The organism is Mesorhizobium sp. M0174 (assembly GCF_040322275.1).
In the GTDB taxonomy this organism is placed as follows: Bacteria; Pseudomonadota; Alphaproteobacteria; order Rhizobiales; family Rhizobiaceae; genus Mesorhizobium.
Window position 1 is genome coordinate 1 of sequence record NZ_JAMYTB010000009.1, and the last position, 57671, is coordinate 57671.

The following is a 57671-nucleotide window of genomic DNA, read 5'->3' on the forward strand; positions in this document are numbered from 1 at the left end:
CGCCGGCGTTGCCCCCGATGCTCTGGGCGAACTCATTGCCGGTGAGGTTGATTGCCGATGTGCCTGACGGGTTGGTGGCAAGAAGCTCAATCTGCGAGCCGGCCGAAAGCGTGTGGCTTACAGTAGCGAACACCCTGTCTGTACCACCGCCCACCGACTCGAACACCCTGTCGCCGACATTGTCTACATAGTACGTGTCGTTGCCGCCATAGCCGACCAACGTATCGGCCCCACCGGCGCCGTTGATGACATTGGCGCCGGCATTGCCCTGGATAGTCTGGGCGAACGCATTGCCGGTCAGGTTGATCGCCGTGGTGCCGGACGGGCTGTTGGTGGCGAGAAGTTCGATTTCCGATCCGGCCGCAAGCGCATGACTTACGGAGGCGAATGCTTTGTCGGTACCGCCGCCCGCAGCCTCAATCTCCTTATCGCGGACATCGTCGACATAATAGGTATCATTGCCGCCATAGCCGATCATCGTGTGGCCGCCGGCTCCGTGAAACACATCGTCGCCGCTGGTGCCATACAAGGTGTCGCTTGTCTCGACGGGAGGCGGTTCGGTCCCGGTGGTAGCGAGGTTGTGCTCCCGGAAAACGGCTTGCAGTTCCGGGGAGCTTTCAAGTGCGGTGTCGCCGTTCTGCGTTCCCCATTTGTAGGTGTAGTCGAAGGCAGGTGACGGCACCAGTGCGGCCCAATGATCGATCATGATTTGCATCTGTTCGGGGGTGGGCATGACCTGTCTTCCGCCATCGGAAGTCTCCCAGTTACCGCCGCCAAAGGCCTGGTAGACCGGAACGATGTTGTTAGCCGGGATGCCCGACTTCACCGCTGCAGCCACGGCTCGATCGATCATGTCGTAATCGACCGTGTCCGTTCCCGTGCGCACCGGATAGGGGTCTATTCCGAAATAGTCGATATGCGTGTTGGCCGGATTGTAGGTGTTCGTAAAATCCGGATTGGTCGGGGACCCCATGTTCATCATGGTGATGAAGGTCTTGGCGCCTGGAAAATGCTCATGGATCCAGTCGGATTCCGCCTTCAGATTCTCAGCGGTTGCGTAGGTGCCCCACCTGCCGGTGGGATCGGGCTCGTCAACAAGATAGAACCCAAACACATTCGGATTGCCGAGGAAGGGGGTCATTTTCTCGATGAAGGATGAGGTTACGCCCTCGTGCTCATTGAGGTACACCAGACCCTTCATGCCATCCGGCAATGCGTTGACCAGCGAAACATACTGAACGTCAGCCAGATTGAAGCCGGCGGTTGCGATTTCGGTGGCGGAACCACCCGAGGCGTAGTGCAGAGTTGCCATCCAATATTCCTTTGTCTCATTCGATAGCGCCCCGGGGATTGCCTACTAGAGGGTGTATATTAGCGCCAAATCACATACCTGCAGGCGCTGATAGAATGGTTGATCGCCAATAGGAATGCTGCACGAAGAGAGAAATCCCAATAGATGTATTAAATAAATATCAAGAATATAACCACGTTAAGCTCGCACGGCTATGCAGATCAATCCAATTAATTGGAAATAGATAGTTTAATTGTCTAAAAATTTAGCCTGCATGTCGCGGAATTCAATTGTTAATTTAGCTGTTAACCTGCAACTTTACATATCAGAAGAACATTTAATCTAAGGGACAAGGCCCTTCGTAGTCTCGTTGCCGCAACCAATTAGTTGTGGACAATTCGTAAGCGTCTGCCCGCGCGTCGCGGGATATCGGTCGGCAGATCAGTTTCCGACATCGGAGGGGTCGAATCGGCTTGCCCGCTGGTCGCATGAAGGCAAGTCGCGTCAGGGGTTGTGGGTGAGAGGGCTGATCATCATGCCTGGTAACACGCGGACCGGACAGGGAGCTTAGGAATCCCAGCGTAGAGCAGCCGTACAGCGCACGACTGTCGGAAGGGCTTTCTTCGGTTGGCTTATCAGTGACGAGTCCGGCTTGGCAGAACTCGCCAGAGTTCGAGGCACAATTCATCGGCGTATCCACAAGATGCCGTCGAGGTGCTTCGCGCTATGCGTAAGGCCGTGATCCCAATGCGGTTTACCTCATTCAAACAGACGAGGACAGTAGGCAAGCCTCCTCCTACCGTACCCTTTCACGCGCACAGAAGTAACGAAGCAGAACCATGAAAGCAGATGCGAAAGGTAGTTACTTCATGCGACCGAAACACGGCGCACGGACGGGAGCTTTGGGATGAATCCGCATCTCGTTTGTGTGGGAGGCGAAGATCACGCCCTGAGAATTCCGTTCCTAATGTCGCTGCGCGAAAGCGGCTTCCGGGTCACAGCGGTTTCGACCGGCGATGAGGCTGCGTTTTTGCGGCATGGCATTCCGCATCGCGGCTACGGTTTCGACCGATTTGCCAGCGGCGGTGGCGAGTGGACCGCCGTAAGAGCGATTCGGAAACTGGTTGCGGAACTCCGGCCTGACATTGTCCAAAGTTTCGACACCAAGCCTAACCTGCTGGCACCCCTTTCGCTGCGCGGAACAGTTCCGGTCGTACGCACGATCAACGGCCTCGGCTGGACATTCTCCTCGCTGGAACCGCGGGCTCTGGCCTTGCGTCCAATCTTTTGCGGACTGCAGTGGCTTGCTTCCTTCTGGACGGCAGCGACGGTGTTTCAGAACCGGGACGATGAGGCCTTCTTCAAGCGCTTTCGATTAATTGAACCCGGCAGCGGAAGAGTGATCCGCAGTTCTGGCATCGACGTCGATGCGTTCGCCATGGCGAGGCATCTTGCTCCGCCGGCAACGAAAATGCGCAAGGAATTAGGGCTCCAGTCAGCGGAGATCGTGATTTTTGTGGGCCGGCTGACCCGCCAGAAGGGCATCCCGATACTGCTTCAAGCAGTGCCCCGCGTCCTTTCCAAAAGACCTAACGCTCGTTTCGTGCTTGTCGGCCCTTGGGAGTCCGAAGGTCCATTTGCAGTCGACAAGTCGGAAATCGATCGACACGCTCCTCATGTTATCGCGCTTGGCCCACGACGCGATGTTTCAGCCCTTCTTGGCATGGCCGACGTGTTCGCCTTCCCCACACAATATCGGGAAGGAATCCCGCGCGTCCTGCTCGAGGCAGGGCTGGCGGGTTTGCCCATCGTTGCCTCGAACATGCCCGGCTGCAATGAAGTGGTCGAGGATGGATGGAACGGCTATCTTGTCCAACCGCACGACGCCGATGGTCTTGCATCTCGAATAGTTGACATCCTTTCCGACCGCAGTCGCGGAAAGGTCATGGGCGGTCGTTCCGTCGAACTTGTCCGGGAGCAGTTCGCGCTGCCGCGGGTGGTGGCCCAATATTGCGATCTGTACAAAAATATCCTTGGCGCCAAACCCTACAGCGATCTCGCCCGACCGGCGTCTCCGATCTTGTTTGGAGAGGGTGCTGCGAGAAGCAGATTGGACTGGCGCCGATGATCCGGGACGCGATCCTGGCCTGCGGCCTCGCAACGACCTATGCGGTGCAACTCGACATTCCAGGGTCGCCCTTAGGGGTTGGCGAACTGTTCATCGTACTTTGGATCATGCTGTCGATTGGGCGCGTACTCGCCGGGGGCCACCTGGAGACAAGGCCGGCGCTGACACGCCTTGTGAGCTTCTGGACGATCATGGCGCTTGCTCTCGGGATCGGCACCGTCGTCGGCTATCTGACCACAATTCTATATCTGACGGGCCTGATGCACGATACGATGGCCTACCTGCTGTTGGTCAGCATCACCTGCCTTGCCGCTGCAGAACCCGACGCTGATCGCCGGCTGCGTCGTACTGGCTGGTGGGTTGTGGGCATCGCGAATATCGCGCTTGCCGTTCAGCTGGGACAGGGCTGGGGCTGGATCCCCCAAGCAGGCGTCGATCCCTGGTACTGGGACCGCTTCCGTGGCTGGTCGCATAATCCAAACCAGCTCGCGCTTTACTGCGCAATCTTTGGCCCGCTAGCCTTGCATCTTGCGACCACCACCAGCAATCGATGGGGCAGGTTTCTTGGGATCGCCAGCTTGTTCCTGACCTTCTATGTCGGGAGGCTGACAAAGAGCGATACCTATCTGTACACCAGCATCCTGACCTGCCTGACGTTCCTCGGGCTGCGGATCAGGACATGGCTCAAGACCGGTGGCAACAGAGTCAGCTTTTCACGGCAAGCCGTCCTCCTGTTGCTTGTCGGTATCCTTCCGTTGGCGATCGCGATAACCCCTTACGCCGTAACTGAGGCGAGCGTCTTCGAAAATTTCGCCAAGGGCCTGACCAAGGACAAAGGCGGCGAGGCCACTGCCGAAACCGCCGCACTCCGCGTGCATCTCTGGAACGAAGCGCTGGAGAAGGGCGCCGAATCCGGGTCGCTGGGCCTTGGTCCAGGTCCGCATCTCGAGCGCCCATCAGTGTTCGACTCGCAATTTCTGGAACGGCCCTTCGAGGCTCACAACACGATCCTCGACCTGTACACTCAAGGTGGTCTCATTGCGGTTCTGGCGCTGGTCTGGATAGTCGGCGCCGCCATCATATCGGTGTGGCGTGCGAAGCTCGACGCGCTGTTAGCGCTCGTGGTGTCAATCATCATCTTCGGGATGCCGCATCTGATCATCCGCCACCCGATCGTATGGTTTGCGCTAACCATCTGCCTTGTCGCCGGTACGCCGAAAGCAGTTTCTGCAATCTCCAACAATCCGGGGTAATGGTATGTGTGGTATTGCCGGAATTCTTCTTGCCTCCGATTCAGCCGACACGAGGCCGCTCAGGGCAATAGAGCAGATGACGGCCGCACTTCGTCACCGCGGGCCGGATGGCGAGGCATTCTGGGTAAACTGTGAATCGGGGGTGGCCTTCGGCCACAGGCGGCTGGCCATAGTTGACCTGTCAGAGGCTGGCCGTCAGCCGATGCATTCTGAAAGCGGCCGATATGTCATTACATTCAACGGCGAAATATACAATTTCCGTGATTTGCGCCGTGAGCTGGAGAGTACAGGCCATCATTTTCGGAGCGCCAGCGATACCGAAGTCATGCTCGCCGCAATTGAGAGTTGGGGCCTCGAAAAAGCACTCACCCGTTTCGCCGGCATGTTCGCTTTAGGATTGTGGGACCTTAGGACAAGGACGCTCCATCTCGCCCGCGACCGAATGGGTAAAAAGCCGCTTTATATCGCCTCAACACGCGATGCACTTGTTTTTGCTTCCGAGTTGAAGGCGATCAACCGTTTTCCAGGGTTTTGCCAGGAGCTCGATATCGATGCGGCCGCGGCAATGCTTTCGAAGGGATGGGTACCGGATGACAGCTGCATTTGGCGAGGCGTGTTCAAGCTGCCGCCGGGTTCGGTCCTGTCGGTAACGGCCGCTGAGTTCTCCGGGGAACGCAGTGTCGCCTCTCTGTCGCATCGCATTCGACACTGGTGGTCGCTGGCCGAAGCCGCCACGAAAGGGCGGGCGGAACAGGTCGCCGGCAGCGACGAGGAACTCACCAATGAACTGGACGGCCTGCTTCGACTTGCCGTTCGGGAGCGCATGATCGCTGACGTCCCGCTCGGGGCCTTCCTGTCGGGCGGAATAGATAGCTCGACGGTTGTGGCCCTTATGCAGGCTCAATCGGAAAAGCCCGTGCGCACGTTCACGATCGCTTTCGGAGAGGGCGGGTTCGATGAGGCTCCCCACGCTGCGGAAGTCGCGCGCCATCTGGGGACCGACCATACCGAACTCCACCTTTCGGCTGCCGTAGCGCGCGACGTCATTCCAGAACTGCCGCAGATCTGGGACGAGCCATTCGCTGACGAATCGCAGATACCAACTCTGCTGGTGGCGCGGCTCGCCCGGCGGCACGTTACGGTGGCTCTGTCGGGCGACGGTGGCGATGAATGCTTCGCCGGCTACGCCCGCCACTTCATGGCGGCCCGCCTGCGACGACAGCATATTCTGCCGTCAGCACTGCGTCGGGCGCTCGCGGCAGGCACTGGGTTATTGGCCCGTGCAGCCCGCCACGATCTCGTCGGCAAGCTGCCGCTTTCGGAGGGTGCACGGCATGCGCTTCGGGGGGATCGGCTGAATCGCCTAGCTCAGCTGCTTGCTGCAGCCAACGAGGACGAGTTGTATCGGCGACTTACGGGATCATCGAACGAGAACCTGAGCCTCCACCAGCCACCCTCATCAATTCACGTCGATCACCGGCTTGATGGGCTGCTGTCCCGTCTTTTGTATGACGATATGGCTGGATACCTCCCCGGGGACATATTGGTGAAGCTGGACCGCGCCAGCATGGCCAACAGCCTCGAGGGGCGATGCCCGCTGCTCGATCATCGGGTTGTCGAATTTGCCTGGCGCCTGCCGACGAATACGAAAGTTCGTAATGGCAAAGGCAAGTGGATTCTTCGTCAGTTGTTGCGCCGGTACGTTCCGCAGCGGCTGATCGAGCGGCCGAAGCAAGGTTTTGATGTTCCTATAGCAGTCTGGCTGAGAGGCCCGCTGCTGAGTTGGGCAAACGACCTTGTCGCCGATATGCGTTTGTCCGGAGACGGGATTTTCGACCTTGCAGAGGTGGATGCGTGCTGGCGCGATCACGTTGACGGCAGGCACGACCATTCTCGTGAATTGTGGCCCGCTTTGATGTTCCAGGCCTGGCACAACGAGGCAAGGCGGCCATCGCCCACAGCAACGGGTTCTCGCGTGCCCGAACTTACAGGAGATTAAGATGGAAGGGTCCATAGTTAGCCGCATCCACCTTCCGCACGTTAACGAAATGCACGTGCCTGCGCGCGAAATCGCTCCGCGCATGAAACGGCCTTTACGCGAACAGATGGACACGCAAACCCCATTCCATCAGCTCCTCATTACCCTCTCAAGAAAAAAATGGTTCCTGCTGGCCATGGTCATCACTGGCGGTGTATTAGCCGCGCTTGCGGGTCTTGCACGGCCTGCCCTGTATGAAGCCACCGCACAGGTAATCGTCGACGCACCTAGTAGAGCAGCCCCTGCCGGCGGCTCGGTCTCTACTCAAGATGTGCTGGATTCCAGCATTGACGACCACATCACCATGCTCTCGTCGCAAGGCCATCTGCGAAGCGTGGTGGCAGCGCTGCGCAAAACGGACGCTCTCAACAATACTAGAAAGGTTGATGCTGTTACCGAAAATTCTGCTGCTGACCCTGCGGGCGTCGAGCCGCCGAAGTTGCGCTCGGGTACAGCCGATCTGCTGGCCAAAATTTGGCCGCGAAGCACTCCGGCGGAGCCAGATGCGGCTGAACTCAAGATACTCCGTAAGGGTATAAGGATCGGCCAGGAGCTGCGATCGAGAGTCATCAGTGTCGGCTTCACCGATCACGATCCGGCGCGAGCTGCTTTGATCGCCAATACCTTTGTCCAAGTGTATATTGGCGATCTGGCAAGGAAAAGCCAAGCATCGGACAGACTGGAACTTGAATCGATAGTTGCCGGACTTCCAGCTACACAGAACAGTCTCGCAGAAGCGACCGATCGTCTTGAGAGGTATCGGCTGAGCCATGGCGCGATCGACCAAGGTGCAGCGGATAATGCCGCCAAGGAGATAGTCGAACTCACCCAGCAAATCTCCTTGTCGAAAGCCGATCTCTCCGCATCGGAATCTCGACTTCAACACATTCAGGACTTGCGAAAGGGGGGCGCGTCGGTTGCCGCGGTAGCCGAAACCATCGGATCACCCGTGCTGGCCGATCTCTTGGCACGCCAGGCCAACGGCACAACAGATGAGGATGTCACAAATGCGATCGATCGTGAGATCGAACAAGAAATCGCCCGCGTCGCTGCCGAGACGAACATCTATCGCTCCCAAATAGCGGTGCTGCAAAAGCGTAAGGACGTCCTGGATGCGGTTGTGGCCGATACAGCCGGCCGGCTTTCCGGATTGCGCGCTCTCGAGCCCCAGGTCGGCATCCTGACGCAGCGCTACAACGACCTTTTGACCCGGCAACAAGACTTGATGCGGCGTATCGCAAGTCCATCCCCCGGAGTCAGGCTTCTCTCAGCGGCGTGGCCTCCTACCAATCCAACGACTCTGTCGCCAATATTTCTTATTCCGCCCGGCATGGTTGTGTTTGGCCTGATTGGGGGGATCTTCATACTTGTCCGCCAACGCTTCGATAGCACCTTGCACGGAGAGGCCGAAGCTGAAGCCGCGCTCAAAGTTCCGTGCCTCGGGCTGATACCCCAGGCTGCCACAACGCACGCGAGGCGACTGCAGCAGCTGGTTTCAGGTCAGCAGGAGTCAAGATACAGCCGCGCCGTGACGGCCCTGCTTGTCGCTGCAGCGCCCCAGCGGGCGAGGGATTGCTCGAACATAATCTTGATAACATCCTGCAGTGAGGATGATGGCAAGACCGAGCTCGCATGGAGCATGGCCTTGGCGGCCACAAGACTTGGAGGGCGAGTACTCTTTATTGATCTGGACCGCACGGACCGCCGCCTTACAGGCGAGTTTGTGAAGGAATTCAGCGCACGTAAGCCGCACAATTTTTTTGGAGACTATATCAATGACCGTTGTGCGCTGCGTGATGCGATAGCTGGAATGTCGGCAATCGGAATCGATTTCATGGCGCTCGCACCGTCGGAGGATCTGCTGCCCTTACTGTCCAGTGTCGATGGCTCCCCTTTCAAAGATGAACTGCACTCGGTCTATCGGGTGGTCATCATAAATGGGCCGCTGGGGCTTGAGGGACCAGAGGCCAGACTCCTGACAGGCTGGGGTGACGTGGTTCTTTTCGCCATTCGCTGGGCGAAAACGCGACGCAGCATCGCGCGAGGCGTCCTAGACTTGCTTGCGGGCGATACGCCAGCTTCGGTTCCCGTCGCAAGCGTTCTCACGAAGGTTAATCTCAGGAAGCACGCGGGTTACCGGTTTGGGGACAGCGCTGATCTCTTGCTGGAGGGAGCATGACGAGCTCGGCTTTTACTGTTGCCTACTTCCCACCACCGCCCGTTGAAAATCCCCGTTTTAGGCGCCGCGCCGATCGGCTGCCGGCGCGGGCCATTCGCCCGTAGCCGGGGTTGCCGCGGAGAGATCCGTCCGGAGCGTGGGGCCGAGGTGTCACAACGGAACCTACTGGCCAGGAGCCGCCGGACGGGCATTCATGAATTTCGGGAGCAACGCCTGAGGCGACGCCCCTGATGCCATCCTTCGTCTGCTTGGCAGGTCCAGCAGCCTGGTGGTGTCAAAATCACCTTCCCGCTGCAAGCGGCGTGGCACCGCTCATTACTGCTTGGCTTGGCGATGAATCCGTGGCGCAGGTGACGAGACTTTGTCGATTTTCGCCCAGAGTGCGCTCCCGCCCATCGTAGATGCGTTCCTGATGGCGTATGCCCATGCCGGCAAGCGTGACGGTGAAATCGCAAGGGCGGTCAAACCTTGCGCCATTCGTTGCGCTTTGCTTCGCGGCAGGGCCCGAACGAACTCACTCAGACTACCTGGTTTTTGGCCCTTTCGCAAAAAGCTGTGGACGATGTCTTGCTTCAGGAATTTGGCGAGATTGAACGGCTCGCGCTCGCATTTGCTCAATTGCAAGCCGTGCCGCCGACATATGGCATCGAAGGCTCCTTTCGTCCATCGGCCAATGTGGTTTGGTGGCATGTCTACGAGCGAACCGTGAGACTCCATATAGTACGTTCTGTTTTCATTTGGCACGGCAATGAAAACAGATCCTTCCGCCTTCAGAAGATATTTTAAGCGAGCAAAGACCTCATCCACTTGGTCCATATGCTCGAAGACCTGAAACATGAAAATAAAATCGAACGCCTCTTTCATGGGATTGAAGCTGCCATCTCGAAAGTCATTTGCAAATGTCTTGAAGCCTTTTGACGCCAGTACTGATCGCGCCGTTTCGTTGTAGTCGACGGCAGAAATATCCGAAGTATGGAAGAATTTATTCTTGATGCGGTCGAGAAAATACCCAAACCCCGATCCCACTTCGAGAGCAGTCTTTCCGCCAGTATTCAGGCCCGCGAGCTCTTCGATTGTTCTTGCATATTCCCATTTCATAGTTGGATAAGAAGGGTACGCCCAGGCTAAGTTATAAAACTCAAAGCCGCCGGCGACGAACGGATCTGCGAAACCGAATCCACAATCTGCGCATTTGCGAATGTCGCAAGTGTTACGGCCCCAGAGATCCGACAGGTGGCTTGTTAACTTTCGGGAGCGATCGGGGTCCTGACGCGGATTGATGAAATGTCGAGAGGCCTCGTCTGCTGTCACTTCGAACAATTTTGCGGTTGATACACTGCCACACGCCGGACAAATGGTCATCTCGCTATCCCCGAAGCCTGGACGAAGGAAAGCCGCCTTCGACGGTGTAGAATGCGTGCCAGCCGGCCAACGCAGGCCTCAATGATGCCGCCACGCTAAATTCGCCTCTGGCTACGCAACCGGCCCAGTCTCGGGCGGATGGCGAACACGTAAGTAAGAATGTGCTGGCTCGCAATTTTCATAACTGATGGGCGAAGAATTTGCATGGCATCTTGGATCGTCGCTCGCCATGACTGCTGGTGGAATCTGCTGGGAATACGAGCAACCCGCAGCGCCCGTAACAAAGTCTCGGGGCGAGGGAGGTGTTTACGATCCTGAATTAGATTCCAGTTAAGCTCTTTGACGGCAAGAGTTACTTGATCAACTTCATCAAAATTCTTAGTTGTAGTGATGCTCGGGTGATTGGTCGCGTCGTAGAAGATCAAGCCGTCATTTATCGCGACCATGTCTCCGTGGCATGCCAGGTCAACAAAGAACAGCTGGTCGACTCCGGCCGGGATAGAATTGTGCGCGCGCATCAGGCAACCCGCGTGAATGACGTCGCGGTTGATCAACAGCGTCGACGGGATGATCCCGAGGCTCCGCGTCGTACGGACCAGATAGAGGTCCGTTAGGCATTGCTGGCTCGAGTAGACGGAGATCCGTTGTCGCCCTTGCGGTGGCAATCGGAATTTCATCCGATCGTCTTCAATTATATTCGCGGCACAGGTCATAAATGCAGCCGAGGGATGCTTGGTGGAAACCTCGGCAAAGGTCTTGAGTGCGCCTGGGGCGAGCCAGTCATCGTCATGGAGCAGCTTGATCCATTTTCCGACGCAAGCGAGCATGGCGTTGTTGGTATTCTCGACCTGACCCCGGCCCCGACCGTTCTCGACAATTCGGATGCGAGGCTCGGTCCGTGCATACTCGGTGACGATTGCCCAGGTCGCTCCCTCTCGGCCCTCGTCGTCGCTGACGACCAGCTCCCAACTGGCGAAATCTTGACTCAGAATGCTATCCATCGCCCGGCGGATCGTGTCCGGTCGGCGAAAGGTCGGGATGGCAACTGAAATGAAAGGGCGCAGTCGCGAAGCATCAGCGCGATGATGTTGGTCAACCACATCGGTCGTTAGAAGCTGATCAAGCTGCGAGTGCTTCATGGTGTTTTTCCCTCGAGATGATGACTCTGCTTTGGTATGGCGGCTCCCGATGGTTCGACGTAGTGGCGGAGAAGATACAGAGAGGCCGCCGTTTTCAGTGCAAACCCGACGGCGCCGCCGGCCGCCATCAGATAAATGACTTTGAGTGGTTCCCAACCTGCCTCAGCACCGGCGAGTAGCGGGCCAAATACAAGCGCCGTCCGCGCGCCGTCGACGAGAAGTCGTACCTCTTGCCGCCGCAGAAGAGCCGGGACATCTTGAAGCGGTGTCGACAACGCCTGCGTGGCACCCATGAACGCCAGCGCGGTCATAATGTCTGCGGCGGGAACCCAGGGCGCGCCCAAGAGGGGAACGACGATATATGGCGCGGCCAGGCCAAGCGCTAATATTGGCAATGCGGTGAGGCCGGCTGAAAGCATCAAGAGGCCGTGCGCGGTGCCGAGCAAATGGGCGCGACTGCTGGTTTTGTTCGCCTCAGATACAAAAACATTGCTAAGCGGGTTGGCGATCAGCGTGACGGGTGCAGTCACCAGCCGTGACGCAACTCCCAGGTAGCCGGCAAAAGCGGCGCCAAACAGCGAACCAACGAGTATTGCGGGAAGATTGATGATGGCAAAACTCGCTAGGGCCGACGGAATGTCAAACAATGGAAACTTGTATTCTCGCCTGGCGACTGCAAAGACGGTCCGCCACGGCGCTCGGGCGATGCCGCCTATGTCCTTCCTGCTCAGAATCCGAGAGCCGAGGATTCCGATGAAGATGAATTGGCTCAGGATATGAGCATGCACCATCGCGTCGCCTCCGAAATGGGCGAGCCCAAAAGTTAGTTGCAGCAGGGCCATGGTCACCGGCAAAATCAGGCGGCCGAGGGCGAAGTCGCGTAGCAGGCCTACGCGCAGACTCCAGCAGTTCATTGCTTCGACGAGGCCGGCACCCCCCATCCCAAGTGGAATGAGCCAGGCGAGGTGGCCAACTCGCGCTGGAGCGATGCTCGCCCACAGCAGTCCTGCCCCAAAGGCCAGGACACTCGTCACCAAGACAGCCAGGAGAATGAGCTTAACGGTCACGTACGCCTGCGCACTGTCCTTGACCCCATAAAGCGAGGCCTCGAAACGCAATGCTGCGATCGCACCGAGGATGTTTACGATCGACAGGTAAATCGTGAAGATCCCGAAATCTGCCGGGGAATAGAGCCGGGCCAAAACGGGAATGGCGGCGACCAGGGTCAGCTGGCCGGCAATCGCCATGGCCGAAACGCCTCCTGCCGCGCGAAGAATACCGCCGATCGGGCTTGGAGGAACACGGGTGATTATTTTCTCGACCGTAGCAACCGTCCTGGATCTCAGAAAGTAGCTTTGGGACATGAGCTCGCGATTCCGAGGAGGCAAAATGCGGTCGAATAGAGCTTACGATGGAGCCCGAACGTCACCATCATCCATCTGAATGACATTGTTCGGCAGAGCGCGGATGCGGCGAATTCTTTGTGCTCCGTGCCAAGTGCAACTTCAGTCTCCGAATCGAGATCGCTCATTGGAACTGCCCGCGATAAGCTGATTTGCGCGAGGATCGCGCGGGGCATCGATGACCGGAAAATGTCGTCGTGACGCTGTGCGGCATCAGCTGATCTTTTGACCAGACCAGCAGCCCCGACAGGATAACAGACGCGTGGATCCGTCGCTCCGACAAGGCGCGGATCACACGGTGGCCTCTACATGCACCAACGTTTGTTGCCGTATGCTGGTCGCGGCATCCCTTCCATGAAAGTCCCGGTACCATTCGACAAAGCGTTGCACTCCGTCCTCAAGCCGCGTCGTCGGGGCGAAGCCGACGGCCTTGCGAAGGTCGCTGACGTCGGCGCGTGTCTCTAAAACGTCGCCAGGCGGCAACGGCACATCCACGCGAAGCGCCCGGCAGCCAAGGGCGGTCTCGATGATCGAAATGAGCCGGTTGATCTCCTCGGGCCAGTCGTTGCCGATGTTGTAGACGCGATGCGGCGCGGAACTTGTAGCAGGATCGGCGGTGAAGGGGTCCCAATGCGGATCGGGCCGCGGCGGTGCAGCAAGTGCTCGAACCACGCCCTCAGCGATATCGTCGATATAGGTGAAGTCTCGCCACACGCGGCCGGCATTGGCTACTTCGATTGGATTCCCCTCGATAATCGCACGCGTGAACATATAGACCGCCATATCGGGCCTGCCCCAGGGGCCATAAACGGTGAAGAAGCGCAGTCCAGTCATAGGTAAGCCGAACAAGTGACTGTATGAGTGCGCCATGAATTCGTTTGAACGCTTGGTTGCGGCGTACAGACTGACAGGATGATCGGCGCCGTGATGCTCGGAAAACGGTATGGTTCGATTTGAGCCGTAGACGGAGCTCGAAGAGGCATAGACGAGGTGACTAACGCCGAAGTGCCGACAGCCCTCAAGAACGTTGAGAAAGGCTATTATGTTCGATTGCAGATAGGCATGCGGGTCAACTAGTGAATGTCGCACGCCGGCCTGAGCCGCGAGATGCACAACGTTTGAAGGTCGAACTTCTGAAAACAGCAACTGGACACGCGCCGCATCCGCCAGATCAATTCGCATCGGAGTGAAGCCCGACTCGGTACAGAGGCGCGCAAATCGCGCTTCCTTGAGTCGTGGATCGTAGTAGGGGGAGAAATTGTCGACGCCGATGACTTCGACACCCAGACGCAAAAGCCGCAAAGCGACGTGAAAACCAATGAAGCCTGCCGCGCCGGTGACGACGATCGGTCCGGTCCGTGCCAGTCTCTTCACCGCGCGGTCCGAACGCGATCGAGCGATTTCCACCTTCTCCGCTGCGGCAAGAACAGACTCGCTGCCTAGATCGTTGTCCAACTTGTCGCCTTTCGAATCCGTTCGACAGTACCGAATGGCCGGTCCGGGATTGCGGCTTCCGTCATGCGGTGCACGACCTGCCAAGTCATGACACTCCAACTTGCGCCGTCTGAATCCCCGGGCGGATGCCGACGTCCGGCGATGGTATCCAGTGGCCTGCCTCTACGGCAGGACCGAAATGCGGCCAAGAAGGGCCACCAGTTCCGCCTGGCGTTTTGTTTCGGTCTTGGCGAACAGCGAGGCAAGCTGGGAACGGATCGTGGTGCGGCTGAGGCGCCAGCTGCGAGCGATCTCCAAAGGAGCGTCGCCCTGAGCCAGGCGCAAGGCGAGGTGCGTTTCTGCGCTCGTCAGGCCAAACATTCTTTGCAACGTGCGAGGATTTGGCCCAGATCTGTTATCCCGATCCAGCAACGCCACAATGCTCGTTCCGTCGGGAGCGATAACGCCGTTCTCGTTCAGAATCACCGGACGGTCGCCTCTGCTGCGGATCACCACCCAGGATAGTGAGCCCGGCAGGAATTGACCCGGAACATTTGCGATCAGCCGCCTTAGGGCGGTCGTAAGCCCGCTCGCAGTGTCGGCCGCTTCCCCCTGGCGCTCAAGCGTGGTTTGGGCGGCTGCGTTCCACTCGACCACCTTTCTCTCGCGATTCAGCACGAGATAGCCACAGCCAATGCGATCAAGCACGCCGGTTATGGATTCCAGACTGCGGCCTTTTTGTTCGCCGAACCTTGCGTCCAATAGATCCGATGCGCGATCGGCAAGGTGACCAGAAGAGGGCCGCGTATTCCGCGCTTCAAAATCATACCTGGTCCTCGTAGCAATGTACCGATTGCTCGAAGAAGCATTGACCTGTCTATCGATCAGATTCATTTTCTACCCCTAACCCAAAGTTTCACACGCCCGAAATAAGTATTCGGGATTCATGTAGTCTTCTATGTGTCGCTGGATTCTAGTCTTCTATGCGCTGACGGATAATATGTTCATCGCCACCTTGAAAAACTTAATATGATCCGACAGTTCTAAGGCAGCTCTTAGGCCCCGCTGCGTCCGATAAAATGCGCGCTATGATAGCGGTATGGCAATCCGGCAGTGGTACTAAGCTGTACGTTTTTTGCTCTAGTCTCGACGGGCTAGTCAGAAGGTTGTAGTCTGTGTCCATGAGCTCGCAGTCGCGCAGGTCGAATTCGAACCCGTCGGGCAGATTGCTAACTCATATTGCCTCTGCATCGGTGTTAGCTGCCACACTGATATTTGAAATCAAATCGTCAGCCTATATTGGGCAAGGCGCCAGTTTTCTGGAATTTATTCCGGCTATTATTATTATCGCCTATCTCGAAGACCGCGTGGCAGCGCTTGCTGCGACCATTCTGATGGTGACTGTCGGCCTGTGGGCGCGAGGACACGATCACATTTCAAATGGAGATTGGGCACGCGCAATCCTGCTTCTGGTTTCGGGCGGGGTAATTGCCATGACGTTCCATCGCCTTCGGCAGGACTTGCGTGAGTTGCTGGAAGTCGCGGAGGCCAGGCTAGCTGCCGTCGAAGCGACAGAAAGCCGCTATCGTTGGGCCTTCGAACGTGCTGCCCTGGGATTCGCGAACACCAACGAGAAAGGTGAGTTGCTTCAGTCCAACAAACGCCTTTGCGAGATGACCGGGTACAAGGAGGAGGAGCTTGCCCAATTGCGGCTCGATACGCTCGCCCATCCGAACGACCGGCATACCTTGGCGCAATTGTTGGCAAGGCTGGGCAATGACATCTCTTCGTTCGTTTCCGAGGTCCGTCTGTTAAGAAAGGACGGTATGGCATTCTGGGCTCGGCTAACGCTTTCTTCGTCCGTGCCCAAGGGGGGACTCTCGGAGAGCATCTTCGTGGTGGTCGACGATATTTCGGAACGACGCGCTGTTCACGAAGCGCTTCGGGCTCAGAAGGAATGGCTGGACCTCGCTCTGTCTGCTGGACGCTTGGGCACGTGGCGCATCGACCTTAAAGACGGGACAGTCACGGGCTCGGACACGTTCTGGGACATTCTCGGCCTGGCCCAGGCCAATAGCCGCAGTTTGGAGGAACTGTCAGCTGTCGTCCATCCGGCGGACTGGCCAAAGCTGGCGGCATCGAGAAAGGCCGCACCATCGGTCACGAATTACGATGTTGAGATACGTGTCCGCCGACCGGACGGACATATCCGCTGGGTTGCGCTGCGCGGAAGGGAGGAAAGACATGATGATGGTGGACAGCGGCTTGGAGTGGCTGCCGATCTGAGCGAGAGACGACAAACCACGCTGCTGCGTGCCGCGGCAAAGAAGCGGGAGCGCATCATGCTCGAACAGCGTCATAGATTCGGCAATGTTTTCGCGGTGATCACGGCGCTCGTGAAGATGGTCGATGTTCCCGGAAACAACGTCGCCAAATACAAGGAAATGCTGATCGATCGGATACGCGCGCTCGAGGCAACCCATTTGCTTCTTTCACGCAACGGCAGCGTATCGGGGGCGATAAACGATCTCGTTGCGCAAGAGTTGCACCCTTATATGGGGACACGCGCCATATCGGTCAGCGGTCCGTCCGTGGCGATATCGGGAGGCGCCGCCGAGAGTTTTGCAATGATCGTTCACGAGCTTGCCACCAATTCCATGAAATACGGAGCGCTTGGCGATTCAAAAGGCCGGATCGACGTAAGCTGGACGTTCGCAGCTGAAGACACAGGCAGCGATGTCGTGTTCGAGTGGGTGGAATCGGGGCGGCGGCGGACCTCAAGTGTAGTCCGTCATGGCTTCGGTTCCATGATAATCGGAGTGGATGGAGCGCCGCTTGTCGGTCACTCTCCCAGGCTGGAAATATCGGACCAAGGGTTGCGGTATTCGCTGCGGCTGTCGCGCAAGGAAATCGGATTGTAGTGCAGTGCTACAATCGGAAGCAGATATCTAAAGGCGGGTGGCGCTGAGCGGCCTTTGAGATGGGCAGTGTTCTTTCCAAGAATGTCGTTGGCCCAAAGCTGCGCCGTGGCTTTGGGATATGCAGTAATATGCGTGAGGAGTCATGGGATGCCGTTGCACGTCCAAAAGGACGCGCGGCGCTCTAGCTGGCATGTCTCGAAAGCCAAGTCTTCAGCATAACGGCAGCCTCGGTCCGATTGCGTACCCCCAATTCACGCAGAACCGCAGCAGCGTGGATTTTCGTGGTCGCCTCCGCGATTTCCAGATCGCGCGCAATTTCCTTGTTTGAATAGCCTTCCGCCATCAGCTTGAGGACTTCCTTTTGCCTCGAGGTCAGCCTGCCAAGGTTGACGCCAGCGGTACGTCGCTGTGGGCCCTTCTCGGAGTGGGTATGCGCGTGGGTTGCTTGCGTTGCACCCGAGCGTGACAGAAGTGCGGGAACATAGATGCGCCCGGAGAGGATTTCATTGACGGCCAAAACAACCTCTTCGTCCGTCTGCGACTTTACGATGTAACCGTGAAGCCCGATCGACAGAGCCGTGAGTATTTCCGAGCGTGAATCGTTTCCGGAAACGATCGCAAATCGCGTATCCGGATAGGCGGACAGGATCCCGCCGAGCACTTCTTGATTGAACAGGCCTGGCATATTCAGATCCAGGATCGCGAGATCCACGAACGATTGCTCCGCCAGCAAACTGAGCACCGCGTCGAAACAAGACGCTTCAAATATCTCTACACCTGGAATGCCTGCGGTCAGTGCCAATCGCAAGCCGCGACGATACAAGCCGTGATCGTCGGCGATGACGATTCGATACATTGAACTACCCCAACGCGTATCTGAATGGATTGAACGGTGATGGGCCTGAAGTCGTAGCCATTCACTCGTCGATTCATCCAGCCGACGCCGCGGCACCCCCAACACCACAAACGCCGAATTTCTAATATAATCTTAAATAACGGGAAACGCTCCTCTTTTTTTTGCCCCTTGTGAGCGAACCCGCCGAACGTCGTCGAACATACGTTCTGACCTTTTGGAAAGCTGACAGACCGGCTGGTCATTCAGCACTGCCATAGATCCAAAGATATAGAACAGCAAAACGGCCGAATTGTTACCATTCGAATGCACGACGACATCCACCCCGACGGCCACATACCATCCAGATGCAATGTCCGGATCAGGGATCGGTGGGGAAATCTCACCGGTCTTCTGCGGGAAATCTCACCGGTTCTTCGGAGGGGCAAAGAACGTGTTTCCCGGGTGCTGACCAAGGCAGGATAGCCGGCCCGTGACGATAGCGTTCAGGCCGAATGAACAAGGGAGGACCAGGATGAAAGCGGTGATTCAATGTGGAGGAATGGGAACACGCCTCCGCCCCTTCACTTCGGTCTTGCCGAAGCCGCTCATGCCGATCGGCGCACGGCCGGTTCTCGAGATGCTTCTGAAATGGTTGCGACGCAACGGTATTCAGGAAGTCTATATTACAACCGGGTATCTCGGCCACTTGATCCGCACCGTGTGTGGAGATGGCTCGCAGTGGAACCTGAAAATTCGATATACGCAGGAGATGGAGCCGCTTGGCACCATCGGGCCACTGTCTTTGATCAGGGATGAACTGACGGAGCCGTTTATCGTTCTCAATGGCGACGTCCTTACGGATCTAAGCCTCAGTCGATTTGTAGCAGCGCACCGTAAGCACACCGATCCGGTGACGATCGCAACAGCCTGTCGTCTGATCAAGATGGATTTCGGCGTCATCGACGAAGTCGACAATACCGTGCAGGTCTTTCGCGAGAAGCCGACCCTCTCGCATCTGGTCAGCATGGGAATTTACTGCATGAACCCGGACGTTCTGCAGTTTATCCCATCCGGCATACCCTTTGGGTTCGACGACCTGATGCTGCAGATGATGCAGAACGGCACAACCGTGCACGTGTACAAGCATGAGGGTCTCTGGCTCGATATCGGGCGCGTCGACGACTTCCAGAACGCACAGACCATTTCCTGGGAAGACCAATCGGCCTCGATCGAGGTCACCGCGACGGCTGCATGATGAAGTCACGAGCTCGGTTCCCACAATTATCAGTCTAGGAGGTTGTGATGCTCTTGGTCAGTGCCCCGATCCTGGGTGTGCCGGAAAAGACTGCTTTGACCAAGGTCATCGACAGCGGCTGGCTGACAATGGGGGAGCAGGTACGAGCCTTCGAACAAGCTTTTGCCGACGTCCATGGTGCGGAGGATTGCGTCGCGGTCGGTTCTTGTACGGCAGCGCTTCATCTCATTTTGCACGCACTTGGCATCGGACCGGGCGACGAGGTGCTGGTGCCATCCTTGACTTTCGTGGCGACCGCAAATGCGGTCCTCTATGTCGGTGCGACACCGGTCTTCGTGGACATCGAGTCAGCCGACGTGCCGCTGATGTCGATCGTGGAAGCCGAAGCGAAATGCACGACCCGCACCAAGGCAATCATTCTCGTCCATTTCGCCGGCTACCTCGCCGATCGGGAACAATGGCAGAGGTTCGCCCGTGCCCGGGGGCTGCATATCGTCGAGGACGCGGCGCATGCGCCGGGCTTGAAGGAGGTGGGGACATTTGGTGCCGCGGCCGCCTTCAGCTTCTACGGCAACAAGAACATGACCACGGCGGAAGGCGGGGCTGTGATCGCCAGGGATGCCGGTCTGCTCGAGACAATCCGCCAGGCGCGTGGACATGGGATGACCACCGGGACACGTCAAAGGCTGAACAGCCGCACCCCTCAGTATGATGTCACCATGCTCGGATTCAACTATCGCATGGATGAATTGCGGGCTGCGATCGGACTCGTCCAGCTGCAAAATTTGCAGGAGTGGAATGAGATCAGGCGTATCCTGGTCATGCTGTATCGCCGTCTCATAGCCAAGCATTGTCCGGCCGTGACCATCCCGTTCCACGAGCCGCGGACGTCGGCCTACCACATCATGCCTATCCTTTTGCCACGTTACGCCGACAGGCAAGACGTCATCGACGCACTGCGCGCGCAAGGGATACAAACCACTATCCACTACCCGCCGGTGCACCAGATGACGCTCTATCGTGAGCTTATCCCCGATACTCATTTGCCGCGCACCGAAGATTTCGCGCAGCGCGAGCTGACGGTACCGCTGCATCCGCAGGTCACGGCACCTTTGGTCGAAACGGTGGTTGTCGCTCTTGCCGCAGCGGTTAGCGGTTGCGCTCAGACAGGAACAGCCGCATGAATGCCCTGGACGTAGCCATTCACCGGCCTAACGTCTCAAGTGCCGCCCATGGGACTGTGAGACGAGCAATTGATCTCGTCATTGCTGCGGCCGCGGCGATCGTCTTTGCTCCGCTGATGTTGCTGATTGCCGTGGCGCTGCTGCTGGAAGGCGGTCGGCCCATCTTCTTTACGCAGACCCGCGTCGGGGCCGGTGCTCGCCCATTCCGCATGTACAAGTTCCGCAAGTTCAGCGTAAAATGCGATCCCGGTGGCTTGGCGCTGACCATGGCCGATGACAGCCGCATGACGCCGGTAGGACGGTTCCTCGCCGTCACCAAGTTCGACGAGCTGCCGCAGCTTTGGAACGTCTTCAGGGGCGAGATGGCAATCGTCGGGCCGCGCCCGGAGAGCCTTGTCTTCGCCGATTGTTTTCGCGGGGGCTTCGAGGGTATTTTACAATACAAGCCAGGCTTGCTTGGTCCAGCCCAGGTTCTCTTCCGGAATGAAGCGCATTTTTATCCGCGATCCGTGGACCCGTTACTGTTCTACCGTGAGGTCTTGTTTCCGGCCAAAGCCAGGCTTGACCTTTCCTATTATCCGCAACGCACGATCGTCTCCGATGTCGTCTGGATGGTGCGCGGCCTGCTGGCGGTGCTTGGCGTCGTTTCGCCGCTGCCGATCGAAACTTGAGAGCAGATGGGACATCGGCGCTCTCGTGGATTTGCAAAGTCAGTGCCTCACGTCATAGGGGGAACGCTTGGGTCATGGCATACAAGGGCAGGAAAGTTCTGGTTACGGGTGCCGATGGGTTCATCGGTTCGCATCTCACCGAGGCGCTCGTCCGCAGCGGTGCCGACGTCACCGCGGTGGCTCTCTACAATTCCTTCGACAGCCACGGCTGGCTGGACGATTTACCGGACACTATACGAAGCCAGTTGAACCTCATCCGCGGCGATGTTCGCGACAGCGCGTTCGTTAATCGGATCGTGCGCGGCCAGGCGGTCGTGTTTCATCTCGCCGCACTGATCGCTATCCCGTATTCGTATGCCGCCGCCCAGTCCTATGTGGAAACCAACATCCTGGGCACGGTCAACGTCCTCGAAGCGGCGCGCCAATGGGAGACAGAGCGTGTGGTGCACACCTCGACAAGCGAGGTTTATGGCACCGCGCTGACAATGCCTATCAGCGAGTCCCACCCATTGCAGGGACAGTCACCGTATTCGGCATCCAAGATCGGTGCGGACATGATGGCGGAGTCCTACGCCAGATCGTTCGACATTCCCGTGGTTATCATGCGGCCCTTCAATACGTACGGCCCACGCCAAAGTGAGCGGGCCATCGTACCGACCATCATACGTCAGGCTCTCGATAAAAAATGCCCTGCGATCATGGTGGGAGACACAAGCCCGATCCGCGACCTTACTTTCGTGGAAGACACCGCGGCGGCGTTTTTGACCGCAGGTTCGGCCGAGCTCGAATTTGGCCATGCCTACAACGCCGGAAGCCAGCGCGCTGTGACGATCTCGGACATATTGGATCTGGTGATCGAGTTGAGTGGCTGCAAGAAACCAATTCACCGCGACGAGCGCCGGCTGCGGCCGCAGAATTCCGAGGTGCGTGCCTTGCTGGCCGATTCTTCGCTCCTCGAAAGCAAGACTGGATGGCGCGCCCAGACCAGCCTGCGCGAAGGCTTGGAGCGGACCATCGGATGGTGGCAAGGGCGCCTCAGCGAAGGCCGGGTGCGACACGAAATGGGCTACATGACATGACCTTTCGCCCGCGTGGGTTGGCTCCGCTGTTGATTGCGGCTGCCTTGTCGTTGGATTTGTCCACGGCCAGCGGCCGGCAAGACAGCGCGCCGACACAGTTTGTCGCGCCAGTGATGATGGATCTGCCCGATTATCTCCAACCCGCGACGGATCCAGCCTTCGGGACAGTTTTCATGCGCATCACCAAGCCTGGCGCTCTTGGCAATGGCGTCGTATGCGAGAAGAAATTTTGCAGCCACCGTTATTCCAGCTCCCAGGCATGGAATTCAGACCAGAGCCTCCTCGTCATCACCAACGGCTGCAATGGCATGTGCTTTTTCGACGGGCACACCTATGTCCCGCTTTTCCGTCGCGCTCGATCGGCTGAATGCGAATGGCATCCGCAAAATCCCGATCTGATGATTTGCGTTCAGGACCGGAAAATTTCGACCTGGGCGCCACGGACCAATCGCGAAGACGTGCTGTTCGTGTCGCCGAATTACCATGATCTTCAGTTCGGTCCGTCCAAAGGCAATCCTAGCCGCGACGGCGACCGCATAGCAGTGCGCGCGATCCGTGGGGATGGTGCGATGGTTGCCTTTGCCTATGATCTCAAGCAGCGCCGGAAATTTCCTGACATCGATCTTGCCCAGCTTGCCGGAACGGTCAGCGCCTGCTCGATCTCCCCGCTGGGAGCGAACATCCTGTGCTTTCAGAACGTGAACGAAGACACAGAACAGCGAGCTATTTTCTCCGTCGACGGGACGTTGCGGCAGAGGTGGACGGACCATCATCGGCCCGGCCATGGCGATATGACGGTCGATGATGACGGTAGCGAAGTTTTCGTGGGCATCAGCAAATCCGACCCTGACAAATATCACGTCATCAAAAGGAGACTGATTGACGGGAAGGTCACCTCGCTTATGAAATTTGGCGAAGCGGAGCATGCGTCCGCGCGGGCACTGGACAGGAGCGGCTGGGTGTTCGTGAGCTATGGCGGCAATCCCGATGAGATATCTGCCAATCGCGACTGGGCGCCATATGCGCGAGAGGTGATCGCGCTGCGCCTCGACGGCAGCGGTGAGGTTCGACGAGTCACGCAAACCCACAACGTCCCGTCCGACTATTGGAGCGAAACCCATGCCTCGCCGTCCCCCGACGGCTCACAGGTGATCTGGTCGAGCAACTGGGGCGTGCCTGGCGGGCCAGTCTACGAATTCATCACCCGTCTCGATTGGCCGGAAGAGTCGCGGTCGAACCAGAAGGAGATTGCCGCCAATGGTCCTCGTTAATCGAATCCTTCTTGTCGTGCTCGGCATGCTAGCCGCGATGGAAACGGCCGCTGCGGCGGAAGCACGGGTTGCTTATCGACTTTCCGCCGGCGATACCGTCGAGATAGGAATTGCCTCCATCTCTGAGCGAACGCAACGTGCGGTGGTCCAGATGGACGGCACGATCGCGCTTCCCGAAGTCGGGATGGTTTCGGTTGGCGGCCTGACTCCGGCCGAACTGCAGACACGCATGCAGACGATCTTGCCAACCAAGATATTCCACCAGCGGCTGCCTGACGGGCGGGAGCAAATGATCGTCATCAAGCCGACAGACGTGACCGCCGTGGTTGCAGAGTACAGGCCGATCTATGTGACTGGCGACGTGCTCACTCCCGGACAGCAGGCCTATCGCCCGCTGATGACCGTGCGGCAGGCGATTGCGGTGTCAGGTGGCTTCAGCCTTTTGCGGTCCCGGGCAAACCAGGTTGGCCCCGATCCGGTGGATCTGCGGCGCGATTATGAGTCGCTTTGGGGGGAATACACGAGAGACTATTTTCACAGCGCCCGTCTGCGCGCCGAACTTCAGGGTAAGTCGACTTTCGACATGCAGCCACCACAAGGGTCGCCGTTGTCGGCAGGTTTTGCGTCGGCGATCGCGCAGGCCGAAGCAGAAGGGCTGAAGCTCTCGTTGGACAATTTCCAGAAAGAGCAGAGCTTTCTCGACAAAAGTGGCAAGGATGCTGCAGCGCAAACCGAGACCTTGCTCGAGCGCGAGCGGGCCGAAGCGGATGGGGTGAAGGCGGACGAAGACGAACTGGCGCGCGTAAGGAAAGCGTTTGAGTCGGGAAATCTAACCAATACCCGGCTCGCCGACGTCCGGCGCGCTTTGGTGCTCTCTTCCAGCCGGGCACTCGAAACCTCGGTTGAACTTATGAGAGCACGACGTCAGCAGGACGATTTTGCCAGACAGCGCGAACGCAATGACAACCAAAGAAGGATCGGTCTGCTGACCGAGCTGAAGGATACCAACGTGCGCCTTGCCGACGTCAGCGCAAGACTTCGCGCCGCCAGCCAGAAGTTGCAGCCCACGGGAGCGGCCGCCCTGCCGTTGCCGGTTGCCGGCGAAAGGATCCAGGCCGAGGTAACGATCATTCGCAAGCTCGGCGAAGAATGGCGGAAACAGCTTGTCCAAGAAGACACCGAGGTCATGCCGGGAGACACGATCGAGGTCAGGTTCAGCAGCGCTCTCGAAAACGCGGCGACCCGATGAATCGGCCGGGCTGCCGGTTGAGAGTGTGGCAGCCTCCTTACTGCCTGAAGGCCCTGGAGAACTGGTCGGTAAGAGGCTTCATCAAGTAGGACCAGACACTGCGCTCGTCGGTTCTTATGTGGACTTCGGCGGGCATGCCGGGTTTGAGTATTTTCTCTCCAGTCAGGCAGGTCGCTTCATTCTCGACGTCGATGCGAGCCGAAAAATAGGAAAGCTGGCGTTGCTGATCCTTGATCAGATCCGCTGAGACGCGCTTGACCGAGCCTTCGCAAGCAGGTGTGGTGCCGGCGTCGAACGCCGGAAAGCGGATCGATACCTGCTGTCCGGGATGAATCTCATCGATACGCGACGGAGGAATGGAAGCGTCGACGACAAGGTTGTCGGAATCGGGCACAATCATCATGAGCACCTCTCCGGCGCCAATTACGCCTCCGACGGTGTGGACCGAGGATTCTTGTACCGTGCCCGACTGCGGGGCACGAATGTCTGTCCTGCCGAGTTCGTCTTCGGCCACCACCTTGCGCTCACTGAGTTCGGTCTGCTTGGCTTCCGTTTCGCGAAGTTCGTTGGTCACGTCGCTCCGCATTTGTTCGTCGAGCTGAAGCACCTGCAGGTCCGTTTCACTGATGTGAGCCTGTACCTCCGCTATCGCCGCGACAAGGCGTCCCGATTCGCCGCGAGTCCGGGTCTTCTCCAGGCTGACATTGCTCAACCTCTCCTTGGACACCAACTTCTTTGCATAGAGAGATTCGACATCTGCAAGGTTCTTGGTCAGCAGATCCAGAGACTCGTCCGTCGCAGACTGCTGCGATTTGAGGCCATCGATCTGACGTTCCAGCTGCTTCGAGCGGCTTTGCAATTGGGCTTTCTGGCCAGCCAGCGCCGCAGCACGGCTTTCAAACAAGGCACGCTCGCCACTGACAAGTGCCGCCACTTGCGGATCACCCATTTGAGCGCGAAGGTCGGGCGGGATCTGCATTTCCGGCAGACCCTGGCGCTCGGCCTCCAGTCGGGCCAGACGAATGGTGGCGCGATTGAGGTCCTCGGTGATTATCTGCAGGTTTGCTCGGGTCAAGGTGTTGTCCAGCCTGACCAACACGTCGCCGGCCTTCACATGATCGCCGTCCTGCGCGAAGATTCCGCCGATGGTGCCGCCGGTTTGATGCTGCACTTTTTTTATGTTGCTTTCGACCACCACAGTCGCAGGCGCAATCACCGCGCCGGCAATCTTGGTCAATCCCAACCAGAGCCCTCCGCCAAAGACCAACAGCAAGCTGGTTGCCAGGCCCAGGAGCAGATTGGCCCGGATGCCATCCGGATCTGGCTTCGTCTCCAACGAACGGCTCTCACCGCCGGCGGCGACGTATGACGACACGGTAACAGTGGAGCGATACCTCGCATATGCTCGGCCGCACCTTTGCGCGGCGGAACGACAATTTGTTGCCAGGCTCCGGACCAGATTACCCCAGGGTAGATTGGCTCGAATGCCATCCGACTCCGGCTTCGCCCCGGTCGGCTGGCCTTCGCCGCCAACCGCAGCATATGACGACATGGTCACGTTAGACACTAAGCAATACCTCACGCATGCCCGCTTGCACCGTGCTGCAGCGGAACGACAATGTTTGGCTTGTCCGGACGCGGGAAGGGCCGGACCACATTTGCCAGAACGTCTTCGCGCGAGCCGAACGAATGGAGCATCCCGTTCGACAGGACGAGTACCTGATCGATGTTGACGAGAGCGGAGGGGCGATGCGCAACGACGATCACGATACCGCCGCGCTGACGCACAGCCAGGATTGCGCCGGCCAAAGCAGCATCGCCGTCTGCGTCCAGATTGGAATTTGGTTCGTCAAGAACGACGAGGAAGGGATCGCCGTAAAGTGCCCTGGCAAGCCCGACGAGCTGCCTCTGCCCAGCCGAAAGGGCCGCGCCGCCTTCTCCGATGCGTGTTTGAAAACCCTGCGGAAGACGCATGATCATCTTGTCCACGCCCGCAGCCTTGGCAGCTGCCAGCACGCCTTTTGCGTCGCTTTTGCCACCGAACCTCGAAATGTTATCGGCGATCGTCCCGTCGAACAGCTCAACGTCCTGTGGCAGGTAGCCAATATGAATGCCGAGCAGTTCTGAGTTCCACTGATCGAGCGAGGCGCCGTCCAATCTTACCGTGCCACGAAGCGGCTTCCACGCCCTGACCAAAGCGCGTACGAGCGTGGTCTTGCCGGAGCCGCTCGGGCCGACGACCGCCAACCCTGCGCCTCTTGCCAAGCGGAAGCTTACATTGAAGATGGTTGGCTTCTGCAGGCTTGGTGGCGCGACAGTCAAATCTTCGACCGCAAGCTCCGCCTTTGGGCGCGGCAGTTCCATTGTCTCTTGCTGGCTAGCAAAGGCATCCAGCGCTGCCGCCAGCTCGGAATAGCTCTTGCGGGTTGCCAGAAACCCTCTCCAGTTTGCGATGGCCACATCGACCGGCGCTAGTGAGCGGCCCAGCAAAATGGACGATGCAATGATCACGCCGGGCGAGGCCTCGCCCCCGATCACAAGGTAGGCACCAAGCCCCAGCACACATGATTGCAAGGCCATTCGCAGCGTCTTCGACAGTGAGCTCGCTGCGCCGACGACGTCCGAAAGCCGTTCCTGGTTCTTCAGATAAAGATGACTGACCTCGTTCCAGCGCCGGCTAAGCGGAGCAGACAGGCCCATCGCCTGAACGACCTCTGCATTGCGGCGGCCGGAATCGGCCAGCAGCCGCTGCGCGACGAGTGTTTCAGATGCACGAGCCGCAGGTTTGCGGCCGATGATCTCGGCAACCACCGTCAAAAAAACAACGGCGCATGCACCGAGCGTTGCCAGCACGCCAAGGGCGGGGTGCAGCAGATAGATGACCACCATATAAAATGGTATCCAGGGAGCATCGAATAAGACCGTCGGCCCCAGCCCGGAAAGAAAGCCACGTAGCTGGTCCAGATCACGAAGCGGGTGTATCCGGTTCGCATCCGGCCCGGCGACCAGGGGCAGGGAAAGCGAGGCTGCAAACGCCTTTTGCTGCAGATTTTTATGCAGGCGGCTGCCGATGCGGACCAACAGGCGAAGCCTCACGAAATCGAGGAGCCCATAGGCCGCGTAAAGTCCCAGCATCCCGACGGTAAATCCGATAAGAGTCGGCACGCTCTGCGAAGGCAGCACGCGGTCGTAGACCTGGAGCATGTAGACGGAGCCGGTCAAGGCGAGGATATTTATCAATGCGGAGAAAACGCCTACGCCGACGAGGCCGTGCACACAGCCAAACATTGCGGAGCGTAGATCGAGCGAGCGCTCTTTGGTCGACTTCATGATGCGCGCTCGTTGACGCGAAATTGCCGCGCAATCTCGTCGATTCTTTCGATGAGGGACAAACTTTAACCTTCCGGGAAGCAGCAGCTCCGCCCCGCTGCTGGAACATTACGAATTGCTTACATATGTGCCTTCTTTGATTAAAATGTAGCAAAATCGTGACGCTAGGCTGAGAATTCGGCAACTGGCTCGCCAGCCTGGGGATAACCGGCTCGAGTAAGGAGATATTCCTAATCATGACACGGCGCAGAAGCTTATGGTCATCTTTGTAGCATCAGGGCTTCAAAGCGTCTGAGGCGGGATGGGTTTTGATTTTGTCGATCGAGAGTTAAGCGGTTTTAAGATACACTTTATCGGTGCGCCATTGTCGGCCACCAACGCCGGATAAAACGGGAGGCGAGTGTCGTGAGCGAAGAGATCAATGTCGCCGATGCCTATGGCAGGGGCCGCAGCACCTTCATGGGACTGCAGCTGCTCGTCTCGCCCGGTGCGCTTGTTCCTCGACCGGAAACGGAACTGCTCGCCAACGCCGCTCTCGATGTTCTGAGCCAACTGAACTTGCCGGTACCTCGCGTTGTCGACATGTGCTGTGGGGCGGGCAATCTGGCGTGCGCCATCGCGCACCACGCCCCCACCGCGCGCGTGTGGGCAAGCGATCTTACCGACGGATGCGTGCAGGTCGCGCGCCGCAACGTCATCCATCTTGATTTGGAGGAGCGGGTAACGGTGCTTCAGGGCGACTTGTTCAGCGCCTTCTCCGGCCTGGAGCTTGACGGCACGATCGATGTGGTCGTTTGCAACCCGCCCTACATTTCGGAAAAACGGCTCGAGGGCGACCGTTCGCATCTGGTCGAACTCGAGCCGCGTGAAGCATTCGCAGCCGGCCCCTACGGCCTGAGCATCCACATGCGGGTGCTCAAGGAGGCGCCGCGTTATTTGCGGCGCGGAGGCATCCTGCTTTTCGAGGTCGGCCTTGGCCAGGACCGGCAGGTCATGAGTTTGCTCGAGCGTTCCAAGGTCTATGAGAGTATCCGGTCAGTCACCAATCCAGCCGGCGAGGGCCGGGTGGTTGTGGCACATACAAAGGCGCAGGCATAAGCGCCACAGTCGCGGCAGGCTTCAGACGCGCTGTCGCGGCTTAAAACAGCCGGGGATTTGAAACAGAGCTGCGGGCTTTCGGCAATCAGTTTCTCTTGCGCATAACGTATCGCGCAATTCCCTGGATGGAATCGAGGTTCTCGGGCAGCAGCTCGCTGTCTTCGACCGTGATGCCGAAGGTCTCCTCGATGAAGCCGATAACCTCGAGCACCCCCGTCGAGTCCACGATGCCCTGGTCGAGAAGCGAGGTGTCGCTCTCCAGACTGTCCGGATCGGCTATATAGAAATTCGAGGCCAGGAAAGCGCGAATTTGTTCACTGAAGGTATCGGTTCTATCCTTGGTAGATAACATTGATTTCGCCTCCGGTACAAAAGATGAATGCTGATCAACTTCGCTCTGGTGCCGACTCATGACAGGGCCGTTTTTTTGAGTTTGCCCGTGTCGGTCATCGGCAGACTGGGTACGATGACGATGGACTTCGGAACCATGAAGTTTTCCAGCCGTCTCTGGCACTCTTTCTGCAACTGCTTTTCGCCGAGCATGCTTCCCTTCTCCATCACGACAAACGCCTTCACTGCTTGCCCGAGCAGCTCGTCCGGAACGCCGATGACCGCGGCTTCCCGTACGCCGGCAATGTTCATCAACGCGTTTTCCACCTCCTTCGGCGCTATCTTCTCTCCGCGCGATTTTATGATCTCGTCGCCGCGACCGACAAAGTAGAGATAGCCCTCGGCGTCCATCCGGCAGTAGTCGCCGGTGTACAGGACCTGCTCACCCGGCAGCGGTCCGGGTTTGAGCTTTCTGGCTGTCGCCTCCGGCTTGCCCCAATAGCCCTTCATCACCGTCGCTCCGCGGATGACGAGCTGACCAACGACGCCGGGTCCGACCCGCCTGTCATGCTCGTCGACAATCCACATTTCCGTGTTGGGGATGGCGATCCCGACGCTCAACGGCTTTCGCTCAAGATCGTCCGGCGGCAGGTAGGTGCAGCGCTTGCATTCGGTAAGGCCGTACATCGAATAGATACGGGCGCCAGAAAACAGCTCCTGCAGCAGGAGAATGTGCTTGAGCGGCAGGGCGGCCGCAGTGTTGGTGACATAGCGAATGCTCGAAAAATCCTGATCCCTCAGAGACTTGAGCTCCCCGAGTGCGGCAAAGATGGTCGGTACGCCGGGAAAGCCCGTCACCCTTTCTTGCTTGATCAGCCCAAGGATCTGCGCCGGGAAGGCGAACGAACGCTCAAGCACCAGCCGGGCGCCCGCGCCGAACGCCATGATCATCTGGTAAAGACCGTAGTCGAAGGCGAGCGGCAGGACATTGAGGATCACCTCGTCTTCGGCAAGCGCCAGGTATGAGGAAATCGAGGCGCATGCGGCGATCATGTTTCGATGCGTCAGCATCACGCCCTTGGGCTCGCCCGTCGAGCCGGACGTATAAATGATCGCAGCGAGATCGATGTCGATGCAGCGGCGCGCGGGCGGCGTGCTGCGGGCTGCCGCGACCGCAGTATCCCAGCGCACAGCATGCGGCAGTTCTTGCAAGTCGTTGCGTTCGATCGGCCCGGAGACGATCATGCGGCGCAACGATGGGCAATTCCGCGCCGGGTCCCTGAAAATCGAGTGCAGGTGTTTGTCGGTGATCAGTGCGGTCGGGCGGCAGTCGTTGAGCAAATAATCGAGCTTGTCACTTTTGGTGAGCGGATTGACGATGCACACCACGGCGTTGGCCTTGAGCACCGCCCAGAAAGCGACGACGGCCTCGACAGTGTTGTCGGCGAAGATCACCACTCGATCGCCACGCGCAATTCCAGCCTCGGTCAAATGGTGCGCTACGGCGTTCGAGCGCATGTCGAGATCGCCATAGGTGACACGTTGATTGCCGCACACCAGGGCCACCTTGGCGCCGAACCGGCTGGCAGAGTTGGTGAGATAGTCGTGCAGGAGGGGTACGGCGCCATGCATCATGCGAGCACCTCTTCACGATGCTCGCGGTCGATATCGATGCTGAGCTTGAGCGTGCGAGCCCCACTTGGACGGCTCGCGATAAATTGCCGATGGAGAAGCTGTGTCGACAGCACTCCGACCAGCGCCATATTGTCGGAGTTGGACAGGTCGCCGCCGCCGGCGCTGGCTTGGCACTTGCTCAGGAGCCGGGTAACCGATTTGGGATCGAAGACGTTCGCTTCGCGCAGCGCCGCCTCCGAAAGTGCTTCGCGAATGTAGGCCGGAGCGCCATCTGCGACGAAGCAAAGCGCGTTGGGGGCCCGGTAAGGCTGTTTCTTGCGGGTGACGATTTCCGACGGCACGATCGGTTGCGCCACACGTTTCAGCACATGCTTTTCGTCGAGCACACGCAGCTTGTAGGCGGCCGGAAGCGAATTCGCGAGCCTCACGAGTTCATGGTCGAGGAACGGGAAGCGCCCCTCGACGGAATGAGCCATGAGCATCCTGTCCCCTTGTGAGGACAGCAGGTAGCCCGACATCAGCGTCTGGATCTCGATATACTGGTCCTGCGCAAGAGAGCCCCATCGCGAAAACTCCGACGGCAGGCGGGCAAGCAGCTCGGACACGGCGTTATGGCGCTCCGTTTGGGCGCGCATGTCTGCCGAAAACAGCCGCTTGATGGCGCTTGTGGTACGCCAGCGCGTGCCATGCGCAAAACCAGGCGCGTCACAGGCGTGGATGTCGCGCCCGAAGAACTGGCGTGCCATCGCTTGCTGCTGTACCGGCGAGCGGCTGAGATAAGGATAGAGGCGCTCCAGCAAACGGGAGCGTCGCTTCGAGGCGGGCTGGCGTCCCCAGAAGCGGCGGACCTTGCCTTCGCGGAACAAATCGTAGCCGGCGAACATTTCGTCGGCCCCTTCGCCGGTCAGCACGACCTTGATGCCATGCTGGCGCACCAGTCTCGAGAGCAGGAACAGCGGCGCCGGCGCGGTTCTTAGGATTGGCCGCTCGGCATGGTAGATCACCTCAGGGAAGATGCCAGCGATATCGCTGCGCGAAACAACCACCTCATGATGGTCGCTGCCGGCCACGCCGGCAACCAGGCGCTGGAAATGCGTCTCATCATATTCGGCGTCGGCAAAACGCAGCGAGAAAGTCTGGAAGCGCTCGCCCGCGAAGCGTCTCCCCAGCGTGGCGACCAGTGAGCTGTCGAGCCCGCCGGACAAATAGCAGCCAACCGGCACGTCGGCGCGTACTATCCTGAGCGCCGTCGCGGCCTCCAGGGCGCTGCGCACTTCCTCCACCGCGTCATCAAGCGAGCCGCTGAATTCATCATCGCCAGGCCCGTCAACCTCTGGATAGGCAGGCTTCCAAAAAGCCCGCTCGCGAACGACGCCGCGGTCATAAATGCGGACATGCCCAGGCGTGAGTTCGCTTACTCCTCCAAACACGCCTTGTGGCGGCGCGACAGTCCAAAGAGTAAAAGTCTGATCGATGCCGGCTGGATCGAACGCGCGGGGTATGTCCGCATCGGCCGCGAAAATGGCCTTCACCTCGCTGGCGAAGTAAAGCCGTCCGCCATGCTCGCAAAAGTGCAGCGGGCAGATGCCGAACCGATCCCGAGACAGGACGAGACGACCTGCCACGGAGTCCCAGATGGCGACTGCCCACTGCCCATTCATTCGCTCGAAGGCGGCCTCGCCCCAGGCATGATAGGCATGGACGATGACCTCGGTGTCGCTGCGTGTGCGGAAGCGATAACCGAGCGCGGCCAGGTCTTGTCGCAGCTCGACGTAATTGAAGATTTCGCCGTTGAAGACGATCCACATCGTGTCGCCCGCGCCGGCGAGTGGCTGCTGGCCGCTCGCGAGATCGATGACGGACAGGCGGGCATGTGCCAATCCCGCACGTCTGTCCCGGTAGAGGCCACGCTCGTCCGGGCCGCGATGCGCCAGCGCGCCCACCATGCGCATCAGCGCATCCCGGGAAGGGGGAGCCGCGGCGCCGCTCAGCGACACAATTCCGGCGATGCCGCACATCGCCTAGCCCTCGCCCATTGAAGAGGACACCAACGGCCGCGCGTGAAGATAACGTGCGGCGCGCCGCTTGCTATCGATATCCTTGAAAACCTTCTGGACCTGCGCCTCGGTGAGGCCGGTTGCCTCAGCGACCTCTTCGCTGGCTATCCCGTGGTTCAAGCCGTAGAGGCACAGATCCATCAAATAATAAGGCAGCGCGAAGTAGAACTCCTCCTGACTCTGCGGCATCGAAAAGGTGTCCGTGGTGGGCGGTCTTCGCCGGACCTCTTCCTCCACCCCAAGATATTCGGCCAATTGATAGACCTGGGTCTTGTAGAGGTGGACGATTGGCATCAGGTCGGCAATTCCGTCGCCTTGCTTGACGAAGAAGCCCTGGTCGTACTCCAGGCGGTTCGGCGTGCCCGCTACCGCGTAGTTGAGGCGGTCGGCATGGTAGTATTCGGTCATCTTGCGCAGGCGCTGCTTGTAATTGGTTGCCGCGACGATCTGCAGATAGGCTGCCGGCGGCAGACGCACCGTGTCGGTCCTGCCCTCGGGATCCTGAACTGTGAGGCGCGTGATGTTGAGACCGTTGCTCTCGAGAACCGAGGCGAGCACCAGCTTGCATTTCCAGCCGTCCCCATATTCGGGAACGACAGTCTTGATTGCTTCGGTCTGCCGTCTGTAGGCGCCGATCGCTTCGAGGGCCGGCGTTATATCCTCCAGGACCGTATCGATACCAAGCTGCGCGGCGACGGTGCGGCCGAGCCTTAGCGAGTCGCCGGAGGAATGGCGCTCCGGCATGAATATCCCGAGGACCTTGTCTTTTCCAAAGGCGCGAACACATAACGCCGCGACGACTGAGCTGTCGATGCCGCCTGAGAGGCCGACAACCACCCCTCGACGTCGCAGCGTGCCAAAGACCTGCTGGCGCAAGATCTGGACGATGCGATCGACTTCCGCGCCAGCGTCGAGCACCAGGGCGTCTTTGCCGAATGTTGAGATCAGGTCGATGGCTTGTACTCCAGTTTGCGAGACTCGGTTGGCGAATAGGTTTGCGCCACCGCTTTCTCGATAAGGGGACGGTTGGTGGCGAGGTGAGGCTCTATGACCAGGTCGATATGGGTGCCGACGATCGGAATCACGTCCAGATGGGCGAAAACGCGATCCCAGCCGATGGCCAGAGTCATTCCGGGTCGAGCACAGCGAAACAGGGTGCCGGTGATCGGCAGCGCCGGCTTCGGCTCTGTCAGCCATTGGAAGAAGGCCCGTGCCCGCAAAACCTCCTGCAGTTCCAGTTTGGTTCTAAAGCTCGTCGCATTGAATTGTCCCTGAGCGTAGCGATCGAGAAACCGGACCAGTTGCGCCTCTCGCCGCATTTTCACGGCGACTTTCGCGAGGGCGCGGCAAGCCATCCGGGAAGCGGATACGCGGTTGGTCCGGATTCGATTGAATGTGCGCGTAAACGTCTCCAAGTAGGCGCTTCGCTCGCCGACGAGGCTGGTGTCGAGGATGCCGAGGAACTTTACAGTTCGCCCCGCGGCCAGCAGCCGCGCCGCAACTTCGAAAGCAACAGCCCCGCCGAGCGAATGGCCAAGAAGTCGTATGTTACCCGAAGGTTGAGTGCGGCGGATCTGCTCGACGGCGGCATCGGCCATGTCGGCGAGGCTGTTTTGCCCGCGCAGTATCAGAGCCAGGGCCGGATACCTGATCGGGGCAACGCGGGTGACCTTGCCCATCGCTGCTGCAAAGGCAGCAAGGCTCGGGCCATAGCCGACCGACCCCGGGAACAGAAAAAGAATGGGAGGGTCGTGCTTCTCGGCGCGCGCGCTTTGGTCGCCTGCCTGTGCAGACACGACCGCCTTGACCATTTCGTCCAGGCTCATTCCGACGGTGAAGGCCTCAAGACCGAGTTCCTGCCCGATAGCGCTTTCGATTTCCATGACGCAGTGCAGCAGCTTCAGTGAATCTCCTCCGGCGTCATCCCAGCGTCCTGCCGCCACCCGCGTATTAAGAATGCTGGTCCATGCCCGCTGGACGACCTGCTGCGCCGTCAGCTTGCCTCGCGGCTCGAGCGGACGCTCGATCGCTGCCGTCTCTCTGGCTGAAAGATCCATGTCTGCAAGTGTCGTGATGTCGACTTTGCCGCTCGGCAGACGCGGCATCTCGGCGATCGTGTGCAACCGCAGGGGACGCAGCGGTGGCGGCAGATTGGACCTGACAAGCTGGCGAAGCTCGTCTGAAAAGGCCGCTTCGGCCGAGCGCCGAGGAACAACAAAGGCGACAAGCTCATTCGCCGCAGCCACGATTGCCACAGCATCCGCAACAGAGGGTGCGCAACGCAGCACCCGTTCGAGTTCGGCTGGCTCGACGCGTCGACCATTGATCTTTACCTGGCGCCCCTTGCGACCGACGATGTGCAGTAGGCCTTGGTCATCAAGTCGAACGAGGTCACCCGTCGCAAAAATCCGAAGGCTTGGATCGTCCGGGTCTGATGTTGCCTGCACAACCGCCCCGTCCTCCCAATGGCCAAGCAAGACATAGGGGCTCCTGATCAGAAGCTCTCCGCGGTGGCCCGGTTGAACGCGGCGGCCCGCTTTGTCGACAATTGCAAAGGTGATGCCAGGCAGTAGCCAGCCAACTGGAACCGAATCTCCATGCTCCGGCCAGTCTCGCGGCAGGAACCATTGCGAGCCCGTGGTCTCGGTCGACGAGTAACCGATCTGGATGAGGCACGTATCGGAGACGGCCTTGCGCAGCAGGGCGATGTCGCTCCACGGCACCTTCTCGCCACCGATCCGAGCGACTCTGAGTGAATGAAACGCTTCCGCAGGTCCGTCTGCCATGAGCGCGCGAAGCAGTGCCGGCACCAGATAGGTGATTGTCACGCCCGCGGATCGCACCAGACGTTGCACGGCGCGCAAGCCGACCGCTTCGACTTCGACCAGATGCAAGGTGGCGCCGGTGAGAAGAGCTGCAAGAATCTCCCGGCACCCGGCGATTGTGGCGGGTCCGGTCAATGGCAGGAAAACATCATCCGAGTTGATGTGGCATGCATCGACATATTGCTGGACCCGGCACAGCAAGCTGCGCTGGCTGTTAACGATGCCTTTGGGCCGGCCCGTGCTTCCTGACGTATAAAGCACGATGGCGGGCGCATCGACCGAGGCGGAATAAGACTGAGGCACTTGCCCACCCTGCGAGGCCGCACTGGTCGACACATCGATCCAACTGACCCGGTGAGGCAAACCGTCGGGTCGGACATTGCCCTCGCCCAGAATAGCTGAGAGTCGCGCCCCGGCCACGATTTCAAGAATCCGCGAGCCAGGATCTCGTGCGTTCAGCGGCACCGAAGGGCGCCCAGCCGCCATGCTTGCCAGCATGGCGATGGGATACCAGGCTGAGTTGGCCTGAAGAATCCCTATCGCCTGTCCATCTGGGACGGCCGCCGCGATCTGGTAGGACAGCGTCTCGACTGACCGGAGAAGCTGGGAATAGGTCAGACGATTGGCGCCGTCGCTGATCGCAAGCTTGTCGGGGTACTGGCGGACGATATTTCTCAGGTGCTCGAAGGCCGCAATGTTGGCAAAATCGGCGCCCAATCTTTGAAATGGGCGCAGTACGGGACCACCCTGATCCAGTGCGTATTGTGGGACACTTGACCAATTATCGGAGGTCGTTGTCTGACAATCCACCGCTAGATCCTGATCCGCGACTTCTGATCCCAAATATGCCGAAGACATGAGTTGCCTACGTTAAGATTAGGGTCACTTATCGCCCCCCGCCCCGATCTTTTCATCGATCATTCTGATGATGCCCTTCGCCTGTTTCGCAAGCCGCGGCCGAGCCAATCATGCCGAGCTCGCTGGCTGCCGTGGTGCGCATGACACGGCAAGCACTGGCGTTTGTGCCAAGTTGGCAACGCCTGTTGGACACATGCCAAGGCGGGATCGAAGACCAAGGTGGGCCGAAGACGGAATTGCCGCTACGCAGGCATATTGCCTATTCTGTGTTTCTCCCGGGCGATACAGGGGATGCTTCGGTGTCGGAATAGCTGCCGGGGACGAAACAATATGCATAGATCTGTCCCCGATTTTCGTCGGTCACGCGAATCCAATCCTTTTCCCACGTTCGGAAGGTAACACGCCCGCCCGTCATCATAGCTGCGGCTCTGAACGGACTCGGCGCATTGACAACGCGCACCGATATAACATCGTCGCCGTCCATACGCTCGACGAGATACGTCTGCATGAAAGCCTCCCCATGCCCCGCTAGATCACCCGCACTTTAACGACGGCTAATCAATTCGGTTGCAACGTGTTTAGCGAAACTTGGAGGCGATAGTTTCCATACCCACCGGCGCCGGGGGTCCCTCTCACTCCGCGTCCGTCAGATTTTTCAGCGACGGGAAGCCAGTACAGGTGAAGGCAGGCTGATTCGGGCCATGCCGGCCTTCATGACCACTGCGCCGTGTCGACGATCCGTTGGAGCAGAAGGCCGGATGCTGGAACGTCAATCGTGTTTGGCCAGGAAGCGCCCGACGGCGGTGAGGCACTCGTGCTTTTCCTCGACCTGCGGCATGTGGCTGGAATTCGAGAAGACCAGGCCTTCGACGTAGGGAATAAGATCCAGAAAGGGCTGGACGCAGGCCTCGGTCGCTTCGTCGTAGAAGCCGCGGAAGACCAGGGTCGGCGTCTCGATCCGATGCAGGCGGTCGACGATGGTCCAGTCCCGCATCGTGCCGATGACGTGGAACTCATTGGGACCATTCATGGTGTGATAGACGGTCGGATTTTCCTCGATTGCCGCAGATGTCCGGGCGACCATTACACCGCGGCGCTGCGTTCCGCCGTGCCGATACCCGGCATCGACCGGGCGCGGCGCGGCCGGCTGGTGCTCAAGGGTGACCTGCCCAGCCCGATGAACCCACCCTCGGGGTGCCGGTTCCACACCCGTTGCCCAGCTGCCACCCCGATCTGCCGCAGCGAGCGCCCGCTTCTCCAAAGCATCGGCGAGGGCCGCCTGGTCGCCTGCCATCATCCAGCCGACGGCTGACGAGGGGAATTCTCGTTCAACGATATCCGGACCGTCAGCCGTAATCGTTGCTTCGGCGAGAATAGAGGCCGATCTGGACGCCGCACGATCCGGCGCTATGTTGCGCTTCGGCGGCCGGGCATCGCGGATGCCTAATACTAAAGTAACTGTTCTCGCGTTGCCGAGCGATGCTACGATTTGAGGACGGCGGCCGTACAGCGCTGCGTGATTTTGCGCCGGAGAGGATGGAATGTGGGAGGCCACTCTTCGTGTCGCAGCAGGCAGCCGCCGACATGTTGCTCGGTTGTCGACCATAAGGGAGGAAGTCACCAATGAAGATATCGTACCTGGTCTCGGCCGCGCTTCTTGCAGCGACTGCAATGCCTGCCGCAGCCGCCGAGATTTCCGACGGCAAGGTCAAGATCGGCATTCTCAACGACCAGTCGGGCGTCTATGCCGATTTCGGCGGCAAGTGGTCGGTCGAGGCCGCCAAGATGGCGGTCGAGGATTTCGGCGGCAAGGTGCAAGGTGCGCCGGTCGAGATCGTCAGCGCCGACCACCAGAACAAGCCGGACATCGCCTCCAACATTGCGCGGCAGTGGTATGACACCGAACAGGTCGATTCCATCATGGAACTCACCACCTCCTCGGTGGCGCTCGCCGTCCAGGGGATTTCCAAGGAAAAGAAGAAAATTGATATCGTCACCGGCGCCGCGACCACCGAGCTAACTGGTAAACAGTGCTCGCCCTATGGCTTCCACTGGGCCTACGACACGCATTCGCAGGCAGTGGGGACCGGTGGCGCTCTCGTCCAGCAAGGCGGCGACAGCTGGTTCTTCGTCACCGTCGATTATGCATTCGGATATTCGCTCAAGGAGCAGACCGCAAAGTTCGTCGAGAGCCATGGCGGGAAGGTGGTTGGCGAGGTGCGTTACCCGCTCGGCTCGACCGACTATTCATCCTTCCTGCTGCAGGCGCAATCGTCGGGCGCCAAGGTCATCGGCCTGGCGAATGCCGGCCTCGACACCTCCAATTCGATCAAGCAGGCGGCCGAATTCGGTATCGTGCAGGGCGGTCAGCGGCTTGCAGCACTTCTGTTCACGCTGGCCGAGGTGCATGGGCTCGGTCTCGAGGCGGCGCAAGGCGTGGTGCTGACCGAAGGCTTCTACTGGGATCGCGACGACAAGAGCCGCGAGTTCGCCCAGCGGTTCTTCAAGCGCACCAACCGCATGCCGAATATGATCCAGGCCGCCACCTATTCAGCGGTGACACAGTATTTGAAGGCGATCGACAAAGCCGGCACCGATGGAACCGAGGCGGTCGCCAAGGAATTGCATTCGATGCCGGTGAACGACGTCTTTACGGCGAACGGCAAAGTGCAGCCCGACGGCAACATGGTTCACGACATGTATCTTTATCAGGTCAAGTCGCCGAGTGAGAGCACCAAGGAGTGGGACTATTACAAACCCCTTGCCACGATCCCCGGTAACGAGGCGTTCCTTAGCGCCAAAGAGAGCGGCTGTCCCACGGCCGGCGAGTGATTGGCGGACCGATGGCGCCGCCTGAACCGGATCGGCCGCGGGTAGTGCTTTCCGCCCGCGGTTTGCGGCGTGACTTCGCCGGCTTTGTTGCGGTCAGGAATGTCGATCTCGACCTCTACCACGGCAATATTCACGCGCTGATCGGACCCAACGGCGCCGGCAAGACCACCGTGTTCAACCTGCTCACCAAGTTCCTGCCGCCGACCAGCGGCAGGATCGAACTGCTCGGCCACGACATCACCCGCACCTCGCCGGCCAAGGTCGCGCGGATGGGCCTGGTGCGCTCGTTCCAGATATCGGCAGTGTTTCCGCATCTCAGCGTGCTCGACAATGTGCGCGTTGCATTGCAGCGACCGGGCAGGCTCAGCGTTCAGTTCTGGCGCTCGCTGTCGGCGCTCGATAGATTGACGCCGCGCGCCGAGGAGCTTTTGCGGTCTGTCGGCCTCGACGATGCCAAGAACAGGACCGCCGCCGATCTCTCCTATGGCAGGAAACGTGTGCTCGAGATCGCCACGACGCTGGCGCTCGAGCCGAAAGTGCTGCTGCTCGACGAGCCGATGGCCGGCATGGGGCATGAGGACGTGCGCACGGTTTCCGACATCATCCGCTCGGTTGCCAGGGATCGCGCCGTGCTAATGGTCGAGCACAATCTGACGGTGGTGGCCGATCTTTGCGACTGGGTAACCGTCATGCAGCGCGGCGAAATCCTTGCCGCCGGCGACTACCCCACGGTCAGCCGCGACGAGCGGGTGAGGGTCGCCTATATGGGCACCGCCGATGACTGACGCCGCGCCGCTTCTTGCAGTCCGCGACCTCAACGCCTGGTATGGCGAGAGCCATGCGCTGCACGGCGTCGATCTGGAGGTCTTTCCAGGTGAAACTGTGACGTTGCTGGGCCGCAACGGCGTCGGCAAGACCACGACATTGCGCGCCATCATCGGGCTGATCCGCCAGCGGACCGGCCAGATTTTTTTCGACGGCAAGGATCTGATGCGCCTGCCATTGCATCGGACCGCGCAGCAAGGCATCGGCCTGGTGCCGGAGGAACGCGGCATCTTCGCGACGTTGACCGTGGACGAGAATCTTGTGCTGCCCCCGATCGTCGCCGAAGGCGGCATGAGCGTGGAGGAAATATTCGATCTTTTCCCCAATCTGAAGGAGCGCCGCAACAGCCCCGGCACCAGGCTCTCGGGCGGCGAGCAGCAGATGCTGGCGATCGCGCGCATGCTCAGAACCGGCGTGAAAATGCTGCTTCTCGATGAGCCGACCGAGGGCCTGGCTCCGGTCATCGTGCAGCGCATCGGCGATCTGCTGGCGACGATGAAAAAGCGCGGTATGACGATCCTGCTGGTCGAGCAAAATTTCCGCTTTGCCAGCCGCGTCACCGACCGTTTCTACCTGATGGAGCACGGCAAGGTCGTGGCGGCTTTTCCGGTCGGCGAACTGCCGGATCGCATGACGCTGCTGCATGAAGTGCTGGGTGTATGATGGCGCCATGACGATGATCTTCGGAATACCCCTTCAGGCATTCCTCGGCCAATTGCTGGTCGGCCTCATCAACGGCTCGTTCTACGCAATGTTGAGCCTGGGCCTGGCTGTCATATTCGGCCTGTTGCGCGTCATCAATTTCGCTCACGGCGCGCTCTATATGCTCGGCGCCTTCATCGGCTATCTGCTTCTCACCAGGTTCGGCATCGGCTACTGGCCGGCTCTGATCCTGTCGCCGCTGATCGTCGGCGGCTTCGGCGTCGTGGTCGAGCGCCTGGCGCTGTCGAGGCTTTACGACATCGACCCGCTCTACGGGCTACTTTTCACCTTTGGCCTCGCGCTCGTGCTCGAAGGGGTATTCCGTTACTACTATGGCGTATCGGGAAGTCCTTATTCCGTGCCGCCGCTGCTGTCCGGCGGCACCAATCTCGGCTTCATGTTCCTGCCCAATTATCGCGGCTGGGTGGTTGTTGCCTCGATGATCGTCTGTTTCGGCACTTGGGCGCTGATCGAGAAGACCAGGCTGGGCTCCCATCTGCGCGCGGCAACGGAGAACCCCGGCTTGGTGCAGGCTTTCGGCGTCAACGTGCCGTTGCTGCTGACCCTCACCTACGGCCTTGGCGCCGCTCTTGCCGGGCTTGCGGGGGTTCTAGCCGCGCCGATCTATCAGGTGAGCCCGCTGATGGGATCTGACCTCATCATCGTCGTTTTCGCCGTTGTCGTGGTCGGCGGCATGGGATCGATCCTTGGGGCGATCGTCACCGGTTACATGCTTGGCCTCGCCGAAGGCTTGACCAAGGTTTTCTATCCCGAAGCCTCCAATCTGGTGGTCTTCGTCATCATGGCCATCGTGCTTCTGGTTCGGCCAGCCGGCCTGTTCGGAAGGGATGCCTGAGATGGCCGAACTGACCCTTCGCGAGACGCGTGCCAAGAATTCCGCACGGCTTGAATGGGCGCTGGTCGGGCTCGGCATCGTGGCGCTGCTGGCGGCGCCTTTCTTCATCTATCCGATCTTCCTGATGAAGATGCTGTGCTTTGCGCTGTTTGCCTGCGCGTTCAACCTTCTGCTCGGCTACACCGGCCTGTTGTCCTTCGGCCATGCGACGTTCTTCGGCGGGGCGGCCTATTTCACCGCATATGCGGTCAAGGTCTGGGGCTGGCCGCCGGAAGCGGGCATCCTGCTCGGTGTCCTGGGAGCCGCGCTGCTCGGCCTTGTGATGGGCTTCTTTGCCATCCGCCGGCAAGGTATCTATTTCGCCATGATCACGCTGGCGCTGTCGCAGATGTTCTTCTTCTTCTGCGTGCAGGCACCGTTCACCGGAGGTGAGGACGGCATCCAGGGCGTGCCGCGTGGTAGGCTGCTTGGAATGCTCGACCTGAACGTCTCGATCAACATCTATTATTTCGTGCTGGCAGTCTTCCTGATCGGCGTGTTCGCCATCTGGCGCATCATCAACTCGCCTTTCGGCATGATCCTGCGTTCCATCCGGGAAAACGAAAGCCGGGCCATTTCGCTGGGCTATTCCGTCGCCAACTACAAGCTGGCGGCTTTCGTCATGTCGGCGACATTGGCCGGGCTGGCCGGCGCGCTCAAGGCGATCGTTTTTCAGTTTGCCACGCTCACCGACGTCACCTGGCAGATGTCGGGCGAGGTGATCCTGATGACGCTCCTCGGCGGCATCGGCACCATGGTCGGGCCGATCATCGGGGCCAGTCTGGTCGTCGGCCTGGAAAACACGCTCGCCACCTCGAGTTTTCCGGTGACCATCGCCACCGGCCTGACCTTCATGGTCTGCGTGCTGGTTTTCCGGCGCGGTATTCTCGGTGAGGTCTATGCGCGGTTTCTCGGGCCAAAGGGTGACGCGAAAGACTGAACGGCTCAGTTCTGCCTCGCTACGCGATGCGTAAGCCTTGCGCGTCGAGAAGCACGCAGCCCAGAGGATCGAAGCAGACATCGACCATTTCGCCTTCACGCAGCGGCTGGCCGTCGATCAGCGTGTTGGCGCGCACCAGCGTGCCGGCGCCGATGTCGATCTCGTAGACCGCATTGCCGCCCAGATAGGAGGTCGAGACTATCCGTCCCGCCAGCCTGTTGGCAGCACCGACGGTACCGACGGTAAGCTTCTGCGGGCGAACGACGACGGTGACCGCGCTGCCGGTCGCGAGCGCCTTCGGCGCTGCCGCCTTTACGACATGGCCGCTGGCCAGCGCGATCGTCGCCATCTTGCCGTCCATCACTGTCACGCTGCCAGGCAGCATGTTGGCCTTGCCAAGGAAATTGGCGACGAATGCGGTGGCCGGCTGGTCATAGACCTGCGCGGGGGAGCCGATCTGCTCGATCAGGCCGGCATTCATGACAACGATGTGGTCGGACATCGACAAAGCTTCTTCCTGGTCGTGCGTCACGAAGATAGCGGTGATGCCCGTCTCCCTCTGGATTTTCTTGATCTCGACGCGCATGTCCTCGCGCATGTTGGCGTCGAGTGCCGACAAGGGCTCGTCCAGCAGCAGCACTTCCGGCTCGAAGACGATGGCGCGGGCCAGTGCGATGCGTTGCTGCTGGCCGCCAGAGAGCTGTGATGGCAGCTTTGTCTCACTGCCGGGCAGCCGCACCATGTCCAGCGCCTTCTTGACCCGGCGCACGATTTCCGGTTTCGGCACGTTTCGATATTTCAGGCCGAATGCGACGTTGTCGAAGACGTTCTTGTGCGGAAAGAGCGCGTAGTTCTGGAACACCAGACCAATGTTGCGCTTGTAGATCGGGATGTCGTCGACCCGCTTTCCGCCGATCGAGATCTGGCCGCTGGAGATGTCGACCAGGCCCGCGATCGATCGCAGGATCGTCGTCTTGCCGCACCCGGACGGCCCCAGCAAGGTGACGAAACTACCCTTGCGGATCGCCAGTGAAAAATCGCGCACAGCGGCGAACTTGCCATAAAAAATATCGATGTCGCGAAACTCGACCGCAGGCTTTCCTGTCGGCTGCCTCTCGCCTTGGGCGAGCGGGTCGCCAGCGGCCCCGGCCGACGCAGGCCGAGGCTGCCGGTCGTGGCTGTCGTCGTCATGCACCTTTCGACACCCTGTCCCATTGCTTGGTCCAGGCGTCTTCGTTCTTCGCCCAGTAGAGCGGATCGGCGAAGGTCAACGACTTCATCGATCCGGTCGGATCGAAGGCCGGAAGTGCCGCGATCTTGTCGGTCAGCTTCACCTTGGTCGGGTCAAGCGATGGCGGATAGTTCTGGCCCTCGGCGACGGCGATCGACGTTGCCGGATCCAGCATGAAGTTGATCAGTTCCTCGCATTCGGCCATCGGCGAACCCTTGAGCACCAGCATATCCTCCATCCATGCGTATGAGCCGGCAGGGTCGAGATAGCCGATCGGCTGGCCCTGCTGCTGCAGGGCGGCGACACGTCCTGACCAGGCGTCGGTGACGACGATCTCGTTGCGCGACAGGAGGTCCATCAGTTCCGCGCCGGAGCTCCAGAACTTCTTGGCCAGGTCGCGGGTCTCGCGAACCTTGGCCCAGATGGCATCCATGTCCTGGATGTTGTTGGGGTCCTGTTTCGTCTGCAGCGCCGCATACCAGACGCGCGTCGTCATATCGGCGTAGCCGCCGATCTTGCCGGCATATTTCTTGTCGGTAAGCAGGTTGGCGCCCTTTTCCTTGGCTTCCTCCGGCGAAATGACCTTGTTGTTGTAGGCGATGCCGGTGGTGCCGTAATCATAGGGCACAGCCGACAGCTTCGGCGTGATCTTGCGGAAGGGCTCGATCATGGCGGTCAGCACATTCGCCATGTTTGGAATGTTCGCCTCGTTGATCTCCGAATTGAAACCGCCATTGACGTATTTGATGTAGTAGTTGACGCCGGAAGAATGGACGATCTGGAAGTCGCCCGGCTTCGACGTCTTGATCTTGGTGATGATCTCGTTCTCGTCGCCAAAGGTGCCCTGGACGACCTTGACCTTGGACTTGGCGGTGTAGGGCTGGAACGCGTACTTATCGATCGCTTCCTGCACCACGCCGCCCCATCCGTCGAAGCGCACTTCCGAAACCGCGGCCAGCGCCCGTCCCATCCAGGGCATGGAAAGTCCGGTGGCGGCGGCAGCGGCGGCCGTCAGCGTCAGGAATGATCGCCGGCTGATGTCGCCATCGGCATATCGTTCGTTGAGCCGTTCCAGTCGTTTGGTGGTTGTCACTTTCATTTCCGTTCTCCATTTTCATTTTCACTTGCCTGCCTTGAACCAGGTGAGGCTTTGCAGGATGAGCCCGCCAGCCAAGGGAATGCCGACCGTCAAAAGGATCATGACGGTTCCGAGCGCGTTCACCTCGGGGCTGATCGAGATCTTCAGCATCGAAAGGATTTGCGTCGGCATGGTCTCGACGCCCGCCGGCCGCCAGAACAGGCTGGCCGAAGTGTTGTCGAACGAAATGGTGAAAGCGAGCAGGACGCTGGCAAGCACTGCGGGAATGAGCAGCGGCAGCGTAATCTCGCGGAATGTCGACACACGCGGCGCCCCGAGCGACAGCGCCGCCTCCTCGTAGGAACGCTTTATGCCGACCATGCGCGCCTGGACGATCAGCACCACGTAGGGGAGCGTGAGCAGAATGTGGCCGAGCACCAGCAGCGTCATGCTGCGCGGCTGGTCGACGGCTTTGATCATGACCAGCAGGCCGACGCCGAGTATCGTTTCAGGGACCAGCGCGGGAAGAATGACAAGCGTGTTGATCGCCTGCTTGCCACGAAACTCGAAGCGCACCAGCGCCAATGCCGCCATGATGCCGAGCAGCGTCGTCACCGTCGCCGTTACCAGGGCAATCCACATCGATGTCCGGAAGGCGTCGAGAACCGGCTCGTTGGTGAGCAGCTTCTCATACCATCTCAGGCTGAAGCCGGTGAGGGGAAAGCCCCCGAACATCGAGGCGTTGAAGGAAAGCACGACCGTGGCGAGGATCGGCGCAAACATGAAGACGTACACGCACGCCGTGACCACGCCGGTCAGCCGCCAGGCCCATCTGCCTTCGCGATCGGGATGATCCGCTCTCATGCGCTGAGGCCCTTCATGATCTGCGACAGGCCCATATAGCGGCTATAGGCGGCCGCGGCCGCGCCGAGCAGGACGAACAGGACGATGGAAAGCGTGGCGCCCATCGGCCAATTGAGCTGCCCCATGATGGTGTCGTAGATCAAGTTGCCGAACAGCGCATCGCGGCTGCCACCGAGCAGCTGCGGCGTCACATAGGAGCCGGCCGCCAGCACGAAGCAGAGCAGCAGCCCGGCGCCCAGCCCGGGCATCGATAGCGGCAGGGTCACTTCGCGAAACGCCTGCGCGCTGGTACAGCCCATCGAGCGGGCGGCGGCGATCAGCGTGCGGTCGATGCTTTCCAGGCTGACATAGACGTTCAGGATCATATAGGGCAGCAGAAAATGCAGCAGCCCCATGATGACGGCGCCCTCGGTGTAGAGCATCGGCAACGGCTCGTTGATAATCCCCAGCCCGATGAGCACGACGTTGATCAGCCCCTGTTCGCCGAGAATATGGATCCACGAGAATGTCCGGATGGTGAAGCTGATCCAGAACGGCACAATGAGCAGCAGCAACAACAGCCATTTGTGCCTGAAGGTCGTGGCCCAGATGAAATAGGCGGGGAAATAGCCAAGGATCGCGCAGATCACAGCGGTGATGGCGCCGACGCGAACGGTCTTCCAAAGAAAACCGTGATAGTAGCTGTCGGTGAGGAATTCCTTCCAGTTGTCGAAGGTCAGCACCGCCGACTCCACCCCCGCGGTGACGAAGGTGAAAAACGTGTAGACCGTCATCATCGCGATCGGCAGCAGCAGAAGCAGGGTAAGCAGTAAAAGCACAGGCGCGACGAGGACCCAGGCCAGTCGCTGATCGTATAATTTCCACCCTTTGGTCACGACCCGTCCAACCGCTTTATGTGCAAGCCGCCATCACCGGGCTCGGCTCCGGACTAGATTGGGCGATCGGCGTTCAGGTGTCCACTCTGCATATGGCTCCTGCACAAATTCTGTGCAGGGCCCCCGCGCGACCCTCGCCCTGCCGGATTCAACAAATTGCCCGACGTTCCGCCTGCACATTGATTAAATCAGATATCCCGATATACAGGGTAATTTCGGATATGGATTTTACATGGGCCGGGCAATTTCATGAGTCGCAATTTTCTGGTGATTGAACCTGAGGAAGGCATTGCCGTGCTCAAGGGGCTTGCCTCCTCGGCGCGGATCTCGATGCTGAAACTGCTGCATGAGAAGGGGCCGATGAATGTCAACGAAATCGCCGCCGTGCTGTCGCTTCCGCAGTCGACCGTCTCGACCAACATCCAGGTGCTGGAGGATGCGGGGCTGATCCGCACCGAGAACCTGAAAGCGAAGAAAGGCAGTCAGAAAATCTGTTATCCGACGGCGGAAGAAGTGCTCGTCGTGTTCAAGAGCGAATACCGTGCGGTCAAGAACGACGCGATCGAAGTGTCGATGCCGATCGGGCTTTATACCGGCTTCGAGGTTACCGCGCCCTGCGGCCTTTGTTCGCCGGACGGCATCATCGGTCTACTCGATGTGCCGAACACTTTCCTCGATCCGGACCGCATGAAAGCCGGTCTGCTATGGTTCACGCGCGGTTTTGTCGAATACCAGTTCCCCAACAATGCCAAGCTCGCCAATGCCGAGATCACCGGACTCGAAGTTGCGATAGAACTGTCTTCGGAAGTGCCGGGCACCAGCGCCGATTGGCCCTCGGACATCACGCTGACGATCAATGGCGTCGATGTCGGCACCTGGACGTCGCCGGGGGATTTCGGCGACAAGCGCGGCGTCTTCACGCCCTCCTGGTGGAAGCTCAAGGGCTCGCAATACGGTAAGCTGAAGAACTGGCGAATTGCCAATGACGGCACCTATGTCGACGGCCTCAGGATGTCCGAAACCGGGCTCGCCGCACTCGATCTGAAGAGCCATCATTCAATCCGCGTCCGTATCGGCGTCAAGGACGACGCCAAGCGCCCCGGCGGGATCAATATTTTCGGCAAGGGCTTTGGAAATTACGATCAGGACATCCTGCTCAGGATCAAAACTGGTTGATATCATGAAACCGGGTTCTGAAGATAACTTAGCAATTTCAACTGTTTGGCTTTCTGCTGTGCCAAAGCGTTGGTCTAATTGTCCTACATTTGGGCATTTTTGACTTGACGAAGGGTTGCCAGTTCCTCTTTGATATCGGGCAAGGTGATTTAAATCATCATTTGTGATATCGATGGGAGGAATGCATGAAGGCAGCCGTTACGGCACATCCGCATTTTGTTGTCTCGGAGATCGATCCGAGACTCTACGGATCCTTCATCGAGCATCTCGGGCGGGCAGTTTACACCGGCATCTATGAGCCCGGCCATCCGACAGCGGATGCCAACGGCATGCGTCAGGACGTCATCGATCTCGTCAGGGAACTCAATGTTCCGATCGTCCGCTATCCCGGCGGCAATTTCGTCTCAGCCTACAATTGGGAAGACGGCATTGGCCCCAAGGAAGAGCGCCCGGTGCGGCTCGACCTCGCCTGGCACACGTCGGAAAGCAACGAAGTCGGCCTGCATGAATTTGCCGATTGGTGCACCTGCGCCAACACCGAGATGATGCTTGCCGTCAATCTCGGCTCGCGCGGCCTCGACGAAGCCCGCAACCTGCTGGAGTACGCTAACCATCCCGGCGGCAGCAAATGGAGCGACAAGCGCATCGCCAACGGCCGCAAGGAGCCCTTCGACGTCAAGCTCTGGTGCCTCGGCAATGAAATGGATGGCCCCTGGCAGATCGGCCACAAGACCGCGGACGAGTATGGCCGCTTGGCGCATGAGACGGCCAAGGCCATGCGCGCCTTCTCCAAGTCACTCGAACTGGTGGTCTGCGGCTCTTCGAACGCCAAGATGCCCACCTACCCTGAATGGGAAGCGACGGTTCTCGACCATACCTACAACGAGGTCGACTACATCTCGCTGCACATGTATTTCGACAACGAAGCCAACGACGCTCCGAACTATCTCGCCATGAGCGAAAAGCTCGACGCCTACATTGTCTCGGTCGCCGGCGTCATCGACTATATCAAGGCCAAGAAGCGCTCCAACAAGCAGGTTTACATCTCGTTCGACGAATGGAACGTCTGGTACCATTCCAAGGAGCAGGACAAGAAGATACTCGGCGGCAGCGACGGTTGGCCGTTCGCCCCGCCGTTGCTCGAAGACATCTATAATTTCGAGGATGTGCTGCAGGTCGGCCTGATCCTCAACACCTTCATCCGCCGTTCCGACGTCGTCAAGATCGCCTGCCTGGCACAACTGGTCAACGTCATCGCGCCGATCATGACCGTTCCGAATGGCCCGGCATGGCGGCAGACGATTTTTTATCCCTATCTGTTTGCTTCTAACTATGGCCGCGGCAATGCGCTGGATCTCAAGGTGGAAAGCCCGACCTACAAATCCAGCGTTACGGGCGACGTCGCCTATGTCGATGTTGCCGGCGTGCACGACAGGCAAACCGGCCACGTCACCTTCTTCGCCGTCAACCGCCATTCGAGCGAGGCAATCGAAACAGTGGTCGACCTCTCCGGCTTCGGCGCGGCGGAGATCGTCGATCACCAGGTGATGGCACACGCCGATCTGAAAGCCGTCAATTCGGCCGAAAACCCTGGCAATGTCAGCCCCAGGAAGGGTGAGGGCGCCGCAGTCGCCGGCGGCAAACTAAACCTGTCGCTGCCGGCGTATTCCTATCAGTTCATACGCCTGAGGCTCTGAGTTCGGGCGGATCATCGAGAAAGCGCAAACGCTGAGGAGGAGCGTCGACGTGACGGCCGATATCGAGATCAGGAACGTGAGCAAGCAGTTCGGTGCCATGACGGTGCTGGATCATCTGTCGCTCTCCATAAGGGCACGCGAATTCATCGTGTTCCTGGGGCCGTCCGGCTGCGGAAAATCGACGCTTCTTCGGATGATCGCCGGTCTTGAAGCTGTCGATAGCGGCGAGATTGCCATCAACAACGAGCGCATCGATCATCTGCCGCCGGGCAAGCGCGGCATTGCGATGGTGTTCCAGTCCTATGCGCTTTATCCGCATATGACGGTGCGCGACAACATGGCCTTCGGCCTTGCGAATATCGGCGTACCAGGCAAGGTCATCGAGGCGCGCATCAACGAAGCCGCCCGCATCCTCGAAATGGCGCATCTGCTCGATCGCAAGCCGGGCCAGCTCTCCGGCGGTCAGCGGCAGCGCGTCGCGATCGGCCGTGCGATCGTCAAGGAGCCGAAGGCCTTCCTGTTCGACGAGCCGCTCTCCAATCTCGATGCGGCGCTGCGCACCCGAACCCGCATCGAGCTTGCCCAGCTTCACCAGCGGCTGCAATCGACGATGATCTTCGTCACCCACGACCAGGTCGAGGCAATGACGCTGGCCGACCGCATTGTCGTCATGAACAATCGCAAGATCGACCAGATCGGTACCCCTATGGAGATCTACGAACGCCCGGCGACCAAATTCGTCGCGGGTTTCGTCGGTGCGCCGGCGATGAACTTCGTCGATGCGATACTCGACAGATCGGGCAAGAACGCCACGGCCAGATTTGCGGACGGCATCTCGGTGCAGACCGAGATCGCCTCCAGCCAATTGACCGACGGCAACTACACTTTCGGCATCCGTTCGGAAGACGTGCGCATCGTTGCCGCCGGACAGGGCAATGCCGACGGCGTCGTCGATGTGCTCGAGCGGCTCGGCGAACGCACCCTGATCTACGCGCGGCTGGGCGATGGCCAGCAGATCGTCGGCTCCGATGCCGGCAACAGCCGCGTCGCCGTCGGCGACAGAATCGGGCTCGCCTTCGACGGCCAGAAATCGCATCTGTTCAACGAGACCGGCCGCGCCTGGCATGCGAGGGAGGCCTGAGATGGTTGACCGGCTGGCGACGTCCCCGACCGCGACGCTTGCTGTCGGCGTCAGAGCCCCTACCGCCGACATCTATGCGCCGCAATGGCGAAACTTCATTTTCGTTGCGCCATTCTTGTTCTTCTTCACCACGCTGCTGCTCTTCCCGCTGCTCTGGGGGATGTGGCTGAGTTTCCACAAGGCCGACACGTTTTCGTCCGGAAATTTTGTCGGTCTCGGCAATTACGCCAGGCTGTATCACGACAAGGTCTTCCTGCAATCGATCTGGAACACCTTCTACTTCGTGCTTCTGACGGTGCCGACGCTGGCGCTGATCGGGCTTTTCCTGGCGCTTTGCCTCAACCGCCGCACGCGCACTGCCGCGGTTTTGCGGACGCTGTTCTTTTCCTCGTCGGTGCTGTCGGTCACCATCGTCACGCTGATCTGGCGCATCGTCTTCATTCCGAATGTCGGCCTGTTGTCGACGATCTACGGATGGTTCGGCGCAACCGCACCGGCCTTCATTTCCGATCCCAGCCTTGCGATGATCGGCATTGCCATTGCCACCATCTGGTGGTGCATCGGCCTGCCGATGATGCTCTTTCTCTCGGCGCTCCAGCAGATTCCACAGGATATTTACGAGGCGGCAGCGCTGGACAATGCCAACCGCTGGCAGACGCTACGCTCGATCACGCTGCCGTCGATCAAGCGGACCTTCATCCTGGTGATCATCATCCAGATCGTGCTGCAATTCCAGCTGTTCGGCCAGGCCTGGCTGATGACGCGCGGCGGTCCGAACAACCTGACCAAGCCGATCGTGCTCTACATCTACGATACCGCATTCCGTCGCTGGGATCTCGGCCTGGGCGCCGCGGCATCGGAAATCCTGTTCATCCTCATCCTGGTCGCGGCCATGGCCCAGTACCTGGTGACACGCAGCAGGGGAGACCAGGCATGAGCGCCACAGCTTCCATCAAGGGCCGGGCATTTGGCGACCATTTGTTATTGGCCCTGGTCATCCTGCTTTCGATCGTCATGATCGCGCCGGTTCTGTGGGTCATCGGCCTGTCGCTCAAGGACAATACGGAGCTGATGGCCGATCCGAATTCGGTGTTTCACGCGCCCTATACGCTGAAGAACTACATCAACACCGTCGGCACCTCGTCGGTATTTATCTGGGTGCGCAACAGCATCATCGTCTCGGGCGGGTTGACGCTCGGCACGTTGATCCTGTCGTCGCTCGCCGGCTACGGCTTTGCGCGGCTGAATTTCCCCGGCCGAGATGTGCTGTTCGTGATCGTGCTGTTCGGCCTGGCGGTTCCGGAACAGGCGGTGCTTGTCGCCCGCCACCAGATCTTCAGCATGCTGAAGTTCCACAACACCTATCAAGGGCTCATTCTGCCGGGCCTTTCGGCTCCGTTCGGCGTCTTCCTGATGACCCAGTATTTCAAGGCCATCCCGAAGGAGCTGGACGAAGCCGCCATGCTCGATAACGCCAGCCGGCTCAGGATTTTCTGGAAGGTGCTTCTGCCGCTCACGCTGCCTGCGCAGGCGACGCTCGGCATCTTCACCTTTCTCGGCGCGTGGAACGACTACTTCTGGCCGCTGATTTCGGCGACGAGGAAGGACATGTTCACGCTGACGGTCGGCATGGCCTCGACCCAGACCAATTTCGCCCAGTCCGAAGGCATCGGCTTCCTGATGGCGCAGGCGGTGTTCGCCGGTGCCCCGATCCTGATCGTCTACCTGTTCTTCCAGAAATACATCGTCACGGCGGTCTCCGGCGCTGCGGTGAGATAACGAAGCTAGCCTGCCGGCCGGGGAATGCGCAGCGATTGAAGCACGAAAGCCAATCCAGGGTGGAGCGGCGGAAACTCAGTAGGAGGAACTGATATGAAACTGAAGAAAATACTGTTTGCCGCAGTCTCTGCGGGCGCAATGCTGCTCGCAGCTCCAAGCTTCGCGGCCACGGAACTGAGCGTGCAGCGCTTTTTCGGCGCCTGCGATGCCGATTTTGGCACCAACACCGATGCCACCAAGGCCGTTGGCGAATGCGGCATCATTACCTCGCTGATCAACAAGTTCAACGCCGACAATCCCGATGTCCACGTCAACGTCACCACCGTGGAATGGCCCGGCTATGATCAGCTGACCGCCCAGTTCGCTTCAGGCGACGCTCCGGACATCGTCACGATCCATGAATCCGTACTGTCGGATTATCAGTCGAAGGGCCTGTTGATGCCGCTCGACGATCTCTTGAAGTCGGTCGGCGTGACACCCGACGCTTTCACCGACGCGGCACGCAATGGCGCCACCAAAGACGGCAAGATTTATGGCCTGCCGATCGACAGCTGGACGATGCTCTATCACGTCAACATGGATCTTTTCAAACAAGCCGGCCTCGTCAATGCCGACGGCACGCCGATTTTTCCAAAGTCGCCCGAGGAACTGCTCGCCCAGGCCGAACAGTTCAAGCAGAAGACGGGCAAGCCTTATTTCGTCCAGAACCTGGCCAATGAGACTGCACTCTACACACGCAACCTCTACACCTATCTTTTCCAGCAGGATTCCGATTTCTTTGCCGATCCGAAGCATGTGAAATTGAATACGCCGGAAGCCAAGAAGGTCGTCGAGATGTACAAGGCGATCCTCGAGAAGGGCTACACCACCAAGGATCTCGACTATGGCGGCTCGATCAACGCCTTCCTTGCCGGCGAGGGTGGCGTCCATCTCAACGGTACGTGGGTGGTCGGCGATTACAACGCCCAGTCCGAGACCAAGGGGACGGCCCTCAACAAGGGCGGATATGCGGTCTATCCGTATCCGCAGCTGTTTGGCGGCGCCCATGCGCAATATGCCGACGGCCACACCTGGGCCGTTTCGCAGAAAGACCGCACGCCTGAACAGATCGCGGCTATCGGTAAATTCCTGAAGTTCTTCGCCGACAACGACTTCGAATGGTCGCGCACCGGCCACTTGCCGGCCTACAAGGCCGTCATCACTTCGGACGCCTTCAAGGCACTGCCGCATCGCAACACGATCTCTGCGGTCGCTGATCTCGGCAAGCCGCTGCCGTCCGCCGTACAGCGTCAGTTTGCGATCCAGGACATTATTGGCGAAGAGATGAGTGCAGCAATCAGTGGCCAGAAGGACGTCGACACCGCCCTTGCCGACATGGAAAGCCGCGTCAACGAATTGCTCGCCAACATTTGACCACGGGTTTCGAAAGGCCCTCCCAAGGCCCCCCGCGGCTGGAAACGGCCGCGGGGTTTTGGTGAGGGAATGGTTACTGTCCTAGACTTGCGAGAACTTGCCGGTGGCGACCGGCTCAAGCACACCAACCACGGCGCCGCAATTTCGGCAGCAGCCGACGCAAGCCCTGACTGGAGGGTTTCGTTAGAACGCCGCGGCCATGGGCATTGCGACTTTGTTGGGGATCTGGATGTCGATCTCCAATCTCGACGTCGTTTCGCCGTGATCCATGCTTACCTGCAGGAAATCCTGGTCGACCTGAACATGCCGGGCGATCACCGCCATGATCTCCTCGCGCAACACGGAGACGAGATCGGGCTGGTTGCGGCTTCGACGCTCGTAAGCCAACAGCAGTTGCAAGCGCTCGCGCGCCACGGGCGCGCTGCCGCGGCGCTTGAAGATATCGAGCAGGTTCATGCTGCCCTCCTTCCCAACAGCCGGTCGAGGAGGCCCCTCCGTTCGAAAGGCAGAATGACCGGCAGGTCCTCGCCCTCGAGTCTTCTTGCCGCGTCGATATAGGCGCGTGCGGCGGGGTTGGTGTTTTCGCTGAGGGTAACCGGCGCGCCCACATTGGATGCGCGCAGCACGTCCTGGCTCTCGGGAATTATTCCCAGCAGAGGCGTGGACAGGATCTCGAGAACGTCATCAATGCTGAGCATCTCGCCGCGGGCAGCGCGGGCAGCGTCGTAGCGCGTGACGAGGACGTGTTTGGCAATCGATTCACCTTGCTCTGCTTTCATCGTCCTGGAGTCGAGCAGGCCGATGATGCGATCGGAATCGCGGACCGAGCTCACTTCCGGGTTGGTAACGATTACCGCCTCGTCGGCAAAGCGCATGGCAAGTTGCGCGCCCCGCTCTATGCCGGCCGGGCTGTCGCAGAAGACGTAGTCGAAAACCGATCGGAGCTTGTCGATGACGTCGGCGACGCCTTCCTCGGTGAGAGCATCCTTGTCGCGCGTTTGCGAGGCCGGCAGCAGGAACAGCGTTTCGAGCCGCTTGTCACGGATCAGCGCCTGCGAGAGCTTGGCGGTTCCCTGAATGACGTTGACGATATCGAAAACAACGCGCCGCTCGGCGCCCATGATCAGATCGAGGTTGCGCAGGCCGACATCGAAGTCGACGAGGGCCACCCGCTTGCCGGTTTTCGCGACCGCGGCGCCGAGAGCGGCCGTCGAGGTCGTCTTGCCGACACCCCCTTTGCCGGATGTGACAACCACTACCTTGCCCATATTTGTGCCTCCAATGTTGTTAGTTGAGCGGTGCGACGCAAAGTGCGCCGTCCTCGAGAAAGGCCTGTACCGGCCTTCCTCGCGAGGAGGCGTCCATCTCCTCGGCGGTGCGGTACCAGCCGTCTACCGCCAGAAGTTCGGCTTCATTTTTCCGGCAAAAGATGCGAGCTGCGGAATTTCCCGTGGCGCCGGCGAAGGCACGTCCACGCAACGTGCCGTAGACGTGGATCGATCCTCCGGCGATGATCTCGGATCCGGAACTGACGGAGCCGACAATGACCACGTCGCCATCGGGGTGAAAGATCGACTGGCCGGAGCGGATCGGTGCCTTGATCATCAATGAGTTCGGCGCCTGCGGCTCTTCCGTCTTGGCCTCAGCGGCGGCCTTCGGGTTCGGCTGCGCGTAAAGCGTATCAGCGGTGGCCTCCTTGGTGCCAACGAGGAGCGGCGGCAGATCGGCATCAAGAGCAACATTGCCATTGGCCTCGATCGCGTAAATGCGAATCCCGCGCTCCGCGAGTTGTGAGAGCAGATCCCGCATCTCGCCCACCTCGGGCTTGAACATAGTCAGATCGAGCACAACCGGGCGGCCGGCAAAGAAGCCGGGAGAGTTTTCGGTCCAGTGATCGAGGCTTTGCAGCCATTCCCCTAGCGGGGCCTCAGGGGTGAGGGTGAAGGCTACAAACGAGCGCGCTCGAAAGCGTATGGACTTGTTTTGGATGGGAGCGACGCAGGTCACAGAGGCGAGTCCTTACTGATTGGTTAAGGCTAGCCCGGCATGGTTAACGAAAAGTTAATGGCGGCTTCTCGAGGCCTTGGCGGAGGCATTCTTTTTGCCTCCGATCGTCCCGCCGGCGCCCTGCTTCCGGTGCACGACGAGGTCCTCCTCGCGGCTGCCTGGAGGCGCATCCAGTTCACGAGGTCGGCCGACCGGTATAAGATTGCCGTGAACGCCGGGCTTATTAAGGAGTTATCGGTTTGACAAGCGTTGCCAGGGGGTCTGTCGCAGATCGCGGTCGCGTTACCTATGACCTTGGCGCGACCGCCATCTTTGCTTCCAAATCAGACCCGCGCTTTCACTATTGCCTGTATGTGCCTCCCGCGGTTGGAGAAGGGGCCAAAGTCGACCTGATGGTTGCTGTCCATGGCACCGGCCGCACCTCTTTTCTTGGATTCCGCGACGCGTTTTCCGAGTTCGGACGCTGGAACGGCTGCGCCGTGTTGTGTCCGCTGTTTCCGATCGGCGTTCTCGGGGACGATGCCCGCAGCGGGTACAAATATATGCTCGAGGGCAACATACGCTACGATCAGGTGCTGCTCGCCATGATTGAGGAGGTCAGCGCCAAATACAGTCAGGATTGGAGCCGCTTTGCCATGTTCGGATTTTCCGGCGGCGGGCATTTCACGCATCGTTTTGCTATCCTGCATCCCGACAGGCTCTGGGCGGCCTCAATCGGCGCGCCAGGCTCGGTGACCTTACTCGATCCGACGCATGACTGGTGGGTGGGCATTCGCGATCTGCCGGAGAAGTTCGGCATCACCGTCGATGCCGCAGCGCTGGCAAAAGTGCCTTTCCAGATGATCATCGGCGACGCTGACCTGGAGACTTGGGAAATCACTCATGTCCAAGGCAGCACCCATTGGATGCCAGGCGCCAACGATGCCGGGCGAACACGGCCGGAACGCCTCAGGGCATTGTGTCGATCGTTCGAGGAGGCGGGTGCGCGCGTGCGTTTCGATTTGCTGCCAGGCGTATCTCATGAACGGGACGCGGTTCTCGATTCCGTCAAGGACTTCCTCGCCCAGCAACTCAAGGAACGACGGGACGCCTCACCATGAATCGTTGCGCTTCAGCTTGTGAAGAGATTACGGCAATCAAAACCCGACCGCGTCGATCGCATCCAACAGCGATCTGCTGGCCGTGCGCGACAACTAGAGCAACGCTTCGTAGCGATCGCCGATCTTGTCGACTGTGAAATCCAGCGCCCTGTTTCTCAGCACGGCAGCAGGGATGGGGTGATCCAGCATTTCGGCCATCGCCTTTGCCAGGGCTGCGGCATCACCGACCGGTACCAAGGTGCCGAAGCGACCGTCACCGAGTATTTCGCGCGGGCCATGCGGAGCATCGGT

Annotated in this window: 48 protein-coding genes and 1 pseudogene (1 of these 49 running past the window's edge); 25 read left to right on the plus strand and 24 right to left on the minus strand. The window is 59.4% G+C overall.

The annotated features are described in order from the left end of the window. Positions 1-1312: calcium-binding protein (locus tag NKJ13_RS19330; RefSeq protein ID WP_352778022.1), on the minus strand; the 1312-nt coding region annotated here is incomplete at its 3' end. 886 nt (positions 1313-2198) lie between these two features. Here NKJ13_RS19330 and NKJ13_RS19335 point away from each other — a divergent pair. The 4 genes from NKJ13_RS19335 to NKJ13_RS19350 are packed head-to-tail and all read left to right on the plus strand — an operon-like array spanning position 2199 to position 8889. Continuing rightward, on the plus strand, positions 2199-3419 hold the full coding sequence (locus NKJ13_RS19335; RefSeq protein WP_352507247.1) for a glycosyltransferase family 4 protein: 1221 nt from the start codon (positions 2199-2201) through the stop codon (positions 3417-3419). 44 nt (positions 3420-3463) lie between these two features. Beyond that, the gene (locus NKJ13_RS19340; RefSeq protein WP_352507245.1) at positions 3464-4672 is read left to right on the plus strand and encodes an O-antigen ligase family protein; all 1209 of its coding nucleotides are present in this window, start codon (positions 3464-3466) and stop codon (positions 4670-4672) included. 4 nt (positions 4673-4676) lie between these two features. Next, positions 4677-6671, plus strand: a complete 1995-nt coding sequence (asnB, locus tag NKJ13_RS19345; protein ID WP_352507243.1) for an asparagine synthase (glutamine-hydrolyzing) — start codon at positions 4677-4679, stop codon at positions 6669-6671. Between the two features lies 1 nt (position 6672). Beyond that, the gene (locus NKJ13_RS19350; RefSeq protein WP_352507242.1) at positions 6673-8889 is read left to right on the plus strand and encodes a GumC family protein; all 2217 of its coding nucleotides are present in this window, start codon (positions 6673-6675) and stop codon (positions 8887-8889) included. 315 nt (positions 8890-9204) lie between these two features. Here the strand turns inward: NKJ13_RS19350 and NKJ13_RS19355 are convergent, their stop codons facing one another. The 5 genes from NKJ13_RS19355 to NKJ13_RS19375 form a co-directional block, all read right to left on the minus strand. Beyond that, on the minus strand, positions 9205-10251 hold the full coding sequence (locus tag NKJ13_RS19355; RefSeq protein WP_352507241.1) for a class I SAM-dependent methyltransferase: 1047 nt from the start codon (positions 10249-10251) through the stop codon (positions 9205-9207). A gap of 95 nt (positions 10252-10346) precedes the next feature. After that, positions 10347-11390 carry a glycosyltransferase family 2 protein gene (locus NKJ13_RS19360; protein WP_352507240.1) on the minus strand — a complete coding sequence of 348 codons (1044 nt, stop codon included), beginning with the start codon at positions 11388-11390 and terminating at the stop codon, positions 10347-10349. Then, positions 11387-12637 carry a lipopolysaccharide biosynthesis protein gene (locus tag NKJ13_RS19365; protein ID WP_352507239.1) on the minus strand — a complete coding sequence of 417 codons (1251 nt, stop codon included), beginning with the start codon at positions 12635-12637 and terminating at the stop codon, positions 11387-11389. The genes NKJ13_RS19360 and NKJ13_RS19365 overlap by 4 nt, the downstream gene beginning before the upstream one ends. 447 nt (positions 12638-13084) lie before the next feature. Beyond that, the gene (locus tag NKJ13_RS19370; protein ID WP_352689632.1) at positions 13085-14167 is read right to left on the minus strand and encodes an NAD-dependent epimerase/dehydratase family protein; all 1083 of its coding nucleotides are present in this window, start codon (positions 14165-14167) and stop codon (positions 13085-13087) included. A 243-nt stretch (positions 14168-14410) separates the two neighbouring features. Continuing rightward, complete coding sequence (locus tag NKJ13_RS19375) at positions 14411-15121, minus strand: helix-turn-helix transcriptional regulator (protein WP_352507238.1); 711 nt, start codon at positions 15119-15121, stop codon at positions 14411-14413. Positions 15122-15408: 287 nt separating this feature from the next. Here NKJ13_RS19375 and NKJ13_RS19380 point away from each other — a divergent pair, with 287 nt between their 5' ends. Further along, positions 15409-17148, plus strand: a complete 1740-nt coding sequence (locus NKJ13_RS19380) for a PAS domain S-box protein (RefSeq protein ID WP_352507237.1) — start codon at positions 15409-15411, stop codon at positions 17146-17148. A 181-nt stretch (positions 17149-17329) separates the two neighbouring features. Here NKJ13_RS19380 and NKJ13_RS19385 read toward each other — a convergent pair whose 3' ends face one another. Next, positions 17330-18004, minus strand: coding sequence for a LuxR C-terminal-related transcriptional regulator (locus NKJ13_RS19385; RefSeq protein WP_352480474.1), 675 nt, complete (start codon positions 18002-18004; stop codon positions 17330-17332). Between the two features lie 511 nt (positions 18005-18515). Between NKJ13_RS19385 and NKJ13_RS19390 the strand changes: the two genes are divergently transcribed. The 6 genes from NKJ13_RS19390 to NKJ13_RS19415 all read left to right on the plus strand — a co-directional run bounded on the left by NKJ13_RS19390 (position 18516) and on the right by NKJ13_RS19415 (position 24692). Beyond that, positions 18516-19238: a nucleotidyltransferase family protein gene (locus NKJ13_RS19390; protein ID WP_023675619.1), complete on the plus strand. Its 723-nt coding sequence runs from the start codon at positions 18516-18518 to the stop codon at positions 19236-19238. 47 nt (positions 19239-19285) lie between these two features. Further along, entirely contained in the window at positions 19286-20422 is a 1137-nt protein-coding gene (locus NKJ13_RS19395) for a DegT/DnrJ/EryC1/StrS family aminotransferase (protein WP_352480475.1), read from the plus strand. Next, positions 20419-21093, plus strand: a complete 675-nt coding sequence (locus NKJ13_RS19400) for a sugar transferase (RefSeq protein WP_352778024.1) — start codon at positions 20419-20421, stop codon at positions 21091-21093. The genes NKJ13_RS19395 and NKJ13_RS19400 overlap by 4 nt, the downstream gene beginning before the upstream one ends. Positions 21094-21167: 74 nt before the next feature. Beyond that, positions 21168-22172, plus strand: coding sequence for an SDR family NAD(P)-dependent oxidoreductase (locus NKJ13_RS19405; protein WP_352480477.1), 1005 nt, complete (start codon positions 21168-21170; stop codon positions 22170-22172). Next, on the plus strand, positions 22169-23443 hold the full coding sequence (locus NKJ13_RS19410; RefSeq protein ID WP_352507235.1) for a hypothetical protein: 1275 nt from the start codon (positions 22169-22171) through the stop codon (positions 23441-23443). The genes NKJ13_RS19405 and NKJ13_RS19410 overlap by 4 nt, the downstream gene beginning before the upstream one ends. Continuing rightward, complete coding sequence (locus tag NKJ13_RS19415; RefSeq protein ID WP_352507234.1) at positions 23430-24692, plus strand: polysaccharide biosynthesis/export family protein; 1263 nt, start codon at positions 23430-23432, stop codon at positions 24690-24692. Before NKJ13_RS19410 ends, NKJ13_RS19415 begins: the two co-directional genes overlap by 14 nt. Before the next feature lie 37 nt (positions 24693-24729). Here NKJ13_RS19415 and NKJ13_RS19420 read toward each other — a convergent pair whose 3' ends face one another. Together NKJ13_RS19420 and NKJ13_RS19425 are read right to left on the minus strand one after the other, a co-directional pair. Beyond that, positions 24730-26028 (minus strand): HlyD family type I secretion periplasmic adaptor subunit, encoded by a 1299-nt coding sequence (locus NKJ13_RS19420; protein WP_352507233.1) that lies wholly within the window; start codon positions 26026-26028, stop codon positions 24730-24732. 242 nt (positions 26029-26270) lie between these two features. Beyond that, positions 26271-28022, minus strand: coding sequence for a type I secretion system permease/ATPase (locus NKJ13_RS19425; protein WP_352737311.1), 1752 nt, complete (start codon positions 28020-28022; stop codon positions 26271-26273). A gap of 405 nt (positions 28023-28427) precedes the next feature. On the opposite strand from NKJ13_RS19425, the gene NKJ13_RS19430 reads away from it, so the two are divergent. Continuing rightward, entirely contained in the window at positions 28428-29120 is a 693-nt protein-coding gene (locus NKJ13_RS19430) for a N5-glutamine methyltransferase family protein (protein ID WP_352737312.1), read from the plus strand. Positions 29121-29205: 85 nt separating this feature from the next. Here NKJ13_RS19430 and NKJ13_RS19435 read toward each other — a convergent pair whose 3' ends face one another. The 7 genes and pseudogenes from NKJ13_RS19435 to NKJ13_RS19465 all read right to left on the minus strand — a co-directional run. Further along, entirely contained in the window at positions 29206-29472 is a 267-nt protein-coding gene (locus NKJ13_RS19435) for an acyl carrier protein (RefSeq protein ID WP_254819389.1), read from the minus strand. A gap of 56 nt (positions 29473-29528) precedes the next feature. Further along, entirely contained in the window at positions 29529-31085 is a 1557-nt protein-coding gene (locus tag NKJ13_RS19440; protein ID WP_352737313.1) for a class I adenylate-forming enzyme family protein, read from the minus strand. Beyond that, positions 31082-33103, minus strand: coding sequence for an asparagine synthase (glutamine-hydrolyzing) (asnB, locus tag NKJ13_RS19445; RefSeq protein WP_352737314.1), 2022 nt, complete (start codon positions 33101-33103; stop codon positions 31082-31084). Before asnB (NKJ13_RS19445) ends, NKJ13_RS19440 begins: the two co-directional genes overlap by 4 nt. 3 nt (positions 33104-33106) lie before the next feature. After that, entirely contained in the window at positions 33107-34090 is a 984-nt protein-coding gene (nadE, locus tag NKJ13_RS19450; RefSeq protein WP_352737391.1) for an NAD(+) synthase, read from the minus strand. Further along, complete coding sequence (locus tag NKJ13_RS19455) at positions 34087-36825, minus strand: AMP-binding protein (RefSeq protein WP_502900482.1); 2739 nt, start codon at positions 36823-36825, stop codon at positions 34087-34089. The genes nadE and NKJ13_RS19455 overlap by 4 nt, the downstream gene beginning before the upstream one ends. 259 nt (positions 36826-37084) lie before the next feature. Continuing rightward, positions 37085-37333 (minus strand): hypothetical protein, encoded by a 249-nt coding sequence (locus tag NKJ13_RS19460; protein ID WP_352737316.1) that lies wholly within the window; start codon positions 37331-37333, stop codon positions 37085-37087. Between the two features lie 261 nt (positions 37334-37594). Then, positions 37595-37906 (minus strand): annotated as a pseudogene (locus tag NKJ13_RS19465) (proline iminopeptidase-family hydrolase); the annotation flags it as partial. On the opposite strand from NKJ13_RS19465, the gene NKJ13_RS19470 reads away from it, so the two are divergent. The 6 genes from NKJ13_RS19470 to NKJ13_RS19500 all read left to right on the plus strand — a co-directional run bounded on the left by NKJ13_RS19470 (position 37787) and on the right by NKJ13_RS19500 (position 43019). Further along, positions 37787-38137 carry an oligopeptide/dipeptide ABC transporter ATP-binding protein gene (locus tag NKJ13_RS19470; RefSeq protein ID WP_352778026.1) on the plus strand — a complete coding sequence of 117 codons (351 nt, stop codon included), beginning with the start codon at positions 37787-37789 and terminating at the stop codon, positions 38135-38137. The pseudogene NKJ13_RS19465 and the gene NKJ13_RS19470 overlap by 120 nt on opposite strands. 311 nt (positions 38138-38448) lie before the next feature. Continuing rightward, positions 38449-39657: an ABC transporter substrate-binding protein gene (locus NKJ13_RS19475; protein ID WP_352737317.1), complete on the plus strand. Its 1209-nt coding sequence runs from the start codon at positions 38449-38451 to the stop codon at positions 39655-39657. 11 nt (positions 39658-39668) lie between these two features. Further along, on the plus strand, positions 39669-40442 hold the full coding sequence (locus NKJ13_RS19480) for an ABC transporter ATP-binding protein (RefSeq protein ID WP_352737318.1): 774 nt from the start codon (positions 39669-39671) through the stop codon (positions 40440-40442). Then, a complete protein-coding gene (locus NKJ13_RS19485) occupies positions 40435-41145 on the plus strand; it encodes an ABC transporter ATP-binding protein (protein WP_352507224.1) in 711 nt (236 codons plus the stop codon). The genes NKJ13_RS19480 and NKJ13_RS19485 overlap by 8 nt, the downstream gene beginning before the upstream one ends. Continuing rightward, complete coding sequence (locus tag NKJ13_RS19495) at positions 41138-42040, plus strand: branched-chain amino acid ABC transporter permease (protein ID WP_502901931.1); 903 nt, start codon at positions 41138-41140, stop codon at positions 42038-42040. The genes NKJ13_RS19485 and NKJ13_RS19495 overlap by 8 nt, the downstream gene beginning before the upstream one ends. 1 nt (position 42041) lies before the next feature. Further along, on the plus strand, positions 42042-43019 hold the full coding sequence (locus tag NKJ13_RS19500; RefSeq protein WP_352737321.1) for a branched-chain amino acid ABC transporter permease: 978 nt from the start codon (positions 42042-42044) through the stop codon (positions 43017-43019). A gap of 19 nt (positions 43020-43038) precedes the next feature. Here NKJ13_RS19500 and NKJ13_RS19505 read toward each other — a convergent pair whose 3' ends face one another. The 4 genes from NKJ13_RS19505 to NKJ13_RS19520 are packed head-to-tail and all read right to left on the minus strand — an operon-like array spanning position 43039 to position 47067. Next, positions 43039-44214, minus strand: coding sequence for an ABC transporter ATP-binding protein (locus NKJ13_RS19505; protein ID WP_352737322.1), 1176 nt, complete (start codon positions 44212-44214; stop codon positions 43039-43041). Further along, the gene (locus NKJ13_RS19510) at positions 44207-45349 is read right to left on the minus strand and encodes an extracellular solute-binding protein (RefSeq protein ID WP_254819524.1); all 1143 of its coding nucleotides are present in this window, start codon (positions 45347-45349) and stop codon (positions 44207-44209) included. Before NKJ13_RS19510 ends, NKJ13_RS19505 begins: the two co-directional genes overlap by 8 nt. Before the next feature lie 21 nt (positions 45350-45370). After that, on the minus strand, positions 45371-46192 hold the full coding sequence (locus tag NKJ13_RS19515) for an ABC transporter permease (RefSeq protein WP_352737323.1): 822 nt from the start codon (positions 46190-46192) through the stop codon (positions 45371-45373). After that, positions 46189-47067, minus strand: coding sequence for an ABC transporter permease (locus tag NKJ13_RS19520; protein ID WP_352501364.1), 879 nt, complete (start codon positions 47065-47067; stop codon positions 46189-46191). The genes NKJ13_RS19515 and NKJ13_RS19520 overlap by 4 nt, the downstream gene beginning before the upstream one ends. A 249-nt stretch (positions 47068-47316) precedes the next feature. Between NKJ13_RS19520 and NKJ13_RS19525 the strand changes: the two genes are divergently transcribed. The 6 genes from NKJ13_RS19525 (at position 47317) to NKJ13_RS19550 (ending at position 54273) form a co-directional block, all read left to right on the plus strand. Further along, positions 47317-48243 (plus strand): ArsR/SmtB family transcription factor, encoded by a 927-nt coding sequence (locus tag NKJ13_RS19525; protein ID WP_352683182.1) that lies wholly within the window; start codon positions 47317-47319, stop codon positions 48241-48243. 185 nt (positions 48244-48428) lie between these two features. Continuing rightward, positions 48429-49940 carry an arabinosylfuranosidase ArfA gene (arfA, locus tag NKJ13_RS19530; protein WP_352778028.1) on the plus strand — a complete coding sequence of 504 codons (1512 nt, stop codon included), beginning with the start codon at positions 48429-48431 and terminating at the stop codon, positions 49938-49940. Positions 49941-49989: 49 nt separating this feature from the next. Beyond that, positions 49990-51081, plus strand: a complete 1092-nt coding sequence (locus tag NKJ13_RS19535; protein WP_352737325.1) for an ABC transporter ATP-binding protein — start codon at positions 49990-49992, stop codon at positions 51079-51081. Position 51082: 1 nt separating this feature from the next. Beyond that, on the plus strand, positions 51083-52018 hold the full coding sequence (locus tag NKJ13_RS19540) for a carbohydrate ABC transporter permease (protein ID WP_352737326.1): 936 nt from the start codon (positions 51083-51085) through the stop codon (positions 52016-52018). Next, a complete protein-coding gene (locus NKJ13_RS19545; protein WP_352475707.1) occupies positions 52015-52860 on the plus strand; it encodes a carbohydrate ABC transporter permease in 846 nt (281 codons plus the stop codon). The genes NKJ13_RS19540 and NKJ13_RS19545 overlap by 4 nt, the downstream gene beginning before the upstream one ends. 93 nt (positions 52861-52953) lie before the next feature. Further along, positions 52954-54273, plus strand: coding sequence for an ABC transporter substrate-binding protein (locus tag NKJ13_RS19550; RefSeq protein ID WP_352737327.1), 1320 nt, complete (start codon positions 52954-52956; stop codon positions 54271-54273). Between the two features lie 183 nt (positions 54274-54456). Here the strand turns inward: NKJ13_RS19550 and minE are convergent, their stop codons facing one another. The 3 genes from minE to minC are packed head-to-tail and all read right to left on the minus strand — an operon-like array spanning position 54457 to position 56280. Continuing rightward, positions 54457-54729, minus strand: coding sequence for a cell division topological specificity factor MinE (minE, locus tag NKJ13_RS19555; RefSeq protein ID WP_023677151.1), 273 nt, complete (start codon positions 54727-54729; stop codon positions 54457-54459). After that, positions 54726-55541 (minus strand): septum site-determining protein MinD, encoded by an 816-nt coding sequence (minD, locus tag NKJ13_RS19560; protein WP_254819515.1) that lies wholly within the window; start codon positions 55539-55541, stop codon positions 54726-54728. Before minD ends, minE begins: the two co-directional genes overlap by 4 nt. A gap of 19 nt (positions 55542-55560) precedes the next feature. Beyond that, the gene (gene minC, locus NKJ13_RS19565) at positions 55561-56280 is read right to left on the minus strand and encodes a septum site-determining protein MinC (RefSeq protein ID WP_352737328.1); all 720 of its coding nucleotides are present in this window, start codon (positions 56278-56280) and stop codon (positions 55561-55563) included. Positions 56281-56519: 239 nt separating this feature from the next. On the opposite strand from minC, the gene NKJ13_RS19570 reads away from it, so the two are divergent. Then, positions 56520-57380 (plus strand): alpha/beta hydrolase, encoded by an 861-nt coding sequence (locus NKJ13_RS19570; RefSeq protein ID WP_352507211.1) that lies wholly within the window; start codon positions 56520-56522, stop codon positions 57378-57380. Positions 57381-57473: 93 nt separating this feature from the next. On the opposite strand, the gene NKJ13_RS19575 is transcribed toward NKJ13_RS19570, so the two are convergent. Further along, positions 57474-57671, minus strand: the end of a protein-coding gene (locus tag NKJ13_RS19575) for a glycosyltransferase (RefSeq protein ID WP_352507210.1). 909 nt of this gene lie beyond the right edge of the window; 198 of the gene's 1107 nt are visible here — the last part of the coding sequence; its start codon lies beyond the right edge, outside the window; the stop codon is at positions 57474-57476.

Bases quoted from the DNA above. Each gene is read 5' to 3' on its own strand.
- NKJ13_RS19335 (WP_352507247.1), top strand. From the start codon at position 2,199: ATGAATCCGCATCTCGTTTGTGTGGGAGGCGAAGATCACGCCCTGAGA.
- asnB (WP_352507243.1), top strand. From the start codon at position 4,677: ATGTGTGGTATTGCCGGAATTCTTCTTGCCTCCGATTCAGCCGACACG.
- NKJ13_RS19350 (WP_352507242.1), top strand. From the start codon at position 6,673: ATGGAAGGGTCCATAGTTAGCCGCATCCACCTTCCGCACGTTAACGAA.
- NKJ13_RS19355 (WP_352507241.1), bottom strand. From the start codon at position 10,251: ATGACCATTTGTCCGGCGTGTGGCAGTGTATCAACCGCAAAATTGTTC.
- NKJ13_RS19360 (WP_352507240.1), bottom strand. From the start codon at position 11,390: ATGAAGCACTCGCAGCTTGATCAGCTTCTAACGACCGATGTGGTTGAC.
- NKJ13_RS19365 (WP_352507239.1), bottom strand. From the start codon at position 12,637: ATGGCGATTGCCGGCCAGCTGACCCTGGTCGCCGCCATTCCCGTTTTG.
- NKJ13_RS19375 (WP_352507238.1), bottom strand. From the start codon at position 15,121: ATGAATCTGATCGATAGACAGGTCAATGCTTCTTCGAGCAATCGGTAC.
- NKJ13_RS19380 (WP_352507237.1), top strand. From the start codon at position 15,409: ATGAGCTCGCAGTCGCGCAGGTCGAATTCGAACCCGTCGGGCAGATTG.
- NKJ13_RS19385 (WP_352480474.1), bottom strand. From the start codon at position 18,004: ATGTATCGAATCGTCATCGCCGACGATCACGGCTTGTATCGTCGCGGC.
- NKJ13_RS19390 (WP_023675619.1), top strand. From the start codon at position 18,516: ATGAAAGCGGTGATTCAATGTGGAGGAATGGGAACACGCCTCCGCCCC.
- NKJ13_RS19395 (WP_352480475.1), top strand. From the start codon at position 19,286: ATGCTCTTGGTCAGTGCCCCGATCCTGGGTGTGCCGGAAAAGACTGCT.
- NKJ13_RS19400 (WP_352778024.1), top strand. From the start codon at position 20,419: ATGAATGCCCTGGACGTAGCCATTCACCGGCCTAACGTCTCAAGTGCC.
- NKJ13_RS19405 (WP_352480477.1), top strand. From the start codon at position 21,168: ATGGCATACAAGGGCAGGAAAGTTCTGGTTACGGGTGCCGATGGGTTC.
- NKJ13_RS19410 (WP_352507235.1), top strand. From the start codon at position 22,169: ATGACCTTTCGCCCGCGTGGGTTGGCTCCGCTGTTGATTGCGGCTGCC.
- NKJ13_RS19415 (WP_352507234.1), top strand. From the start codon at position 23,430: ATGGTCCTCGTTAATCGAATCCTTCTTGTCGTGCTCGGCATGCTAGCC.
- NKJ13_RS19425 (WP_352737311.1), bottom strand. From the start codon at position 28,022: ATGAAGTCGACCAAAGAGCGCTCGCTCGATCTACGCTCCGCAATGTTT.
- NKJ13_RS19435 (WP_254819389.1), bottom strand. From the start codon at position 29,472: ATGTTATCTACCAAGGATAGAACCGATACCTTCAGTGAACAAATTCGC.
- NKJ13_RS19440 (WP_352737313.1), bottom strand. From the start codon at position 31,085: ATGATGCATGGCGCCGTACCCCTCCTGCACGACTATCTCACCAACTCT.
- asnB (WP_352737314.1), bottom strand. From the start codon at position 33,103: ATGTGCGGCATCGCCGGAATTGTGTCGCTGAGCGGCGCCGCGGCTCCC.
- NKJ13_RS19455 (WP_502900482.1), bottom strand. From the start codon at position 36,825: ATGTCTTCGGCATATTTGGGATCAGAAGTCGCGGATCAGGATCTAGCG.
- NKJ13_RS19460 (WP_352737316.1), bottom strand. From the start codon at position 37,333: ATGCAGACGTATCTCGTCGAGCGTATGGACGGCGACGATGTTATATCG.
- NKJ13_RS19470 (WP_352778026.1), top strand. From the start codon at position 37,787: ATGCAGGCGGTCGACGATGGTCCAGTCCCGCATCGTGCCGATGACGTG.
- NKJ13_RS19475 (WP_352737317.1), top strand. From the start codon at position 38,449: ATGAAGATATCGTACCTGGTCTCGGCCGCGCTTCTTGCAGCGACTGCA.
- NKJ13_RS19480 (WP_352737318.1), top strand. From the start codon at position 39,669: ATGGCGCCGCCTGAACCGGATCGGCCGCGGGTAGTGCTTTCCGCCCGC.
- NKJ13_RS19485 (WP_352507224.1), top strand. From the start codon at position 40,435: ATGACTGACGCCGCGCCGCTTCTTGCAGTCCGCGACCTCAACGCCTGG.
- NKJ13_RS19500 (WP_352737321.1), top strand. From the start codon at position 42,042: ATGGCCGAACTGACCCTTCGCGAGACGCGTGCCAAGAATTCCGCACGG.
- NKJ13_RS19510 (WP_254819524.1), bottom strand. From the start codon at position 45,349: ATGAAAGTGACAACCACCAAACGACTGGAACGGCTCAACGAACGATAT.
- NKJ13_RS19515 (WP_352737323.1), bottom strand. From the start codon at position 46,192: ATGAGAGCGGATCATCCCGATCGCGAAGGCAGATGGGCCTGGCGGCTG.
- NKJ13_RS19525 (WP_352683182.1), top strand. From the start codon at position 47,317: ATGAGTCGCAATTTTCTGGTGATTGAACCTGAGGAAGGCATTGCCGTG.
- arfA (WP_352778028.1), top strand. From the start codon at position 48,429: ATGAAGGCAGCCGTTACGGCACATCCGCATTTTGTTGTCTCGGAGATC.
- NKJ13_RS19540 (WP_352737326.1), top strand. From the start codon at position 51,083: ATGGTTGACCGGCTGGCGACGTCCCCGACCGCGACGCTTGCTGTCGGC.
- NKJ13_RS19545 (WP_352475707.1), top strand. From the start codon at position 52,015: ATGAGCGCCACAGCTTCCATCAAGGGCCGGGCATTTGGCGACCATTTG.
- NKJ13_RS19550 (WP_352737327.1), top strand. From the start codon at position 52,954: ATGAAACTGAAGAAAATACTGTTTGCCGCAGTCTCTGCGGGCGCAATG.
- minE (WP_023677151.1), bottom strand. From the start codon at position 54,729: ATGAACCTGCTCGATATCTTCAAGCGCCGCGGCAGCGCGCCCGTGGCG.
- minD (WP_254819515.1), bottom strand. From the start codon at position 55,541: ATGGGCAAGGTAGTGGTTGTCACATCCGGCAAAGGGGGTGTCGGCAAG.